Annotated in this window: 54 protein-coding genes and 1 pseudogene (2 of these 55 running past the window's edge); 23 read left to right on the top strand and 32 right to left on the bottom strand. The window is 54.4% G+C overall.

Annotated elements, in window-relative coordinates; translation table 11 throughout:
* The 4 genes in view from CMQ96_RS03300 to CMQ96_RS03285 are tightly spaced (at most 28 nt apart) and all read left to right on the top strand, a layout consistent with a single transcriptional unit that may run on beyond the window.
* On the top strand, nucleotides 1-670 hold the 3' portion of the coding sequence (locus tag CMQ96_RS03300) for a TerC family protein (RefSeq protein ID WP_064411265.1). The gene continues 92 nt to the left of window position 1, outside the view; only the last 670 of its 762 coding nucleotides appear in the window; its start codon lies off the left edge, out of view; the stop codon is at nucleotides 668-670.
* Between the two features lie 28 nt (nucleotides 671-698).
* A complete protein-coding gene (locus CMQ96_RS03295; RefSeq protein WP_098065881.1) occupies nucleotides 699-1868 on the top strand; it encodes an exo-alpha-sialidase in 1170 nt (389 codons plus the stop codon).
* Entirely contained in the window at nucleotides 1868-2338 is a 471-nt protein-coding gene (locus CMQ96_RS03290) for a YhcH/YjgK/YiaL family protein (RefSeq protein WP_098065879.1), read from the top strand. The genes CMQ96_RS03295 and CMQ96_RS03290 overlap by 1 nt, the downstream gene beginning before the upstream one ends.
* Before the next feature lie 19 nt (nucleotides 2339-2357).
* On the top strand, nucleotides 2358-3638 hold the full coding sequence (locus tag CMQ96_RS03285) for an SLC13 family permease (RefSeq protein WP_004132757.1): 1281 nt from the start codon (nucleotides 2358-2360) through the stop codon (nucleotides 3636-3638).
* 142 nt (nucleotides 3639-3780) lie between these two features.
* Here CMQ96_RS03285 and CMQ96_RS03280 read toward each other — a convergent pair whose 3' ends face one another.
* Entirely contained in the window at nucleotides 3781-4569 is a 789-nt protein-coding gene (locus CMQ96_RS03280; protein WP_004132759.1) for a PhzF family phenazine biosynthesis protein, read from the bottom strand.
* A 9-nt stretch (nucleotides 4570-4578) separates the two neighbouring features.
* Entirely contained in the window at nucleotides 4579-5370 is a 792-nt protein-coding gene (locus CMQ96_RS03275) for a PhzF family phenazine biosynthesis protein (RefSeq protein WP_049089024.1), read from the bottom strand.
* A gap of 205 nt (nucleotides 5371-5575) precedes the next feature.
* Here CMQ96_RS03275 and CMQ96_RS03270 point away from each other — a divergent pair, with 205 nt between their 5' ends.
* Nucleotides 5576-6775, top strand: a complete 1200-nt coding sequence (locus tag CMQ96_RS03270) for a sugar transporter (protein WP_049089023.1) — start codon at nucleotides 5576-5578, stop codon at nucleotides 6773-6775.
* Between the two features lie 73 nt (nucleotides 6776-6848).
* On the opposite strand, the gene CMQ96_RS03265 is transcribed toward CMQ96_RS03270, so the two are convergent.
* The gene (locus CMQ96_RS03265) at nucleotides 6849-7517 is read right to left on the bottom strand and encodes a MarC family NAAT transporter (protein ID WP_004132764.1); all 669 of its coding nucleotides are present in this window, start codon (nucleotides 7515-7517) and stop codon (nucleotides 6849-6851) included.
* A 261-nt stretch (nucleotides 7518-7778) separates the two neighbouring features.
* Here CMQ96_RS03265 and marR point away from each other — a divergent pair, with 261 nt between their 5' ends.
* From marR to marB, 3 genes are read left to right on the top strand one after another with little or no spacing between them, the layout of a single operon-like run.
* Nucleotides 7779-8213, top strand: coding sequence for a multiple antibiotic resistance transcriptional regulator MarR (gene marR / locus CMQ96_RS03260; RefSeq protein ID WP_004102349.1), 435 nt, complete (start codon nucleotides 7779-7781; stop codon nucleotides 8211-8213).
* A gap of 17 nt (nucleotides 8214-8230) precedes the next feature.
* Entirely contained in the window at nucleotides 8231-8611 is a 381-nt protein-coding gene (gene marA / locus CMQ96_RS03255; RefSeq protein WP_004102351.1) for an MDR efflux pump AcrAB transcriptional activator MarA, read from the top strand.
* 30 nt (nucleotides 8612-8641) lie between these two features.
* Nucleotides 8642-8860 (top strand): multiple antibiotic resistance protein MarB, encoded by a 219-nt coding sequence (gene marB, locus CMQ96_RS03250; RefSeq protein ID WP_004119836.1) that lies wholly within the window; start codon nucleotides 8642-8644, stop codon nucleotides 8858-8860.
* 32 nt (nucleotides 8861-8892) lie between these two features.
* Here marB and eamA read toward each other — a convergent pair whose 3' ends face one another.
* On the bottom strand, nucleotides 8893-9792 hold the full coding sequence (gene eamA, locus CMQ96_RS03245; RefSeq protein ID WP_024358059.1) for an O-acetylserine/cysteine exporter: 900 nt from the start codon (nucleotides 9790-9792) through the stop codon (nucleotides 8893-8895).
* Between the two features lie 192 nt (nucleotides 9793-9984).
* Between eamA and ydeE the strand changes: the two genes are divergently transcribed.
* Nucleotides 9985-11178: an efflux MFS transporter YdeE gene (gene ydeE, locus CMQ96_RS03240; RefSeq protein WP_024358058.1), complete on the top strand. Its 1194-nt coding sequence runs from the start codon at nucleotides 9985-9987 to the stop codon at nucleotides 11176-11178.
* 117 nt (nucleotides 11179-11295) lie between these two features.
* Nucleotides 11296-11766, top strand: a complete 471-nt coding sequence (locus CMQ96_RS03235; RefSeq protein WP_049103191.1) for a helix-turn-helix domain-containing protein — start codon at nucleotides 11296-11298, stop codon at nucleotides 11764-11766.
* 116 nt (nucleotides 11767-11882) lie between these two features.
* On the opposite strand, the gene urtE is transcribed toward CMQ96_RS03235, so the two are convergent.
* The 7 genes from urtE to CMQ96_RS03200 form a co-directional block, all read right to left on the bottom strand.
* Complete coding sequence (urtE, locus tag CMQ96_RS03230) at nucleotides 11883-12581, bottom strand: urea ABC transporter ATP-binding subunit UrtE (RefSeq protein WP_098065877.1); 699 nt, start codon at nucleotides 12579-12581, stop codon at nucleotides 11883-11885.
* Nucleotides 12582-12590: 9 nt separating this feature from the next.
* On the bottom strand, nucleotides 12591-13388 hold the full coding sequence (gene urtD, locus CMQ96_RS03225; protein WP_098065875.1) for an urea ABC transporter ATP-binding protein UrtD: 798 nt from the start codon (nucleotides 13386-13388) through the stop codon (nucleotides 12591-12593).
* Nucleotides 13388-14461, bottom strand: a complete 1074-nt coding sequence (urtC, locus tag CMQ96_RS03220) for an urea ABC transporter permease subunit UrtC (RefSeq protein ID WP_024358055.1) — start codon at nucleotides 14459-14461, stop codon at nucleotides 13388-13390. Before urtC ends, urtD begins: the two co-directional genes overlap by 1 nt.
* Nucleotides 14461-16035, bottom strand: a complete 1575-nt coding sequence (gene urtB, locus CMQ96_RS03215) for an urea ABC transporter permease subunit UrtB (RefSeq protein WP_004136307.1) — start codon at nucleotides 16033-16035, stop codon at nucleotides 14461-14463. Before urtB ends, urtC begins: the two co-directional genes overlap by 1 nt.
* 84 nt (nucleotides 16036-16119) lie before the next feature.
* Nucleotides 16120-17391 carry an urea ABC transporter substrate-binding protein gene (urtA, locus tag CMQ96_RS03210; protein WP_098065873.1) on the bottom strand — a complete coding sequence of 424 codons (1272 nt, stop codon included), beginning with the start codon at nucleotides 17389-17391 and terminating at the stop codon, nucleotides 16120-16122.
* Nucleotides 17392-17567: 176 nt separating this feature from the next.
* The gene (locus tag CMQ96_RS03205) at nucleotides 17568-18671 is read right to left on the bottom strand and encodes a cobalamin-independent methionine synthase II family protein (RefSeq protein ID WP_004136304.1); all 1104 of its coding nucleotides are present in this window, start codon (nucleotides 18669-18671) and stop codon (nucleotides 17568-17570) included.
* Between the two features lie 149 nt (nucleotides 18672-18820).
* The gene (locus CMQ96_RS03200; RefSeq protein ID WP_004136302.1) at nucleotides 18821-19213 is read right to left on the bottom strand and encodes a rhodanese-like domain-containing protein; all 393 of its coding nucleotides are present in this window, start codon (nucleotides 19211-19213) and stop codon (nucleotides 18821-18823) included.
* Nucleotides 19214-19280: 67 nt separating this feature from the next.
* On the opposite strand from CMQ96_RS03200, the gene ftrA reads away from it, so the two are divergent.
* Complete coding sequence (gene ftrA, locus CMQ96_RS03195; protein ID WP_064342744.1) at nucleotides 19281-20288, top strand: transcriptional regulator FtrA; 1008 nt, start codon at nucleotides 19281-19283, stop codon at nucleotides 20286-20288.
* A gap of 196 nt (nucleotides 20289-20484) precedes the next feature.
* Here ftrA and CMQ96_RS28810 read toward each other — a convergent pair whose 3' ends face one another.
* The gene (locus CMQ96_RS28810) at nucleotides 20485-20610 is read right to left on the bottom strand and encodes a hypothetical protein (RefSeq protein WP_098065871.1); all 126 of its coding nucleotides are present in this window, start codon (nucleotides 20608-20610) and stop codon (nucleotides 20485-20487) included.
* Between the two features lie 556 nt (nucleotides 20611-21166).
* Here CMQ96_RS28810 and mgtS point away from each other — a divergent pair.
* Entirely contained in the window at nucleotides 21167-21262 is a 96-nt protein-coding gene (gene mgtS, locus CMQ96_RS03185; RefSeq protein WP_049089018.1) for a protein MgtS, read from the top strand.
* 192 nt (nucleotides 21263-21454) lie between these two features.
* Here the strand turns inward: mgtS and CMQ96_RS03180 are convergent, their stop codons facing one another.
* The 7 genes and pseudogenes from CMQ96_RS03180 to CMQ96_RS03155 form a co-directional block, all read right to left on the bottom strand.
* Nucleotides 21455-21790: a hypothetical protein gene (locus CMQ96_RS03180; RefSeq protein ID WP_098065869.1), complete on the bottom strand. Its 336-nt coding sequence runs from the start codon at nucleotides 21788-21790 to the stop codon at nucleotides 21455-21457.
* Between the two features lie 268 nt (nucleotides 21791-22058).
* Nucleotides 22059-22364, bottom strand: a pseudogene (locus CMQ96_RS03175) (DUF596 domain-containing protein).
* A gap of 317 nt (nucleotides 22365-22681) precedes the next feature.
* Nucleotides 22682-23227 (bottom strand): hypothetical protein, encoded by a 546-nt coding sequence (locus CMQ96_RS03170; RefSeq protein WP_224246457.1) that lies wholly within the window; start codon nucleotides 23225-23227, stop codon nucleotides 22682-22684.
* 288 nt (nucleotides 23228-23515) lie between these two features.
* Nucleotides 23516-23797: a hypothetical protein gene (locus tag CMQ96_RS03165; protein WP_064342747.1), complete on the bottom strand. Its 282-nt coding sequence runs from the start codon at nucleotides 23795-23797 to the stop codon at nucleotides 23516-23518.
* 11 nt (nucleotides 23798-23808) lie between these two features.
* The gene (locus CMQ96_RS28270) at nucleotides 23809-24030 is read right to left on the bottom strand and encodes a hypothetical protein (RefSeq protein ID WP_141522374.1); all 222 of its coding nucleotides are present in this window, start codon (nucleotides 24028-24030) and stop codon (nucleotides 23809-23811) included.
* Entirely contained in the window at nucleotides 24009-29078 is a 5070-nt protein-coding gene (locus tag CMQ96_RS03160) for a DUF637 domain-containing protein (protein WP_255256975.1), read from the bottom strand. Before CMQ96_RS03160 ends, CMQ96_RS28270 begins: the two co-directional genes overlap by 22 nt.
* 53 nt (nucleotides 29079-29131) lie before the next feature.
* Nucleotides 29132-30808 (bottom strand): ShlB/FhaC/HecB family hemolysin secretion/activation protein, encoded by a 1677-nt coding sequence (locus CMQ96_RS03155; RefSeq protein WP_098065867.1) that lies wholly within the window; start codon nucleotides 30806-30808, stop codon nucleotides 29132-29134.
* A 413-nt stretch (nucleotides 30809-31221) separates the two neighbouring features.
* Here CMQ96_RS03155 and CMQ96_RS03150 point away from each other — a divergent pair, with 413 nt between their 5' ends.
* Both CMQ96_RS03150 and CMQ96_RS03145 read left to right on the top strand, forming a co-directional pair.
* Nucleotides 31222-31710: a DinB family protein gene (locus tag CMQ96_RS03150; RefSeq protein WP_098065865.1), complete on the top strand. Its 489-nt coding sequence runs from the start codon at nucleotides 31222-31224 to the stop codon at nucleotides 31708-31710.
* A gap of 144 nt (nucleotides 31711-31854) precedes the next feature.
* Nucleotides 31855-32133: a hypothetical protein gene (locus CMQ96_RS03145; protein ID WP_004136290.1), complete on the top strand. Its 279-nt coding sequence runs from the start codon at nucleotides 31855-31857 to the stop codon at nucleotides 32131-32133.
* 145 nt (nucleotides 32134-32278) lie between these two features.
* Here CMQ96_RS03145 and CMQ96_RS03140 read toward each other — a convergent pair whose 3' ends face one another.
* On the bottom strand, nucleotides 32279-33310 hold the full coding sequence (locus CMQ96_RS03140) for a methionine synthase (RefSeq protein ID WP_004136288.1): 1032 nt from the start codon (nucleotides 33308-33310) through the stop codon (nucleotides 32279-32281).
* A 27-nt stretch (nucleotides 33311-33337) separates the two neighbouring features.
* Nucleotides 33338-34315 (bottom strand): DUF1852 domain-containing protein, encoded by a 978-nt coding sequence (locus CMQ96_RS03135; protein WP_024358047.1) that lies wholly within the window; start codon nucleotides 34313-34315, stop codon nucleotides 33338-33340.
* A gap of 593 nt (nucleotides 34316-34908) precedes the next feature.
* On the opposite strand from CMQ96_RS03135, the gene iraP reads away from it, so the two are divergent.
* Nucleotides 34909-35220: an anti-adapter protein IraP gene (gene iraP, locus CMQ96_RS03130; protein WP_004136287.1), complete on the top strand. Its 312-nt coding sequence runs from the start codon at nucleotides 34909-34911 to the stop codon at nucleotides 35218-35220.
* A gap of 195 nt (nucleotides 35221-35415) precedes the next feature.
* Here iraP and CMQ96_RS03125 read toward each other — a convergent pair whose 3' ends face one another.
* The 3 genes from CMQ96_RS03125 to CMQ96_RS03115 form a co-directional block, all read right to left on the bottom strand.
* A complete protein-coding gene (locus CMQ96_RS03125; RefSeq protein WP_098065863.1) occupies nucleotides 35416-36633 on the bottom strand; it encodes a diguanylate phosphodiesterase in 1218 nt (405 codons plus the stop codon).
* Nucleotides 36634-36772: 139 nt separating this feature from the next.
* The gene (locus CMQ96_RS03120) at nucleotides 36773-37207 is read right to left on the bottom strand and encodes a GNAT family N-acetyltransferase (RefSeq protein ID WP_004119786.1); all 435 of its coding nucleotides are present in this window, start codon (nucleotides 37205-37207) and stop codon (nucleotides 36773-36775) included.
* 386 nt (nucleotides 37208-37593) lie between these two features.
* Nucleotides 37594-38664 carry a LacI family DNA-binding transcriptional regulator gene (locus CMQ96_RS03115; RefSeq protein ID WP_049131964.1) on the bottom strand — a complete coding sequence of 357 codons (1071 nt, stop codon included), beginning with the start codon at nucleotides 38662-38664 and terminating at the stop codon, nucleotides 37594-37596.
* Between the two features lie 209 nt (nucleotides 38665-38873).
* Between CMQ96_RS03115 and CMQ96_RS03110 the strand changes: the two genes are divergently transcribed.
* Nucleotides 38874-41981, top strand: coding sequence for a beta-galactosidase (locus CMQ96_RS03110; RefSeq protein ID WP_098065861.1), 3108 nt, complete (start codon nucleotides 38874-38876; stop codon nucleotides 41979-41981).
* 55 nt (nucleotides 41982-42036) lie between these two features.
* Complete coding sequence (locus tag CMQ96_RS03105; protein WP_004119781.1) at nucleotides 42037-43287, top strand: MFS transporter; 1251 nt, start codon at nucleotides 42037-42039, stop codon at nucleotides 43285-43287.
* A 62-nt stretch (nucleotides 43288-43349) separates the two neighbouring features.
* Here the strand turns inward: CMQ96_RS03105 and CMQ96_RS03100 are convergent, their stop codons facing one another.
* From CMQ96_RS03100 to CMQ96_RS03090, 3 genes are all read right to left on the bottom strand, one after another.
* The gene (locus CMQ96_RS03100; protein ID WP_004119778.1) at nucleotides 43350-44438 is read right to left on the bottom strand and encodes an AAA family ATPase; all 1089 of its coding nucleotides are present in this window, start codon (nucleotides 44436-44438) and stop codon (nucleotides 43350-43352) included.
* Between the two features lie 102 nt (nucleotides 44439-44540).
* On the bottom strand, nucleotides 44541-44801 hold the full coding sequence (locus tag CMQ96_RS03095) for a hypothetical protein (protein ID WP_004136273.1): 261 nt from the start codon (nucleotides 44799-44801) through the stop codon (nucleotides 44541-44543).
* 28 nt (nucleotides 44802-44829) lie between these two features.
* Nucleotides 44830-45084 carry a hypothetical protein gene (locus tag CMQ96_RS03090; protein ID WP_004136271.1) on the bottom strand — a complete coding sequence of 85 codons (255 nt, stop codon included), beginning with the start codon at nucleotides 45082-45084 and terminating at the stop codon, nucleotides 44830-44832.
* Between the two features lie 380 nt (nucleotides 45085-45464).
* Here CMQ96_RS03090 and CMQ96_RS03085 point away from each other — a divergent pair, with 380 nt between their 5' ends.
* Entirely contained in the window at nucleotides 45465-45737 is a 273-nt protein-coding gene (locus tag CMQ96_RS03085; protein ID WP_004136268.1) for a YqjD family protein, read from the top strand.
* Between the two features lie 62 nt (nucleotides 45738-45799).
* Here CMQ96_RS03085 and CMQ96_RS03080 read toward each other — a convergent pair whose 3' ends face one another.
* Entirely contained in the window at nucleotides 45800-46111 is a 312-nt protein-coding gene (locus CMQ96_RS03080) for a hypothetical protein (RefSeq protein ID WP_049089008.1), read from the bottom strand.
* 163 nt (nucleotides 46112-46274) lie between these two features.
* On the opposite strand from CMQ96_RS03080, the gene CMQ96_RS03075 reads away from it, so the two are divergent.
* The 3 genes from CMQ96_RS03075 (at nucleotide 46275) to CMQ96_RS03065 (ending at nucleotide 48341) form a co-directional block, all read left to right on the top strand.
* Nucleotides 46275-46814, top strand: a complete 540-nt coding sequence (locus tag CMQ96_RS03075; protein ID WP_004136266.1) for a DUF2058 domain-containing protein — start codon at nucleotides 46275-46277, stop codon at nucleotides 46812-46814.
* A 113-nt stretch (nucleotides 46815-46927) separates the two neighbouring features.
* Nucleotides 46928-47404, top strand: a complete 477-nt coding sequence (locus tag CMQ96_RS03070) for a cold-shock protein (RefSeq protein WP_098065859.1) — start codon at nucleotides 46928-46930, stop codon at nucleotides 47402-47404.
* Nucleotides 47405-47729: 325 nt separating this feature from the next.
* Nucleotides 47730-48341 (top strand): hypothetical protein, encoded by a 612-nt coding sequence (locus CMQ96_RS03065; protein WP_004136264.1) that lies wholly within the window; start codon nucleotides 47730-47732, stop codon nucleotides 48339-48341.
* 428 nt (nucleotides 48342-48769) lie between these two features.
* Here CMQ96_RS03065 and dcp read toward each other — a convergent pair whose 3' ends face one another.
* A complete protein-coding gene (gene dcp, locus CMQ96_RS03060) occupies nucleotides 48770-50812 on the bottom strand; it encodes a peptidyl-dipeptidase Dcp (RefSeq protein ID WP_098065857.1) in 2043 nt (680 codons plus the stop codon).
* Between the two features lie 172 nt (nucleotides 50813-50984).
* On the opposite strand from dcp, the gene ydfG reads away from it, so the two are divergent.
* Together ydfG and CMQ96_RS03050 are read left to right on the top strand one after the other, a co-directional pair.
* A complete protein-coding gene (gene ydfG / locus CMQ96_RS03055; protein WP_098065855.1) occupies nucleotides 50985-51734 on the top strand; it encodes a bifunctional NADP-dependent 3-hydroxy acid dehydrogenase/3-hydroxypropionate dehydrogenase YdfG in 750 nt (249 codons plus the stop codon).
* Nucleotides 51735-51824: 90 nt separating this feature from the next.
* A complete protein-coding gene (locus CMQ96_RS03050; protein ID WP_004136262.1) occupies nucleotides 51825-52511 on the top strand; it encodes a GntR family transcriptional regulator in 687 nt (228 codons plus the stop codon).
* 51 nt (nucleotides 52512-52562) lie between these two features.
* Here the strand turns inward: CMQ96_RS03050 and CMQ96_RS03045 are convergent, their stop codons facing one another.
* The 3 genes from CMQ96_RS03045 to CMQ96_RS03035 form a co-directional block, all read right to left on the bottom strand.
* Nucleotides 52563-52994, bottom strand: coding sequence for a universal stress protein (locus tag CMQ96_RS03045; RefSeq protein ID WP_004119728.1), 432 nt, complete (start codon nucleotides 52992-52994; stop codon nucleotides 52563-52565).
* A 276-nt stretch (nucleotides 52995-53270) separates the two neighbouring features.
* Nucleotides 53271-54734 (bottom strand): mannitol dehydrogenase family protein, encoded by a 1464-nt coding sequence (locus CMQ96_RS03040; protein WP_098066099.1) that lies wholly within the window; start codon nucleotides 54732-54734, stop codon nucleotides 53271-53273.
* Nucleotides 54735-54957: 223 nt separating this feature from the next.
* Nucleotides 54958-56217, bottom strand: partial view of an MFS transporter gene (locus CMQ96_RS03035; protein ID WP_071830661.1) — the 3' portion only. It continues 117 nt past the right edge of the window; only the last 1260 of its 1377 coding nucleotides appear in the window; the start codon falls outside the window, past its right edge — the gene reads right to left on this strand; it ends in the stop codon at nucleotides 54958-54960.

The following is a 56217-nucleotide window of genomic DNA, read 5'->3' as shown; positions in this document are numbered from 1 at the left end:
TCTCTCGCTGGTGGTGGCCAAGCTCCCACCGCATCAGCAAAATATTGCGCGTAAGTTGGGATTAAGCGGCGCCATGGTTATGCGCGTGCTATTGCTGGTATCTATTGCCTGGCTGGCGCATATAACGTTGCCGCTGTTTACTATTGCGCATTTTGTCGTATCGGTGCGCACCATCATTTTATTTGTCGGTGGTTGTTTCCTTATTTACAAGTCACTGCAGGAGATACGCGGTGAACTCCAGCTGGCAGAAGAGTCGCACGGCGGCGGCCAGCGTCAGCTTTCGCTGGCCGGGGCCATCATCCAGATTATGTTGCTGGATATCGTGTTCAGCCTTGATTCTGTTATTACCGCAGTCGGTTTGTCGCAACATATTTTCATTATGATTACGGCAGTCATTATCGCTGTTGGCATTATGATGTTCGCGGCAAAAACCATCGGCGATTTTGTCAATAACACGCCAACGATGAAAATGCTCGCTTTAACTTTCCTGCTATTAGTCGGGTTATTACTGGTGGCCGACAGTCTGGAAATACATATTGCGAAAGGTTATCTCTATTTTGCCATTTTCTTTTCGCTGGCGGTAGAAACACTCAATATTATTCGCAGCAGAAAAATCATTAAAGTTTCACAACAGCAAGACGCTTACGCCTCATTACCGATCAATAAATAGAACCCTACTGAAATAACGGAGAGTGAATATGTCTGTAACCGCAGTTCGTGACGGAATTATATCTCAGCACCCGCGGGATGAGCGCGTGGAAACCGCCATGCTCCCCTCATCTTGCCCGCAAAATCACGCGGCGAACCTGCTGCCGCTGCCGGACGGCTCGCTGATGTGCGTGTGGTTCGGCGGCACCCAGGAAGGCGTGGCCGATATCTCCGTTTGGGGATCGCGCCTGCTGCCCGGGAGTCGCCAGTGGAGCGAGGCGGTCAAATTGTCCAACGACGCCAGCCGCTCCGAGCAAAACCCGGTGCTGTTTCTGGCTCCGGATAATGTGCTGTGGCTGCTGTGGACCGCGCAGATCTCCGGCAACCAGGATACCGCCATCGTGCGCTATCGCCAGTCAACGGATCTGGGCCAGACCTGGGGCGACATTGCTACCCTGCTCGATAAACCGGGTACCTTTATTCGCCAACCGGTGACCGTTCTGGACAACGGCAACTGGCTGCTGCCGGTCTTCTACTGCCGCACGCAGCCGGGCGAAAAGTGGGTCGGCAACGACGATATCAGCGCCGTCAAAATCTCCGCCGATAAGGGCAAAACCTGGCGCGACGTTGAAGTACCGCAAAGCCTCGGCTGCGTGCATATGAATATCACCGCCCTGCCAGGCGGCACGCTGGTCGCGCTGTTCCGCAGCCGCTGGGCCGACAACATCTATTACAGCCAGTCCGTAGATAACGGCGAAAGCTGGTCAGTGCCGGAACCGACCGAGCTGCCCAATAACAACTCATCCATTCAGGTCACCACCCTCGCCAGCGGCGAACTGGCGCTGGTATTTAACCACATGAGCGCCGCCGGCGCGCTGGAACGCCGCGCGTCGCTTTATGATGAAATCGACGATGGCGATAACAGCCGTAAAGAGCCGGAAGTCACCAGCGGCCGCTCGGCGTTCTGGGGCGCGCCGCGCGCGCCGATGACCGTAGCCATCTCTGCGGATGGCGGCAAAACCTGGCCGTGGCAGCGCAATCTCGACGAAGGCGATGGCTACTGCATGACCAACAACTCGCTGGATAAGCGCAACCGCGAATTCTCCTATCCGAGCATCAAACAAGGGGCGGACGGCACGCTGCACATTGCCTACACCTGGTTCCGTCAGGCGATTAAATACGTGCATATCACGCCCGAATGGGTGAAGGAGTCCGCGTGATGATCGTCGGCAACCTTAACGCTCTGCCGCTGGCAGGGCTTCCCCCAGCGCTGCGGCAAATTCTCGACCATCCGCAGGCCACGCTAGCGGCGCTAAGCGGCAGGCCGGACGGGCGCTGGCAGCCGGAGGGCTGCCGCTGGTTTTGCAATATTGGCGAAGCGCATACCCAGCCGACCGCCCAGCGCCACGCCGAATATCACCAGCAGTGGGCCGATATTCAGGTGATGCTGGCGGGCTGCGAGGTGATTAACGCCGGTATGCTCTGCGTCGCGCAGGATAGCGATGAAGAACGCAAGCCGGATCTGTTTATCGCCCGCGATTGCCGACTGCCGGTGGCCATCACCCTGCATGCCGGTGATTTTGCGATATTTCTGCCCGGCGAACCCCACCAGGCGCTGTGCGCGGTAGACGCGCCGGCAACGGTACGCAAAGCCGTATTTAAAGTGCCGGGCGACATGCTGGAAGGGTAAATAAGAAGGAGCAATAACAATGACAATGGAAATGATTCTGGCGCTGGGCATTCTGGTGCTAATGATAGTTCTTATTATGTCAGACAAAATGGCCTTTGGCGCACCGCCACTGCTCGCCTGTCTGCTATTGGTTGTGACAGGGCTCGCCAACGTTCAACAGGCTTTCGCCGGGTTTGTCAACTCCAGCGTCATCATGATCGCCGGGTTTATGGTGGTGATGGCGGCGCTGCAGAAAACGCGGCTGATAGGCAACGTCAAGTCCGCGATGGTGAGTCTGGTGAACAGAGGCAGCTACAAAAGCTATGCTTTGCTGCTGTTGATTGTGATGCTCGGCGCCAGCCTGGCGGGTACCGGTTCAACCGGCTACTACGTGCTGATTCTGTCGCTGGTTTCGACCATTCCCTACAGCAAGAAGCTGCCGACCTCAAAGCTGATGATGCCGTTGGGATTCGCCACCAACCATCCGCTGTTGCCGGTTAACGTCGCGCTGCTGTTCGGCGTCACCGCAACGGTGCTGCAAACCGCCGGTTTCAACGAAGAAATTTCGATGGTGAAATTTGCGCTGGTCAATCTGGTGATGTCGCTGGCGTTTTTGGCCTGGTGCCTGATTTCGTATCGCTTTTTACCCGATCACCCGATCGCCGACGCCTCCGAGGAAGCAATGGCGGTACGCGAAGAGGAAACCGTCACTCTGCCCGCGTGGAAAGAGTACTGCACCGTCGGGGCGTTCGCCGTCAGCGTGGTCGGCATGATGCTGATGAATCAGTTAGGCAATATCGCCTATGTGGTACCGGGTCTTGCCGCCGCGTTCGTCATGATGATTAATGTCGTCGACTTCAAAGAGGTGCGCGATCATATGGGCGCGCCGGTTATCCTGATGATGGCCGGGGTTATCGGCGTCGCCGACGCGCTGGCGGGCACCGGGTTTACGGCAATGGTGGGCGATGCGGTTGCGGGCGTGCTCGGCTCCAGCGTCTCGCCGTTCGTGTTTATTTTTATCTTTGCGCTGCTGACCAGTACCTGCGCCACCTTTACCGGCTCGAACATGGGTTCGGTCTATATCTTCGCGCCGATTGCGATCGCCGCCTGCACCAGCCTCGGCCTTAACCCAACCGCGGCCGCTATTGCCGTAGTGATTTCAGGCTGGAACGGCGGCTATATGCCAATTGACGGCATGCCGGCAATGATTCTGGGAATGGGTAAATATAAACTGCCGGAATTCTGGCTATTCTCGGTACCGATGTACTTAATTCGTATTCTGGCATTGTGCGTCGGCGCGATCGTTATATTCCCAATGTAATTAACGGATAAGCCCCATCGTCGTTTTACCCGCTCGTGGCGCTGGCTTTTCGTCGCGTACGCAGGATACTTCCGCCTGGTCACCCACTCAGGCTCGGGATCGGCTGGCCTGTCGCCGATCCCGTCTTATTATTACGGCCTGGTTAGCGCAGCGTGATGACGCCGTTTAAATAGGTCACCGCCTGGCCGCTCATCAAGACTCTTTCTCCCTTCAGCTGGCAGCGAATATCGCCGCCGCGCGCGGAAACCTGACGCGCCAGCAGCTGGGTTTTGCCCAGCTTCGCGCTCCAGTAAGGGATCAGCATGGTATGCGCCGAACCGGTTACCGGATCTTCCCACACCGCTTCGCCGGGGGAGAAAAAGCGACTGACGAAGTCATATTCGCCGCTGCCTGCCGCAGTCACGGTCACTTTATGTTCGCCGGGCGTCATCGCCGCAATGTTGGGCCGCAGGGCTTCGACCTGGTCACGAGAGGCGAGTTCGATAATCCACGCGCGCCCCTTGCGGGCGTGGAGGTAGCTGTCGATCCCCAGCGCGGAGAGCATCACCGCAGGCGGTTCGCGCTCTTCGCTTTCACCCGCAGGAAAATCCAGGGTCAGCCAGTCGCCTTCACGGCTTACGGTCAGCCGACCGGAAGCGGTCGCGAAGTGAATCACCGCATCCGGAAAATCCAGGTGATGAAAAATCACGTGCGCGCTGGCAAGCGTGGCGTGGCCGCAGAGATTGACCTCGTTGCGGGTGGTAAACCAGCGCAGCGCAAAACCATCGCTCTCAGGGACCACAAACGCGGTTTCCGACTGGTTGTGCTGTTGGGCCATTTTGAGCAGCAGCTCATCCGGCAGCCACTCCCTGAGCAGACATACCGCCGCCGGATTACCGGCAAAAGGCTGCTCGCTGAAAGCCGCCACCAGATAGACAGGAACGTCAGTCACCGGGTCTCCTTAGCGTAATGTTATGGTGCCGATGAGGTAGGTCGTTGCCTGACCGCCGATCAGGACCCGATCGCCCCGCCATTGACAGCGCAGGTCGCCGCCGCGGGCCGCCCCCTGCCGCGCCTGCATCTCCGTTTTGCCGAGCTTCTCACCCCAGTAGGGAATCAGCATGCTGTGCGCGGACCCGGTGACCGGGTCTTCCGCCACCGACTCGCCCGGACAGAAGAAACGGCTAACAAAGTCATACTCTTCATCCGCGGCGCTGACACAGATCATTTTGCCGAGGCGCTGGAGCATAGGCATGTCCGGACGCACAGCCTCCACCTGCTGGCGGTCGGCTAAAATCACCAGATAATCGCGCGCCACGCGAACGTCCACCGCGTCGCTCAGCCCGAGCCCCGCCAAAAGTTCAGTTGGCGGCTGTTCAACGACCGTCGTCGCCCAGGCCGGGAAATCCAGCGTCAGCCAGTCGCCGCTGCGCGTTACGCGAAGCTCGCCGACAAAGCGGGTGCTAAACACGATTGTCGACGAGGGGTGGTCGAAATATTCAAAAATGACGTGCGAGGCCGCCAGGGTCGCGTGGCCGCAAAGGTTGATTTCGTCCAGCGTCGTAAACCAACGTAGCTCATACCCCTCATCCGTACGGACGAAAAACGCCGTCTCCGACTGATTATGCTGCTGGGCCATTTTCAGCAGCGTTTCGTCCGGCAGCCATTCGGTGAGCGGGCAAACCGCCGCCGCGTTACCGCCAAAGTTGCGATCGCTGAAGGCATCAACCAGATAAAAGCTAATTTCCTGCATTTTTCTGTCCCTCTGTTTTTTTTACTTATCGATAACATGACATAAACGCGAGAAATCCACACGTTTAATAGAAAAATTAATCTGTTAGTCGCAGAAACCTCCCCTCAACAAAAATGAGATACAGATCACAAAATGATTGTATTTTCAGCAGCAATCGTTTTAAGATCGTCCCACTTCTTTCCTCTTTGTAACCAGCCCTGAACTTATGATGACAAATACGGTTTCACGCAAGGTCGCGTGGCTTCGCGTAGTCACGCTTGCGATTGCGGCATTTATCTTTAATACCACCGAATTTGCGCCCGTGGGCCTGCTGTCGGACATCGCCGACAGCTTTGGCATGGAAACGGCGCAGGTAGGGATCATGCTGACGATCTACGCCTGGGTTGTCGCCCTGATGTCGCTGCCCTTTATGCTGCTGACCAGTAAGATGGAGCGCCGTCGCCTGCTGGTTGGCCTGTTTATCCTGTTTATCGCCAGCCACGTGCTGTCGTTCCTGGCCTGGAACTTTAACGTGCTGGTGATCAGCCGTATCGGTATCGCTTTTGCCCACGCGGTGTTCTGGTCGATTACTTCAGCGCTGGCGATTCGTATGGCGCCTGCCGGTAAACGGGCGCAGGCGCTGAGCCTGATTGCCACCGGTACCGCGCTGGCGATGGTCTTCGGCATCCCAATCGGCCGTATCGTCGGGCAGTATTTTGGCTGGCGCACCACCTTCCTGGTCATCGGCCTGGGTGCGCTGGTCACCATGGTTTGCCTGATCAAGCTGCTGCCTAAGCTACCGAGCGAACACTCAGGATCGCTGAAAAGCCTGCCGGTGCTGTTCCGCCGCCCTGCGCTGCTGAGCATCTATTTGCTGACGGTCATCGTGGTGACCGCGCACTATACCGCCTACAGCTATATTGAACCGTTCGTTCAGACGGTGGCCGGGCTGAGCGGCAACTTCGCCACTCTGCTGCTGCTGACCCTGGGCGGCGCGGGGATCGTCGGCAGCATCCTGTTTGGTAAACTCGGCAACCTGCACGCTTCAGGGTTGATTAACGCCGCGATCGGCCTGCTGCTGGTGTGTTTGCTGCTGCTGCTGCCCGCTTCGCACAACGCTAATCACCTGATGCTGCTGAGCGTCTTCTGGGGCGTGGCGATCATGATTATCGGGCTCGGTATGCAGGTGAAAGTGCTGGCGCTGGCGCCGGACGCCACCGACGTGGCGATGTCGTTGTTCTCGGGGATATTTAATATCGGCATCGGCGCGGGCGCGCTGGTCGGCAGCCAGGTCAGCAGCCATCTGTCGATGGCGTCTATTGGCTACGTCGGCGCGATCCCTGCCGTCGTCGCGTTAATCTGGGCGGTGATGATTTTCCGCCGCTGGCCGGTGTCGCTGGAAGACCACCAGCCGCATCACTCCTGATAGTTCGGCGTAAAAAAAGCCTGCCGGTTGCAAAATCGGCAGGCTTTTTTATTTTTCTGGCGACGCAAAGTCGTCAGGCGTGATAAGTCGAAATAATCTCCAGCACGCCGTTGATAATAAACTGCACGCCCATACAGACCAGCAGGAAGCCCATCAGGCGCGAAATCGCCTCAATGCCGCCCTTCCCGACCAGACGCATAATCGCGCCGGAACTGCGCAGGCAGCCCCAGAGGATAATCCCGACCAGGGCAAAAGTAATCGGCGGCGCCACCAGCACCACCCACTCCGGGAAGCTGGCGCCGTGCTTTACCGTCGACGCCGAGCTGATGATCATCGCGATAGTCCCTGGCCCGGCGGTGCTCGGCATCGCCAGCGGAACGAACGCGATATTGGCGGTCGGTTCATCCTCAAGCTCTTCCGATTTCAGCTTGGCTTCCATCGAATCGTGGGCTTTTTGCTGCGGAAACAGCATGCGGAAGCCGATAAAGGCGACAATCAGGCCGCCGGCAATACGCAGACCGGGAATCGATATGCCGAAGGTGTTCATCACCACCTGGCCGGCATACCAGGCGACCATCAGGATGGCGAACACATAAACCGAGGCCATCAGCGACTGACGGTTACGCTCGGCGTTGTTCATATTCCCGGCCAGGCCCAGGAACAGCGCCACGGTAGTCAGCGGGTTCGCCAGCGGTAGAATCACTACCAGCCCCAGGCCTATCGCTTTAAAAAGATCCATCATAGAGAATTAAGGTCCTGTAAATATTTGGATTAGCAAAAAATGACGCGCGCTGAGTATATCGTTTGCGGCCAGATTGTACCCGTTCTCCGCAGTACGCATTCATCATTCAGTCAAATCATAAGACAACAACGCGAAATAGAGTGACCTGCATCACATCATTTCGTTTTAGCAAATCGTGGCATCGGGCAATTCATCAGGTTGACTTATATTTGCCTAGGCAATAATATCTCCCGCAACTAAGTCATTGCCTGGGCAACCATTGTGAAAAGTACAAGCGACCTGTTTAACGAAATGATCCCCCTTGGTCGCTTGATCCAGATGGTTAACCAGAAAAAAGATCGCCTGCTCAACGACTATCTCTCGCCGATGGATATTACTTCCACCCAGTTCCGGGTGCTCTGTTCCATTCGTTGCGAAGTGTGTATTACCCCCGTTGAGCTGAAAACCGTGCTTTCGGTCGATCCAGGCGCGATGACGCGCATGCTCGACCGCCTGGTCTGTAAAGGCTGGATTGAACGGTTACCCAACCCGACTGACAAGCGCGGGGTGCTGGTGCAGTTGACACCAGACGGCGCAGCCCTTTGTGAGCAATGTCATCAGGTTGTGGGTCAGAAATTGCACCAGGAACTAACAAAAAATCTGTCGACGGATGAAGTGGCCACTCTTGAGTGTTTACTCAAAAAAGTTCTGTCGTAATAAGAAGAGGTAAGATGATGTCCAGACGCAATAACGACGCCATCACTATCCATAGTATTTTGTCGTGGATCGAGGATAACCTGGAATCGCCCCTGTCGCTGGAGAAGGTTTCAGAGCGCTCAGGTTACTCCAAGTGGCACCTGCAAAGAATGTTTAAGAAAGAGACCGGTCACTCGCTGGGACAGTACATCCGCAGCCGTAAGCTGACCGAGATCGCGCAGAAGCTGAAGCAGAGCAACGAGCCTATCTTATACCTGGCCGAGCGCTACGGTTTTGAATCGCAGCAAACGCTGACGCGAACTTTCAAAAACTATTTCGATGTTCCGCCGCACCAGTACCGTATTACCAACGTACCGGGCGAGTCGCGCTACCTGCTCCCACTAAACAACTGTTGTTAACCGCCTGCAAAAAGACGTATTGAGGAAATCATGAAACTATTCGCTTCCGCCGCCATCGTGCTATTGGCGCTGGCCTCAGGCCAAAGTTACGCGGAGCAAACCAGCACTCCTGTTCGTCACAACAACCGGGATGCGATGATTATTCCTTCCGAACATAATGATTCGCCTTTTGATTTTAATCACATGGCTTCGGGCAGTGATAAATCAGATGAACTGGGCGTACCGTATTACAACCAGCAAGGCCTGTAAAATCCCTTTAGCCCCGTTACCGGGGCTTTTTTTTACCCCCGCGCCGCGCCCGGACGCGCGATCCGCAGGCCAAACACGTTGATATACAGCCCGGCCAGAATCAGTACCGCCCCCAGCAGCTGCAGGCTATTCAGCGTCTCGCCGAGCAATAAGGCGGCGCTGGCCATCCCGACCACCGGCACCAGCAGCGACAGCGGCGCCACGCGCCAGGTTTCATAGCGGCCGAGCAGCGCTCCCCAGATCCCGTAGCCGACAATCGTGGCGATAAACGCCAGATACAGCAGCGACAGGATCGTCAGCAGGTCGATATCCAGCAGACTTGCCGCCATGACCTGCGGACCGTCGAGGATCCACGACGCCAGCATAAACGGCAGCACCGGGATCAGCGCGCTCCATACCACCAAAGACATAATTGGCGGCCGGCTCGCATGCGACATAATTTTCTTGTTGAAGATATTGCCGCAGGCCCAGCTCAGCGCCGCGGCCAGCGTTAGCATAAAGCCCACCAGCGGCACGTGCTGGCCGCCGAGGCTGGCTTCGACCAGCACCAGCACGCCGAAAATCGCCAGCGCGATCCCCGCCAGCTGTTTCCCCTGCAAACGTTCGCCGAAAATAAACGCCCCGAGAATGATGGTGAAAAAGGCCTGGGCCTGCAGCACCAGCGATGCCAGCCCGGCTGGCATGCCGAGACTAATTGCGCAGAACAGAAACGCAAACTGACCGAAGCTAATCGTCAGGCCGTAGCCCAGCAGCAGGGTTAGCGGAATTTTTGGCCGCGCGACGAAGAACAGCGCCGGGAAAGCCACCAGTAAAAAGCGCAGCCCGGCAAGCATCAGCGGCGGCATATTATGCAGCCCCATCTTGATCACCACGAAATTCAGCCCCCATACCACCACCACCAGCAATGCCAGCAGCCCGTCTTTACGCGTCATACCCGCCTCGGTTGTTATTGGAATTTTTGTGAACAAAATCAAAGTAACGAATAATTCGCCCGCCGCATAGATCATTATTTTCGGTAGGGCGCTGGCGTGCTTTTCATTACCGATGGGAACTATACAAGCCTCGGTTAGCATGCTATTTGTGATCGTGACAACAAAAATAACATCACATCAGGCAAGGAAAAAATGATACCGACACTCAGGCGCTCAACCGCAGCGCTGCTGGCTTCGTCGTTGCTGTTAACCATTGGCCGTGGCGCAACGTTGCCTTTTATGACGATCTACCTCACCCGTCAATATCAGCTGGAGGTGGATAAAATCGGCTATGCGCTGTCGAGCGCGCTGATCGTTGGGGTGCTGTTCAGCATGGGTTTTGGCATTCTCGCCGATAAGTTCGATAAAAAGCGCTATATGACCCTGGCCGTGCTGGCGTTTATTGGCGGTTTTATCGCGATTCCGCTGGTTAACAGCGTCGCGCTGGTGGTCTTTTTCTTCGCGCTGATTAACTGCGCCTACTCCGTATTCTCAACCGTGCTGAAAGCGTGGTTCGCCGACGTACTCTCGCCGGAGAAGAAAGCGCAAATATTTTCCCTCAACTACACCTTCCTCAATATTGGCTGGACCGTCGGGCCGCCGATCGGCACCCTGCTGGTGATGCACAGCATTAACCTGCCGTTCTGGCTGGCCGCCGGCTGCGCCGCCCTACCGCTGGTATTTATTCAGCTGTTTGTTCAGCGCACCAGCGCCGCGGTTGCTCAGGATAACGCGGTCCAGTGGTCGCCGTCGGTGCTGCTGCGCGATCGCGCTCTGCTATGGTTTACCCTCTCCGGCCTGCTGGCCTCTTTTGTCGGCGGTTCGTTCGCCTCCTGTATTTCCCAGTATGTGCTGGTGGTTGCCGATAGCGACTTTGCCGAAAAAGTGGTTGCCGTGGTGCTGCCGGTCAACGCCGCCGTGGTGGTGGCGCTGCAGTATGCCGTCGGCCGTCGCCTGACCGCTCGCAATATTCGCCCGCTGATGACCTTTGGGACGGTCTGTTTTGTGATCGGATTGGGCGGTTTTGTCATTTCCGATAATAGCCTGCTGCTGTGGGGCGTCTCCGCCGCCATTTTTACCCTCGGGGAGGTTATCTACGCGCCGGGTGAATATATGCTGATTGATAACATTGCGCCGCCGGGCATGAAAGCCAGCTACTTTTCCGCCCAGTCGCTGGGCTGGCTGGGAGCGGCCTTTAACCCGATGTTAACCGGGACGATTTTGACTCATTTACCGCACTGGTCGCTGTTTGCGATATTGATGCTGGCTATTATCGCCGCATGGCTGATGATTTTCCGTGGGATGAACGTTCGTCCGTGGAACGGCAACGCGGTCGCCAGCGCCTGAGGTCAGGCGCCGTGCGGCTGTCAGGTTGCTGTCGCGTCCCTGTCGGGTTCCGATCGTGGTGCCCGACAGCCCGCTCGATAATACTCCATCTCAGGTTTTCACCCGGAGATAGAAACAATGAACAACAGCAATCAGGTTAAACAATTACGTTTGCAGCGCGCCTGGTCACAGGAGCAGCTTGCCGAACTGGCCGGCCTGAGCGTGCGCACCATTCAGCGCATCGAGAACGGCGACCGCCCCGGCCTTGAGACGCTCAGCGCGCTTGCGGCGGTGTTTGAAGTCAACGTCGCCGAGATTAGCGGCGAGTCGCCGGAGGGTCATGAGGAGTCGCTGGATTTGCGCATTGAGGAAGCTAAAGCCCGCGTCGAACGCGAGAGCCGTTTTTTCCGTTCTCTGACGGTAGCCGTAGTCGTGTGCGTTCTGCTGGCGCTGCTGAACTGGCTGACCGACGCAGACAGCTACTGGTCCGCATGGGTGGCCATCATCTGGGGGACGCTGCTGGCGGTTAAAGGGTTGCGCCTGTTTGTTTTTGGCGAATGGATCAACAGCTGGCGTCAGGCGCGTCTGCAGCGGCTGCTGCGCAAATAGCCCTCTGCGCGTTTTTTCCCGGGGGCGGCGCTTAACGCGCCTTGCCCGGGCTACAGGACCGCAGACTGCTGGGGACCCGTAGCCCGGATAAGGCGCCAGCCGCCATCCGGGAAGGGTTAAATGGTGACCATCCCGCGGACCTCTTCGGCTTCCATATCGCCGCCGTTGCCCTGTTGAATAATCGCGCCGCGCGACATCACCAGATAGCGATCCGCTAAACCAGCGGCGAAATCATAGAACTGCTCCACCAGCAGAATCGCCATATCCCCGCGGTTCGCCAGCTGGCGAATAACCTCGCCAATCTCCTTAATCACCGACGGCTGAATACCCTCCGTCGGTTCATCAAGAATCAACAGCTGCGGACGGCTGGCCAGCGCCCGGCCAATCGCCAGCTGCTGCTGCTGGCCGCCGGAGAGGTCGCCCCCGCGCCGCTGCTTCATGGTTTTGAGCACCGGAAACAGCTGATAAATCTCTTCCGGCACCGCGCGCGCGTCGCGGGCGGGAAAGCGGGACAGCCCCATCAGCAGATTCTCCTCGACCGTCAGGCGCGGAAAAATCTCCCGCCCCTGGGGCACGTAGGCGATTCCTGACTGTACCCGCTGGTGCGGTTTACGGTGGGTGATATTCTTCTCCTGCCACAGCACCTCCCCGCTGCGCGCCGGGATCAGCCCCATCAGACACTTCAGCAAAGTGGTTTTCCCCACCCCGTTGCGCCCGAGCAGACAGGTGATCTCGCCCTGGCGGGCGGCAAAATCCACTCCGCGCAGAATGTGGCTGCCGCCATAGTATTGGTGTAGTTGATTAACCTGTAGCATCCGCGCTCCTTAGCGTCCGAGATAAACTTCAATCACCTGTTCGTTGGCCTGCACTTCCCGCAGCGATCCTTCCGCCAGCACCTGCCCCTGATGCAGCACCGTCACCCGGTCGGCGATAGTCTCGACAAAGCCCATATCATGCTCAACCACCATCAGCGAATGCTGCCCGGCCAGGGTGCGGAACAGCTCGGCGGTATATTCTGTCTCCGTATCGGTCATCCCGGCGGCGGGTTCGTCCAGCAGCAGCAGATGCGGCTCCTGCACCAGCAGCATGCCGATTTCAAGGAACTGCTTTTGCCCGTGCGACAACAAGCCCGCCGGTCGATAGCGTTCGCCCTCCAGCCGCAGCAGGCGCAGGGTTTCGCTGATTCGGTCAGCCTGCTCGCTGTTCAGACGCGCCCGCAGGCTGGCCCACACCGACTTATCGCCTTTCATTGCCAGTTCGAGATTCTCTGCCACCGTCAGCGCCTCAAAAACCGTCGGTTTCTGAAACTTGCGCCCGATGCCCTGGCGTGCGATCGCGATGGGATCGAGGGTCGTTAAGTCCACCGACTGATCGTAAAGCGCCCTGCCGCTCTGCGGCCGGGTTTTACCGGTGATTACGTCCATCAGAGTAGTTTTCCCGGCGCCGTTCGGCCCGATCACGCAGCGTAGCTCGCCGACGCCAATCTGCAGCGACAGGTTGGTCAGCGCCTGAAAACCGTCAAAGTTGACGTTAATCTCTTCCAGCTGCAGCACCGGATCGGTCTGCTCGCGAAAACGGTCCGTCGGAAGCTGGCGGGTGAAGAGCTCCTCATCCGGTTGCATCAGCGATCTCCTCTACGCAGCAGGCCAATGACCCCACGCGGTAAAAATAGCGTCACGATAATAAAAATCAGCCCGAGAAAGAGCTGCCAGTACTCCGGCATCGCCACGGTAAAGTAGCTTTTCGCGCCGTTGACCAGACCTGCGCCGAGCACCGGACCGATTAAGGTTCCGCGCCCGCCGAGCGCCACCCAGATCGCCGCTTCAATAGAGTTAGTTGGCGACATTTCGCTGGGGTTGATGATCCCGACCTGCGGCACGTACAGCGCCCCCGCCAGGCCGCACAGTACGGCTGAAAGCGTCCATACCAGCAGCTTAAAGCCGCGCGGATCGTAACCGCAGAACATCAGGCGGTTTTCCGCATCCCGCACCGCCGTCAGCACGCGGCCAAATTTACTCTGCGCCAGCAGATAGCCAATCCACAGGGTGAGCAGCAGCAGCAACACCGTCGCCATAAACAGCGTCGCCCGGGTGCTGATGGCGGTGACGGAGAAACCGAGCAGCGTGGTAAAGCCGGTAAAACCGTTGTTCCCGCCAAAGCCGGTTTCGTTACGGAAAAACAGCAGCATCCCGGCGTAGGTCAGCGCCTGGGTCATGATCGAAAAATAGACGCCTTTGATTTTTGAGCGAAAGGCAAACCAGCCGAACACCAGGGCCAGCAGACCGGGCACCAGCACCACCAGCAGCATGGCCCAGGCGAAATGCTGGGTGCCCCACCAGAACCACGGCAGTTCGCTCCACGATAAAAACGACATAAAGGCCGGTAATCCGTCGCCCGCCGCCTGGCGCATCAGGTACATGCCCATGGCGTAGCCGCCGAGGGCAAAAAAGATCCCGTGGCCGAGCGAGAGCATCCCGGCATAGCCCCAGACCAAATCCAGCGCCACGGCGACAATGGCGTAGCAGAGGATCTTGCCGGTCAGCGTCAGCAGCCAGGTGGAGACCGCCAGCGGATGCGTGGCCGGCAGCAGCGCCAGAAACGGCATACTCAACAGCCCCAGCAGCAGCACGACGCCGAGCCAGCGTAGCGGGCGCGGCGCTTTACGCGCCAGCGTTAAGGTAATAGGTTGGCTCATCAGTCAATAACCCTCCCTTTGAGGGCGAACAGTCCCTGGGGACGTTTCTGGATAAACAGGATAATCAAGACCAGGATCAGGATTTTGCCCAGCACTGCCCCCATCTGCGGTTCAAGGATTTTGTTAAAGATGCCAAGACCGAACGCCGCCGCCACGCTGCCGGCCAGCTGCCCAACGCCGCCGAGCACCACCACGAGGAAGGAGTCGATAATATAGCCCTGGCCCAGCTCCGGCCCGACGTTGCCGAGCTGCGACAGCGCGACGCCGCCCAGCCCGGCAATCCCCGAGCCGAGGCCAAACGCCAGCATATCGACGCGCCCGGTCGGCACGCCGCAGCAGGCCGCCATCGCGCGGTTTTGCGTCACCGCCCGCACGTTCATCCCCAGCCGGGTCTTGTTCAGCGTCAGCCAGGTGAAGAGCAGCACCAGTAGCACAAAGGCCAGCACCGCCAGACGGTTCCACGGCAGGATGAGATTCGGCAGAACCTGCACGCCGCCGGAGAGCCACGCCGGATTGGCGACTTCAACGTTCTGCGCGCCGAACAGCATTCGCACCAGTTGGATGAGCATCAGGCTGATGCCCCACGTGGCGAGTAGCGTCTCCAGCGGGCGCCCGTAGAGATGGCGGATCACGGTGCGTTCCAGCGCCATACCAATACCGCCGGTGATCAGGAATGCCACCGGCAGCGCAATCAGCGGATAGAAGGCCAGCCACTGCGGAGCCAGCTGGGCCAGCGCCTGCTGCACCAGCCAGCAGCTGTAGGCGCCAATCATCAGCATCTCACCGTGGGCCATATTGATCACCCCCAGCAGACCGTAGGTGATGGCCAGGCCGAGCGCGGCGAGCAGCAGGACCGAGCCGAGGGACAGGCCCATAAAAGCCTGGCCGAGAAGATCGCCCAGCAGCAGGCGATGCTGGATTTTGCTCAGGCTCTCTTGGGCCGCCGCGCGAATCGCCGGGTCTGGCTCATGTTGCGCATCGGTATACGGCGTCAACAGCGCCTGGGTTTCCGGGTCGCCGGAGTGGCCGAGCAGCGCGATGGCCGCCAGCCTCTGCGCGGGCTGCGGGCTGGCAAGCTGTAAACGGGCCAGCGCAATTTCCAGCTGCGATTTCACCGCGCCGTCGCTTTCCGCCGTCAGACGCTGCTGAAGCAGACCCGCCATCTCGGGCGTCGCTTCGCGCTGTAGGGTTTTCACCGCCGCCGCCCTTTCTGTGACGTTGTCACTTACCAGTAAATGCGTCGCCAGCGCGCCTGCCGCCAGGTTACGCAGGCGGTTGGTCAGGCGTACCGGTTTTGTCGCCCCCTCGGGCGCCGCAACCGCGCCCAGCGCCAGCAGCGTTTCCCCCTGCTTGCTGAACGCATGACCGCCGCTGTCCGATTGTAATGTTTCGCTCTTCAGCGCCCGCAGCAGCGGTAAACGCGAGGCTTCGGGCGCGGCGGCCCACCGTTCAAGCAGCTGAGCCTGCTGGCTGCGATTGGCCGCCACAAAATCGTCGGCGTCCGCTGCCTGCGCCCGCCACGGTAGCAATACCATGAGCAGCGCGAAGTAACACATGAGGCGCAATGCGTTCATGGTCGTTCTCCTTTTCGGGGAAATCCGGGCTTTGGGCCCGGAGGACTGAGTCAATCACCCCGGCGCAGCGCCGGGGTCTGGCGCTTAGTTGCTGGCGGTTTTCACCGGGTGATCCGGCTTTTTGTCATTACCGGCAATCCACGGGCTCCACGGCTGGGCGCGTACCGGTTCTTCGGTCTGCCAGACCACGTTAAACTGGCCGTTGCTTTCGATTTCGCCGATCATCACCGGTTTATGCAGATGGTGGTTGGTGGCATCCATGGTCAGGGTAAAGCCTGACGGCGCCTTAAAGGTTTGCCCGGCCATCGCTTCGCGCACTTTGTCCACATCGGTGGTGCCCGCTTTGGTCACCGCCTGCGCCCACATGTGCAGGCCAACCCACGTCGCTTCCATCGGATCATTGGTTACGACGGTATCGGCGTTCGGCAGCTTGTGGGCTTTGGCGTACGCGCGATAATCGGCGACAAACTGTTTGTTGGTTGGGTTATCAACGGATTCAAAGTAGTTCCACGCCGCGAGGTTGCCCACCAGCGGTTTGGTATCAATGCCGCGTAGCTCCTCCTCGCCCACGGAAAAAGCCACCACCGGCACGTCTGTCGCTTTCAGGCCCTGGTTGGCCAGCTCTTTATAGAACGGGACGTTGGAATCGCCGTTGATGGTAGAAACCACCGCCGTTTTGCCGCCGGCGGAAAATTTCTTGATGTTGGCGACGATAGTCTGATAGTCGCTGTAGCCGAACGGGGTATAGACTTCTTCGATATCTTTATCCTGAATCCCTTTGGCATGCAGGAAAGCGCGGAGAATTTTGTTGGTGGTGCGCGGATAGACGTAGTCGGTACCCAGCAGGAAGAAGCGTTTCGCCCCGCCGCCGTCTTCGCTCAGCAGGTATTCCACCGCCGGAATTGCCTGCTGGTTTGGCGCCGCGCCGGTGTAGAACACGTTCGGCGACATCTCTTCGCCTTCGTACTGTACCGGGTAGAAGAGCAGACCGTTCAGCTCTTCAAACACCGGCAGAACCGATTTACGCGATACGGAGGTCCAGCAGCCGAACACCGCCGCCACCTTATCCTGGGTCAGCAGCTGCCGTGCTTTTTCGGCGAACAGCGGCCAGTTTGACGCCGGGTCCACCACGACAGGTTCCAGTTTTTTACCCAGCACGCCGCCTTTGGCGTTGATGTCGTCGATAGCCATCAGGGCAACATCTTTCAGCGGGGTTTCAGAAATCGCCATCGTCCCGGAAAGCGAGTGCATAATGCCGACTTTAATGGTGTCGGCGGCATAAACCTGCAGGGAGAAGCCCATGCTGATAACAGAGGCGGAGAGAGCAAAAGCTTTTAATAATGTACGATGCTGCATGTGTGTCACTCCTGAATAGCGCAAAGACAAAAAATGAATTAACGACTAACCGGAAGTGATAAGGCAAAAACAATGCCAGGTTGCGAAATAGCCTGAAAGCGCGGCGGAATATGGGGGAAATAAAAGGGAGTGCGCCGCGTTGCCTTAAAATAGTGCAACGCTGCGCTATGAAGAGATTACCAGACCTGTGCGGCGATGCCGGTAACCAGGCGGACTTTGTCCCACTGCTGGGCTTCCGTCAGGGAATTCCCCTCTTCGGTGGAGGCAAAGCCGCACTGCGGGCTGAGGCAGATCTGCGCCAGCGGGACGTACTGCGCCGCTTCCCGCAGGCGAGCCTTCACGCCTTCCGGGTTTTCCAGCTCGCCGTTTTTAGTGGTGATCAGCCCCAGCACCACCTGCTGATGGCCGGGACGAATATAGCGCAGCGGCGCGAAGTCGCCGGAGCGGTCGTTATCATATTCGAGGAAAAACGCGTCGATGTTAACGCCGCCGAACAGCACTTCGGCTACCGGCTCGTAGCCGCCCTCGGAGATCCAGGTCGAGCGGAAGTTACCGCGACACACGTGCAGGCCAACGGTCAGATCCTCCGGCTTCCCTTCCAGTGCCTTATTCAGGACGCGGGCATAAATGCGCGCCAGTTCATCCGGATCTTCGCCGCGATCGCGAACCTGCTGACGCTGTTCATCAGAGCACAGGTAGGCCCAGACGGTGTCATCGAGCTGTAAATAGCGGCAGCCCGCATCGTAGAAGGCGCGAATGGCGTCGCGCCAGGTGGTCGCCAGGTCATCGAAATAGTCGGCGAGGTCCGGATATACCGTCGCGTCGATATCTTTGCGCCCGCCGCGGAAGTGAAGCACGCTCGGGCTGGGAATGGTCATTTTCGGCTGCGCGCTGCCGCTGACGCTCTTCAGATAGCGAAAATCTTCCAGCATCGGGTGATCGCCGAAGGCCAGTTTACCGGTGACGCGAACCCCGTGCGCTTTGGTCTGTACCCCGTTGAACTGGATACCTTTTTCTGAATCGTAGCGCTCAACGCCCTGTAAACCGTCAAAGAAATCAAAGTGCCACCACGCGCGGCGAAACTCACCGTCGGTCACCACGTGCAGCCCGCACTCGCACTGCTGCTGCACCAGATGGCGAATCGCCTCATTTTCTATCTGCCGCAGCTGCTGCGCGTCAATAGCGCCTGCGGCCAGCTGCTGGCGGGCCTGTTTGATGGCGTCCGGACGTAAAAAGCTGCCGACGATATCTGCGCGGAACGGGGCCTGATGACGTTGCATGGTGTCTCCTTAGCGGCGGGCAAGGTTAGTTGCCCACCGTGATAGTTCATTATTTGAATTTTTAGACTTCTGGATGGCTATATGTCCAGATACTGGCATGCTGAGGATTCATCGGCAAACGACAATATTTCATGGCACATGAAATAAATTCATTTTGCGAAGGGCAAGCCTTCATCTTCCCAGCCGGTCAGGCCACCGAGCATCATTTTGACCGGACGCCCCAGTAGCGCCAGCTTCATGGCGGCGACGTCCGCCCCGTTGCAGTGCGGCCCGGCGCAGTAGACCACAAACAGCGTCTCCTGAGGCCATTGCGCCATTCTGGCTTCATCAATCTGCCGGTGCGGTAAATGCAGAGCACCCGGGAGGTGGCGACGGGCAAAGGTTTCCTCACTGCCGACGACATGTAGCAGAACAAAATCCACATCTCCTTCGCGCATCGCGCTGTAGACATCGGCGCAGTCGGTCTCGAGGCTTAGCTTATGACGAAACCAGGCGGCAGCGTCGGTAGAACTGGCGGGGGCAATCGCGGTTACAACACTCATGGCATCTTCTCCTTGTCTGTGATACCACTACTTTAATTAACCGCCTGCGCGACATCTGCCGAGAACCATGACTGAAAACGCTGAAATCATGACAATTCCATCCGTGACGTTGTCACATCATCGGGTTGTTGCTCTGGCCTACGATGGCCTGTGTACCTTTGAATTTGGCGTCGCCGTCGAGATCTTTGGCCTGCCGCGCCCTGAGATGGGTGAGCGCTGGTATCGTTTTGCCGTGGCCGCCGTCGACGAAGGCGAGCTGCGGGCGACCGGCGGGATTCGGCTGATGACCGACGGCGGCATGGCGCTGTTAGGCGAAGCGGACACCATCGTGGTGCCGGGCTGGCGCGGTATCGACTCCCCCGTGCCGCCGCGGCTGTGCGAAGCGCTGGTCGCCGCCCATGCGCGAGGCTGCCGGATCATTTCTATCTGCTCCGGGGTTTTCGTTCTGGCCGCCGCCGGGTTGCTGAACGGCCGCCAGGCGACCACCCACTGGCGCTATACCGACCAGCTGCGGGCGCGGTTTCCGCAGATTGAAGTGGTCGATGACGTGCTGTACGTCGGCGCAGAAGGCGTAATGACCTCGGCAGGCAGCGCCGCGGGTATCGATTTATGTTTGCACCTGGTGCGCGAGGACTTTGGCCTCGACGCGGCGAATCTTGTCGCCCGACGCCTGGTGGTTTCCCCCCATCGCGACGGCGGGCAGGCGCAGCAGATTGTTCGCCCGGTGGCTAAAGCGCGGGAGAGTCTGCGGCTGGGGCAATTATTTGATTTTCTACATCAGAATCTCGCCGCTAGCCACACCGTGGCATCTCTGGCGGCAAGAGCCGGCATGGGCCCCAGGACGTTTTTGCGCCGTTTCGAAGACGCCACCGGCAAAACCCCTGCCCGCTGGCTGCTTGACGAGCGCCTGCAGCGCGCCACGCAGCATTTAACCCACAGCCGGCTGAGCGTTGAACAGATTGCCGAGCTTTGCGGTTTTTCTAACGCCAGCACCCTGCGCCACCACTTTCGCCAGCAGTTTGATCTTAGCCCGTTGCAGTATCGAAAAAGGGAGCAAACTGACCGGACAGACTAGTGCCAACGCGTTGATGTAGACCAAAAGCTTTAAACCGCTTATTAATTCCACCATTAGGCTGAATGTCGCCGCAGATGTGGTGTTCCTTTACAGCGCTTAAATTAGCCTACGGAAAGGGTCGTTGTAATAGAAATAAACCGCCCGGGTGAACTGACCCCATAATATTGGGCGGTTTTTATGAATTGCCAGATGGTAATTATTTAATCTCATCCGGGTCTTCAGGATCTACCGGATCGTTTACGTCCGGACTTTCAGGTAAATCTTCGTCAGGTAAAGGGTCTGTACCCGGGAGCGGTTCAGTAATATCAGGACGTTCTACCATAATGCCTCCTTAAACAACTTATGTAAGAATTATTTACTTTTGTTCGGTTTCTGGCTGCCTTTATCATCTTTAGGCATTTTTTGAGGCTGTTTAGGCTGATCTTTCTCTGAATTTACAGTTGAAGATTTCATGGGCAACTCCATTAGGATATGCAGCGTTGTGCTACTCGTTAACTATAGAGCATAATTATTTTTAATTGCGGCCTTACTCAATAAATCATTGTTCAACACCGTAATTTTTAATATCAGCATTGATATCGTTAAAGATTATTTATAAAGTATTTTTTTACCGCTTATGCTTGTTAATTATTAATTTACAGCTGTTCGGTGTGGTTTCGCCAACGCCACAACCTGCGCCAGCAGTATGCGCTTAGCCCATCGCAGTAGCTAAAAAGTGTGCAGCCTGACGGAAATTCGGCTTTTTCGCCTGTAAAATAGTCACTTCCGGCAATTTGTTAAGCATTTGTTTAGATTGCGCAGGTTAAGATATATTCAACAACCGTAAACCTGTTGAATGAGGACAACTTAGCGCATAGCAAAACTAATGGAGGTTAATCATGCTGGGAAATATGCATGTATTTATGGCGGTTCTGGGAACCATCGTGTTCTTTGGATTTCTTGCCGCGTATTTAAGCCACAAATGGGATGACTGATGAACGACGATAATCCTCACCCGTAAACGCCCCCTGCTGCCGATGCTCCAGGGGGCGTTCCTTTTTTGGCTAGCGTCGTTATTTCTCTACGAAACTCATATCCGTCGTTTTCCTGTAGACCCTGACTCAAGACGATCTTTCCATCAGCGCTGGGTACTAACTTAATTGTTATCATTACGGTATATATGAATCCTATTTTATTTCTGACCCATCCCACTCAAGTTTATGCCGCATTTCTTCCGGAACAAGAGAGAAGAGCATTGAAAGTCGTTGCAACTGCTCGTTATATAGTACGCTCTTTTTCACATCACGCATTTCATAGTAGTTCTTCGCTCCCCAATTTAAAAAATCAATGTCCATATCATTAAAATACTCATTCTTAAGTAAAAAAGAAAACTTATGAATAAGCCGAGTCTCATAATACATTGATTTATATAAACATTTTAATAACCCACTCTTGGTTGCAACACGATTTATTTGTTGTATAGAACTCTGGTAAATCTCAAGGTATACGTCTTTTTTTTCCATACTTCCTATGCCTTCATACTTGAATTACACGCTAATTGCTTCACCCCTGAGAGCCTAAACAATCTTTTGCATTAAACACTTCAAACGTCTAACAGCAAGGGCCATCCCATTCAAGCAACCCTTTCATTTCTTCGGGAACCATAGAAAATAACAAAGAAATTCTTTTCACCTGAGAAGGATAAAGAATACTCTTATTTTTGTCACAGTTTTCATAATACCATCTAGCCCGGGAATTTAAAAAACTTGGTAGTAGGTTAAAATATCTTTACTAAGTCCAATCCTGATAGCCGTTTTCATGAATCCAGAAAATTCCAGCCGGACAGTTTTCACTTAAAAACTAAAACCCCTCAAATGCATCACAATTCATATCATCCTCAGTTTTAGGAAATGCCCTTTCAAAAACCTCGATCTGCTTGTCGATGCTTCCAGGGAGAAACTTCCCGTGGCGAGCAAGTTTGATCTCACCATCTTCCAATAAACGCCAAATGAACCAGATATAAAGCGATTTTTCTTCTTGATAGGTTAGCTTACAGGCGCCATCAACACTATCTGGGTCAATATTTTTCCATAACATAGTCGTAGAAGCCCCTCGCAGTAACTCTTTCCGATCCTGGTATTGTTCTTCGGTTAAATATGTCACTGTACCTCTCCCCTATCTAAATTCCACTTCAAATCTATTCAATGATGTCTTAGAGACAGATTCAGTATTCTCAATGATTTCAATTGTCCATCTTGCTCCAGTTATCTCTGAGGAAGTTGAAAAATTCCGAATGTTGATTGTCTGATTATCGTTTATCTTTGCATACATCAGCCTCCCTTCAGAAAGAACGCTCTCTTTAAATGGTATTCCACCAGTTAAAGATGTAGCAAAACTAATAATTTCATCCTCAGTCAATTTTTCTGAAGCAAAAACTTTAGTCCTACCCCTTGTGTCACTCCCTCCGGGGCCAAAACTTGCTGTAAAGATTTCCCAAAAACATTTAATTCAGCGTTTGGGTTTTGTTTATTAAAAACACCTACTAATTTGGCGGTGTTATCTCTTTGCAGGCTTTTGACATAATCTGCCGTTTTCGTAGAAAGATTAGCCCCGGAGGCTGTTTCTCCTTTGATAAAGCTGGCAACAGGCTGGGTATTGAACCTTTTTGGTTGATTAAACTCATCGAAAACGTTCACCAGCTGTCGACCCAGCGTCTTCATACTGTCTTCGGTTTTACCCAGAATAAATGTGCTGCCAGCCGTTATAGCGCCTGTACCAATGATGGCCTCTGGTGCCACAATGTCTGCCGCATAAATACCCGCCTGATTCAGACAAAGCGCGGGGTTGGTTTTACACCCGGCAATCGCCAGTCGTGCGGCCAGAACCAATTCTGGCGCAGCTCCCACCAGAGTCACACCTCCCACAGCGAGTAACAGACCACCACCACCTATGGTTGCCACTATCGAGGCTGCTTCCCGCCTGGCCTGAACACGCTTCGCCGCCGCCGTATCTCCTTTGCTTGCTGCCAGAATATCCCGCTGATTATCCAGGGCATACTGATCTTACCCACGTAATGTGGACACAGCCCTAAGCGAGATTCTGGTTTTCAAACTGTTCCGGGCTGAGACCGCCGCATCTCACGCGTTAGCTGCTTCTCCTCCTCCCCGTAAGGGAAAAACCTAGTTCTAATCAAAAAACATGGTCAGAAAAACTTTGAAATATTTCCAGTTCCCTGACCAGTTTTAAACTCACCTATTATTCAAGATGTTAATTAACTTTGCTATTGCATCGTGTTTTTCTTCATCTGGATCTAGCAACAAGTTAAAAACTTGGTCATCCAACTCCAAGTCATAGATATCCATCCCCACCCATCCCTGCGACCAAAAATCAATCGCTCCAACTTTATTTTTTCCTTTAAATTCAACCCGTTCCAGTTTTCCAAAATCTCCTTCGGGGAAGGTAGAATATGTAAACTCATATCCTTCCAAATGTGGCTCTATATTTTCTTTAAAATATTCCACTCTCATCATAAAATGATTACCTATTTTTTGTCCAAAATCACAATATTCTTAACATCGGGTGACTGAGTGCCCCCTTGCTTGTTCAGCAATAATTGCTGTGAAGCATTTGCATCTGGCCCAATTAGTTTGAACCAACCATCTTTTCCACCTTTTAATAAGCTGCTCGTAGGAACGTCAAACTCAACATAAATCGATCCAGGAGATGCAGCCCTCTTATAATCTAAAACGCCATTGGTAGACACAAAAGTTTGCCCTCCCCCCCTTGAACAACTTTTCCTGTAAGTTGCATTTTATTAAACTCAGCAGGCGACATCCATCTCCCCACACGAGAGAATGTTGCTTCTTTAACATTTTTTGTAGCATCATTTAATGAAGATATGGTTTTAGCCGATAAGCTAAAACCAGCAATTTCTTTATTAACAATTTCAGTAACAGGCTGAACATTGAATGCCATGTTTTTTATAGCATCCTCAGCTGTATTTGTAGCTTGTTGAGCTAGTTTTTTCGTACTGTCAATGGTTTTTCCCACAACCAGTGTGGTACCGGCAACGATTGGTCCTGTTCCTATTATTGCTTCGGGCGCGATAATGTCGACAGCATAGATACCCGCCTGATTTACGCATAGTGCTGGGTTAGTTTTACATCCTGCAATAATCAGACGAGCGGCTAAAACTATTTCGGGCGCAGCCCCCAGGATTGTTAATCCTCCGGCGGTGACAGCCAAGCCACCGCCAGCAGTAACAGCAACCATAGTGGCAGCCTCCAGCCGGGCCTGAACACGCTTCACCGCCGCCGTATCTCCTTTACTGGCTGCCAGAATATCCCGCTGATTATCCAGGGCATACTGCTGCAACATATGTTCCGTCATGTTGTAGCGAAATACGTTCTGAGCACTATCCGCACCGCTGTATACACCTTCTGGTGTGTGCGTAATCAGCGCACCAGTCAACGCGCCAATCACGCGTGCCGTCTGCTCTTTTGCCTCGTTACCATTTAAGGCTTCCTGCAACCGCAGTAACTGACGTTCCCGTTCATTCAGATTAGCCGGCTCAAACAAAGAACTTTGCATGATAACCCCGGCCAGCTCCGCCGCTAACGCTCCGGCAGCGGCCCCTTTCCCGTCACCACGACCAATTTCAGCGCTGATACCCGCGACCACCGCATGACTCAGCGACTTGCCCGGTATACCCAGAACCTCGCCGTTATCGCCAATCAGCCCGGCCCCTTCGGCATTAATCTGGTTGCCAATATTCGCCAGCAGGGCATTAGTCAGGTTATCCTTAAAACTGCCGCCATTGATGGCGGTGTTCAGGCTTGAGCTGATAACCGACTGGCCGGCCACGCGCTGGACGATTTTTCCCCATCCCTCGTTTTTGACCAGCGCCGGTAACCGGGCCTTGTCGGGCGGAACATCAATATTCATGACCTTATCAAAGCCCGCCAGCGCGCCCCCGATAACCATAGAGGTGGCCAGCGATTTGACCGAACTGCTGCTTCCCAGCGCCGACAGCGTTTTTGACAGATTTCCCTGATTTTCCACCAGTGCCACGGCGGCCTGTGCAGCCAGCGAAGACATCCCGGCTGTAACCGCGCCAGTCGTTACTGCGCCACCACCCACGGTGGAAGTTACTGAAGATGCAACTGTCGCCGCCAGTGAACTGCCTGCGGTGGCCGCAGCTGCTGCGATAGCGATTACTGCCGCCACTGCCGGATTCAGGCTCTGACTTTTATAATTCCAGCTGTCGTAAGCATCCTTAACCGTATTCCACTGAACATCGCTGCGTGAATTCAGTCCCTTCAGCCACTCTGTACCGGGTAACGCCGCCAGAGCAGTAATCGCGCCCTGCAAAGCCTGACCATTTTTCGCTTTGATATCGGCACTGATACCGCTGGCCGCGTTGACCGTCAATTTTCCGCCAGCATGAACAGACGGAAGCACCCATTTTCCTTCGCTGTAGCCTTTATTTGCCTGTTTGATATAGAAGCCTTTCGAGGTGCTGACAGTCTGCTCGAAAGTGGTGTTTTTCACGGCCAGGAAACTGACTTTTCCACTGGTACTGGTCAGCGTGGCGTTCTTTTTTGCCTCGATTTTACTGGCTTCATAGGTACTGTCATCGCGGCTCAGCAGGCTGAGATTGCCTCCCGCAATAAACTCCGTCACCCGGTTAGTGGTGGTGTGTTTCGTTTGTTTGACGGTGGTTTTCTTACCCCACCACTTTCTCTTCGTGGTTTGACGTTCGTAATGACTGGACTCTTCCATCGCCTGGGCATAGAGCCAGCCACCTTTTGCTGCAACATCCATCGCCCCTTTTGCCAGTAAACGCGATGCCTGAAAAAGAATGCTGCCACCCGAGATAACCGTCAGTGCTCCACCTGAATTCAGCGTGACGCCTGTCTGGCTAACGCTTTCCGTCCAGCTGTTCCCTGACTCGCGATACATCGTCCCCCGGGCGGACTGAAACTGCATATTCCCGCCGGATGTCAGCGTTATGTTACCGTCAGAGGTCAGCGTACTGCCGTCAGCCTGGATACCCCCGTTTGCCGCCAGAGTCAGGCTTTTCGCACCGTGCAGGCGGGTCAGTACGTTGAGTTCATCCCTGTTATTGTCATTACTACTGTCCGTTACGCCATATCCGTATGCGCCCAGCCAGAGAAGTTTCCCTGCCTGCAGCGTCGCGGTTTTCCCGGCGACAATATGAGCGCCCTGCACGCCGATATCTGCCGCTGAGCTGATGAGCAGATTACTTCCTGCTTTCAGGTTGCTGCGTAATTCAGGTATCCGGCTGTCCGGAAAAAACTCACTGTAGAGGTCACTCAGGCTCCGCATGTTCAGGTCAGTATTGGCAGCCGATGAGAGGCTGATATTCCCGCCGGCTTCGAGCCCTGCGCCATACAAAGACAGACGCCGGCCGCTCAGGGTGATATCACCCGAAGCACGCAGCGGCTCTCCGGGCAACATCCGGTTAAACAGTTCCTGCTTGCGGGCGTAGGTCAGGACTGTGCCAGGTCGCCCGTGCCACAGCATGGCGTCATTTTTATCAAACGTGATATCCCCGTTCGCAACCAGAGAAATATTCTGGCTCAGAACAGGAAAACGTGTGTTCCTGAGCAGAATATTGCCACCTGCGGTGAGTGATAAATCACGTGAAGCCTCCAGGTTTCCCAGCCAGCGTAGCCCGTCAGAATGAAAAAAGTTGGGCCACTCGCTGGTATGAGAGGTGACGTCACCGCCGCGACTGACCAGGGTAATGTTCTGTCCTTTGAGCTCACTCTGCCAGGATTCAACACTTACGCCCGCCAGAACCGAGATATCTTTTCCGGCCGTCATCAGCGCCAGCGCCATTTTTGTGCCACGGTCTGACTGTAAGGTAATATCCCCTGAGGCCTTCATCACATCGGTGGTAACAATGCTTCCGGCGCGCAGCAGGATATTTTTTGCCGTCATCGTGTCCGGCCGGGCCATCACATCCGAATATTGAACATTCGTGACGTAGGGCTCTTTACTCTCAATACGTACAGAAAAATCCGCCACCAGGTTCCCACCAGCAGAGAGTATTGCGGGCGAGATCGTCGGATTTTTCCAGCTATTGATCTCGCCTGTTTTCTGGAACGTATAAGTTTTATTTTGTTTCCCGGCAATAGTTAACTGACTTTCAGGAACCGCAGGTGACGCAGTATTAGATGGACGATACGCCGTATTATAGGAGGACCAGGTATCCCTGGTACCGGTGATTCCACTGATATGATTAAACGTTTTTCCAGTGAGAATCAGATCTTGATTTGCTTTTATAAGACTTTCGTTATTAGTCAGATGAGTGGTATTGAGATAAGCATTTCTGCCAGCCTGAATGGAGGCTGCGGACGATGTAGCGGTTCGCCGATATTCTTTTCTGGCGGTATTGACCAGGTTCGACTGGTTAAAATTAGCAGTACCAAACCATTTGCCGCCTAATGTCGCATCCCAGTAAATCACATCAGCCAGGGTAATGTTTCCTGAAGCATGCCTGATAGCACTGATAGTACGGTATTGTGGAAGATTAACAAATGCTGTTGAATTGGGACTGATATCTTTCCATTCGTAAGTCAGTACATCACGAATGTTATTTAGCGTTTCTGAACGTATTATCAGGTCGCCCGTATTGGTCTGAATGCGAGCCGACCGATTCTCCACAAGTGTGGCTTTGTTACCCTGGGCATCCTTCTGTACCCACAGATTTTTATGGCTGTGTAATGACGCACCGTTACCCGTGTTGCGCACCGTTGACGCAAATACCCGCATATCCCCGTGGGCAGTGGTGCTGCTCCGGTTATCCACTGTGGTCGCCGCCAGCGTCATATCACGTTCAGCGCGCACGCTGAACCCGGCTGGCGTGACGATATCCCGCCCGCTGACGTTCAGGTCAGTCTGCGCCTTAACGTTACTGAGGGTGATTTTTCCGGCCGTCGTCAGGGAAATATCCCGCTGAGTTGAGGTCACATTGCTCAGGTTGACGCCGACCCCGGCTTCAGTGGCGACCAGGCGGATTTTACCGGCATACATGCCGCCAAGCGCCTTTGTATCGACAGCAAGCTGAGGCTTTGCACCCTCACCAGCAATGGGTTTTACCGTGCCGTCCTTAAAGCTGACCCGGTTCGCTCCCTGAGTCAAGGTGAGGGTTTTCGCGTTAATTTTGCCGTTCAGTTCAGTGGCCCGGCTGATGACATCAACATATTCAGCGCCGGCCCCATCCAGGCCGTTACCGCCGATAATCACCGCACCTTTTTTGACTTCAAGGGCATCGAGCGCCCCTTGTTTATCAAACTGCGGTTTGCCCGTCGTCAGAGTGACTGACGGGGTATTGATGAAACCACATCCGTCACAGGTGATGCCATTCGGGTTGGCAATCATCACGCCGGCTTTATTGCCGAAGACTTCCAGCCTGCCTTTCAGTTCAGAACGGTTGCCGCTGGTCACCTCGTTAATAATCAGTTCGGCCGGTTTACCTTTGAGTCTGGCATTGCCGTTGTCGATGGTGACGCCAAGCTGTGTTTTCCCGCCCTGCGTGGCGTTATTCAGCACCGCGCCCGGCGTTCCCACGTTAAAATCCTGGTAGGTGTTGTGCGATATACCGGCCGCGTTGGGCGTGGCGATATTCACCACCGGGACATTACCGGGTTTCATCGCGACCTGAGTGTTGCCATTCGCGGCAGTGATACCCGTGGCAATGGCGGGATGCAGAGGCTGAACGGCGGTGAGGTATATCAGCAGCCAGCTGGCCCCACGGGCCAGCGGATGTGCGAGTTTATCCATGTCAGAACATCCTGTATTAAGGAGCCGTCATAGCCCCTGCTGTGTGCCGGCAGTTAAAGTGAAACGGTGGCCTGCCAGTAAACCACGTGTTTATCCGGAGTGAGTCTGTCGGGGTACGACAGCGGCACCCCCAGCGTCAGGGACTGGCTGAACCAGCGGCCAGCCAGCTCCAGTCCGACGGAAGCCCCTGTCAGCGTTCCGCCGTCGGTTATCCCTTCCTGGCGCATGACATGCCCGGTATCCAGTGCACCCGTTGCTGAGAATGCCCCCACGCCCGGCACCGTCATCCATTGCCATGTCAGTTCATTGCGCCAGTAGCTGCCGCGGTTACCGCTGAGATACTGCTCTTTAAACCCCCTGACCGAATACTGCCCTCCGACGGACAGTTGCTCACTGGCATAAAGTCTGTCAGGCGTGGTCTGCCCCCAGGCTGAGGTCAGCCAGTACACAGAGGATGTCATGGGGTAAAACCAGCTTGCGCTAACGCTGAAGCGCCGGAATTCGCTGCGGGGCAGGCCGGGATGCGCCGGGTCATCCCGTGTCGCGCCGGCGAACGGGACGCCGTGAGAAAGGGACGGACCCAGCGTGAGATAGCCTCCACCGATACTCCGGCTGTAGCTCAGTCCGGCAGTCACGCTGCTGAGCGTCGGGCTGCTGACGTCAAGACGTACGCCGCCCAGCCGGTTTTCGGTTTTCCGGCGGGATAAGGCGACATCCAGCGCCAGACGTTGCTTACCGTCACGCAGTAGCGTCCGGCTGGCGGCCAGCCGCTGTGACTGCACGGTGCCTTCATAGCGCCAGCGCTGCGGGGCTCCACTAACAGAAAGCGTCTGATAAAAATCGGACCACGCATATTGCGCGCTGAACAACCAGTACCCGTAAGGAACCGAAACGCCGGCCTGAATATTACGGCTGCGTCTGTCATGGTGAAACTCACTGTCCCTGCCTGCGGCCAGCGTCCACTGGTCCGCCAGGCTCAGCGGATTGTCTGCTGTCAGACGGGCATTCAGCTGTCCGCTGCCGGTACTTTTCTGCCCGCTGTTATCTGCGCCCACATCAAGACTGACGGGAAAACGCTGGCTGACCGGTACCAGCACTATCCGGGAAAACCCTTCCCGGCTCCCCGGCAGAATATCCACGGTCAGTGGACGTGAGTTCAGACGGTTAAGCTGCTCCAGACCTTGTTCAGTATCCCGGAGATTGAGTACCCGGCCCTCCGTCCGGGGAAAAGCCATCCTGATGGCATTTTCCTCATGCCCCTCAAGTGTGACGGTTTCCACCTTCCCTTCTGTGACGGCAATGACCAGCGTTCCTCCGGAAATATCCTGTTCCGGTAGCCAGGCGCGTGAAGTGATGAATCCCCGGGAAAGGTAGTCCTGGGTGACATCCCGCACCCGCTCCCGGATATCCGGGAGCGTCATACAGCCCTGTTCCGGGATGGTCGTCAGTTTTCGCACGGCAGAGCGCGGGAGCACTGTGACGTTCTCCAGCCGGATATACCGGAGCTGAAAACACTGACCGTCTGGTTCTGAAGGGGGGGCTTCCGGGAGAGAGGGCGCGGATGTGGAATGGCGGAGCATATCGCGCTGCTGTTGCGTCTGTTCCAGCAATGCCTTTTGTTGTTGCTCAATGGCATTCTGGTCCGCAGGACTCAGGGGCGCTGCCGGGAGGGCTGTTGCAGTGAGGCTGCCCAGCAGAATCCCATACCTGGGAAATGACACACACGACATCAAAAACTCCGTTTTCTGAAATGTTGTGAAATCAAATGTAATGATTTGTAATCTGATGTCCATTTGATTTTCACATTTATTCGATATTTGCGCCGAAAATTCAGCCTCCATGATGTGAAATTAACCTTCACCTTAAATACAAAATATTGCTCGATAGATCTTATGCATGCGACAAGCAGCGGATTTTTCACGCCGCCAGGGCACATGGTTGGGTTATCTTTATTTGTTGATAGCGAGTTTGAATGAAAAAACGAGGTGACAAAAAGCAGCCGTATTGCATTCGCAGGAAAAACGACAGGCTGATTCAAAGGAATGACATAATTTCTACTGCAGGGCGCTGCCTGTCAGGATGAGAAGATTTCCCTCTGCATATGTTGCTGATATGATGGTTTAATGTAAAACGGAGGCGATATATGGGTGCGGATCAGGTAGTTACGTTTTTTAAGTATAAGCAATGGATAGACGCAGAAACGTTACAAGCAATAAAACGTGTTGATACCTCGGTTTATGCCCATAAACACCATCTTATGCTCAGGCTCATGAATCATATTTATGTGGTGGATATGATTTTCAGGGCTAATATTAGCGGGCAAAAACACGGTTACACAGCGCTTAATACGCCAGAGACACCGTCTGCTGATGAACTTTTGTCAAAGATGACCGAATGTACAGACTGGAATATTCAATATGTGAGCACCATGAGCGCCGTTGATTTTTCGCATAGTATAGAATTCCGCTTTGTCGATGGCGGGAAGGGTGAAATGAAAGCACTGGATATGCTCAATCATGTACTTTTTCATGGTACGTATCATCGCGGCGCTGTCGGTTGGTTGCTTTCTGAATGTGGCGTGACCCCGCCTAAGGATGTATTAACCGTGTTTCTCAGAGATCATAATCACTAGCAGCAGGCAGTAAGGACCATCTGGATTTCATATCCAAATGGTCCTTTCGGAGCCAACGATCGTGTCCGCATCGGCTAATGCCGATCGCAGGCTGGTTCTTGATAAGCTATGTTATGCTTTAAAAACACGGACAAGGAACGGCACATGCACATCAATACCAAAATGAGGATTGCGGCCCTTTTATACCTTATGGCCGCGTACGCCGTTGCCCTGCCGGCGCTTGCGCTGTTTACAGATCTGGTGATAAACGGTGGCATTATTGATATGTGGAAAAGCGCGTATTCATTTGTCGACCTGCTTGTCCGGCGTAAAACGCTTTATCTGCAGTTTGCCGGGCTGGGCGCTATTCTGGGCTTTATCTACTGGCTGTTTTTCTTTAGAAAATACCGCCATTACGATCCACTGGATAAATATTTTAAGTAACTAGCGACGCTGCGTATGAGTATTTCCCTGCCGATAACCGCTCCGTGAGATATTAAAGCAGAGCCAGCAGCAGCGCCGCTGCCGCTGTTGCATTCGCTGGACATCTGCCAGCAACGGCGATGCTTTCCTGCCCTTTGCCAGCGGGCTATTTTCCCTGGAGCTCCCTGCGGATAATCTCCGCCCCGGCGCTTAACGCCTGCAGTTTACCTGCAGCAACCCGGCGAGATAACGGCGCCATGCCGCAGTTGGTTGACGGATAGAGTTTATCAGCTTCCACAAACTGGAGCGCTTTGCGTAAAGTCGCGGCCACCTCTTCCGGTGTTTCAATGGTATTGGTTGCCACATCTATGGCTCCAACCATGACTTTTTTACCGCGAATCAGCTCGAGCAGATCCATAGGCACCCGCGAGTTATGGCACTCCAGTGAGATAATATCGATGTTGGATGTTTGCAGCTTAGGGAACGCTTCTTCATATTGGCGCCACTCGGTTCCCAACGTTTTTTTCCAGTCGGTATTGGCCTTGATGCCGTATCCATAGCAGATATGGACCGCGGTTTCGCATTTAAGCCCTTCGATCGCTCTTTCTAACGCCGCGATGCCCCAATCATTGACCTCATCAAAAAACACATTAAAGGCTGGCTCATCAAACTGAATAATGTCGACGCCGGCGGCCTCCAGCTCTTTGGCTTCCTGGTTAAGTATCTTCGCAAATTCCCAGGCCAGTTTTTCGCGGCTTTTATAATGAGCGTCATAAAGCGTATCAATCATGGTCATGGGACCCGGCAGCGCCCATTTAATCGGTTGTTTGGTCAGCTGACGCAAAAAACGCGCATCTTCAACGAATACCGGTTTTTGTCGCTCAACGGCCCCTACCACGGTTGGTACGCTCGCGTCGTAGCGATTGCGGATTTTAACGACTTCGCGTTTTTCAAAATCAACGCCGCTGAGATGCTCGATAAACGTGGTGACAAAATGCTGACGCGTTTGCTCGCCATCGCTGACGATATCGATACCGGCGCGCAGTTGGTCGAATAAGGACAAACTCAGCGCATCTTTTTTGCCGTCGATTAATTCCTGATCGTGTAATTTCCAGGCAGACCACAGTTTCTCCGGCTCAGCAAGCCAGGAGGGTTTCGGTAAGCTGCCAGCCGTTGAAGTTGGTAATAATTTTTTCATTATCGATAACCTTATCTATGCGATGTCTTAAAGAGCGTAATGAGCAGACCATTGCTGCAGAATATTTTTATACGGTTTAATAAAATGCTCTTCGGTATACTTCCCCTGCTCTACCGCCAGCTGGCTGCGCTCTTCACGGTCGTAAACAATTTTTGTTAACGAATGGTCCTGATGATGCAGATCGGGCTGGTAGCAGAGTCCTGCAGCAGAGTTCGCATTGTAAATCTCCGGGCGGTATATCTTCTGGAAAGTCTCCATCGTGCTGATGGTGCTAATCAGCTCAAGACTCGTATAATCGCTCAGCAAATCCCCCGAAAAATAAAATGCCAGAGGCGCGACGCTGTTTTTCGGCATAAAATAACGAACCTGCAGGCCCATTTTGCCAAAATATTGCTCAGTCAACGATGAGGCGGTAGGCCGGTATTCGAGGCCCAACACCGGGTGTTGATTTCCGGTCTGGTGATAGGTGTCTTTGCTGGAGACGCTAAGGCAGATGACCGGTGTTTTTTTGAAATTGGCCTTGTACTGCGCTGAATTGACGAAATCTTTAAATATATTGCCGTGTAAATCGCCAAACCCCTCGGGAATGCTAAAACCTGCTCGCCCTTTATTATGTTCTAACAACACTACGCTAAAGTCGTAATCGCGAACGTACGAGGAGAAATTATTGCCGACAATACCGTCAATGCGTTTATCCGTCTTTTTGTCAATAATGCCGGTTTGCAATATTTCAATCACCGGAAAAGTATCGCCGGTGGCGTTGATCTTCATTTCGGCTGAAATAATTTCCAGCTCAACCGCGTAGCGATCGCCTTTGGGATTATCCCAATGCGCCAGGTTGTTGAAACGGTTGTTTATCATGGCTAACGTGTTGCGCAGATTCTCCCGGCGATTTTCCCCTCTGGCTAAATTAGCAAAGTTGGTTGTAATACGCGTATTTTCAGAGGGGTTATAGTTTTCATCAAACAAAGTGCGTTTAATAGTATAGGTAAATTGTTGATTCATCGCAGATGTGCATCCTAAGTTCTGAGAGAAAAACCGCAGTCCTTTCTGATGGTTGCAGGCTGGCGCACGCTTCCATAAGCGGTCTTCATCTTCATATTATCTATATCGAATACAGCATGTTATGCCAGAGTCATTAGATGAGTAAAAGCGAGTTAATTTCATTACAACATGAGCCATATTCATGGTCGGGCGTCAGACCATGCCGCAGCTTGATGGACAGAGATAGCCGCTCTTGCAAACGCGTTTATCCTCCCGGCCAAACATCCTAAAATTTTCCGCTTCGCCCGCTACGCGTTGATGCTGAACCAAGAAACATCAGAGGTCGGCCGGGCTTAACACAACTTCAAGTCTGCCGTCTTTCTTGTCAACAACCGCTCTCTTCATGCTCTCTTGCGCGCTGTCGGGCGCGATCGCTGGAGGAAAAATGGAAGAGGGAGCGGCGCGTTTTCATGCTTTATTTTGGTGATGTCTAAAACCTGACTATCGCTACTGATATTTTTTCTGGCATATTTATGTTCTATGGTTATTTCGGACTGTCAACGTCGAATATAGCCATCAACAACCCGCTCTAATTGATTGATTTGAGGGATACAATGAATAATGTCATTCTCAGCATAATTGCTAAAATTTCTGCCATGGATGCCGAAAGTAAGCAGCTTGCTGCCCAGGTCGAGGCGCAGTCTTTGCTCATTAGCGCTCTGATGCTTGCTATTGGCAAGGAAGGCGGCGTCGCGGAATTAGTTAGCAGCGTAACGAAAGCGATAAATTCAGTACTGGAATCATCTGAAGACGTTCTGAAGACGGACGCAGAACTGCTTCTGACCAAGTTTCAGGAACAAATAGCGCTCACGCAGTTGATAAACACCCACGAAGATGAAATCAGTCATGACGGGCTCGATGATTAACAAAGGTCAGTTTGTTATAGATTGAGAATAGGCATAGCTTGCAGTTAGGCATGAGCTTACCGGCCATCATCAACGCTTGGCCGGTTCAGCAAATACCGTTCAGCTTCAGAAAACAGGGATGATCCAGGTTGAATACTCCATTTCTACTCGCCTGCGCTGCTGCTGGAGGCAAACCGCTCAGTATATTAAGGCATATCAGACTTCACTTTTTTTCACAGGCCAGCGTATGTCACCGACGCCGTTGACTTTCGGCATGGCAAATAAAAAGCCCTGGAAACGTTTGATACCCGCAGATTCGAGCCAGCACCACTCCTCTATCCGCTCTATGCCTTCAGCAACCACGGCAATCTCAAGTTCACGGCAGCAGTTGATGATCGATCTTACCACCGCCTGTTTAGGGCCGCTCTGATGGATGTCGGTAATAATCTCGCGATCGATTTTAACTTTATCAGGCTGAATTTTTGTCAACAACGAGAGTCCAGCATAACCGGCGCCAAAATCATCAATTGCCAGCCCCATACCAGAGACGCGCAGTTTTTTTATCGCGCTGCTGAACTGGCTAAAACCGGAGATCATTTCATCTTCCGTCACCTCCACGATCACCTGTTCGGGTACCAGCCCCTGTTTTTTTATTTCCTGCAACAGGTATTCAATGGCGTCAGGAATAACAACCAGCGACATCGGAAGGATATTAATGGATATTTTATGGTCGCCAATATTGATTTCTTTCGCCAGGGCAAAGGCAACTGATTTCGCTTTGAGATCAACTTCATAACGTTGCTCTTGCGGAATCGAGGCAAAGAAATTAGCAGGACTGCCGCCCTCTTTATCACGAATAAGCGCTTCAAGCGAAGTGATATTCCCGGCCAACGGTTCGATAATGGGCTGGAAAGCAAACTGACAGCATTGACCGGCAAAAAACGATTCTTGCGGCACATGAAATGTATGTTTACGCAAATGAAGCGACCATTGGTCAGGCCGTAAAAAGGGTGACGGCGCGGCAACGCTTTTTTGACTGATAAAAGTATGGATAAATTTATAAACGCGCTCTTCGGTGGAAAGATAACCTTTCAGCTGGCTAAGCTGACGCACCTTTCTCAGGACGTCAGCGGTTTGCAGTTTATTCAGGTCAAAAAACATCATCCCTACGTTTTCAAAGCGCCGGCGCGGCGCGTAATCACGCATCAGCTCGACAACCTGAGAGTGGCGTTCGTCTTGCTTGATCTTGCTGAATAGCTGCTCAAGCACGCACTCATCGCCCTCAAGTATCTGAAGGTAAACATTATCTTTTAAAAGAAGTATGCCCGTAATCCCGCGTGCTGCGTTCTCAGCATTCGCTTTTTCAACCAGCAGTATGAGATCGGTTTCTTGTGTTAAATGCATCTGACTTCTGTAAATCAGAGTGGTCAGCATAATCCCATCCAGATGTTTGCCAGGAGAATGAGACTGTGTAACACAGTTTACCCTTTTAACCCAGGCTATCTGTCATCATTAACTGGGCCGGCTATAGCCGACTCAGGTTTGGTATATGCATTTTTTTAAGCGGTATTTGCTAGCCAACAAATCCCTGTTCCCGCATACGCGCTATCGTCTCTTCGCTGGCGCAAACCATGCCCGTCGCCAGCAATTCAAAACCGAAGCGGCGATAGAAATCTATTTTATCCACCACCGAGTAGATAAAGGTTTTGCCGTACGGCCGCAGCTCATCGCTGACCGCCCGCATCAGTTGCTGGCCGTATCCCTTACCCTGGCAGCGCGGGTGCACCGCGACATCCGCCAGATAGCTGCACCAGGTCAGGTCGCTAATTGCCCGGGCAACGGCAATGAGCTGACCGTTTTCATAGCCGAACCAGCAAAAGGTACTATGACGAAACGCGCGTTCAACCAGCGCAACGTCCCGCTGATTAAGCCCTGCGGCGGCGATGGTCTCCGCCACCGTCTGCCAGTCAACCGAGTCAACGTGCTCTTTTCCTTTTAATATCATCATGACCTTGCCTTTACTCGCCGCTATTGGCTTTCAGCATAGCCGAATGGTGCTAAAAGAAGAGCATTCTGTCGCTTCATGCGCTACAGCATTTTATGCCGGGACAGAAACTATAGCCCCGGGAAACTTTTTGACACGCGGGCGACAAAACAGCGTATTTATGCTTTACCCAGCCGATTTAACGCGCAACCAGCAGAATTAAATAAAATAACGTCATTTCCCGTTGGCAAAAAAAGGCCAAAAAAAACCGCCATGTGACTGGCGGTGAATAAATGCTTGCATGGATAGATTGTGTTTTGCATTTTTACGTTCAGGGGATAAATCCCCTGAGTACGTTTGTTGAATAAGCTATCACACGCAACATCAATGAAAGCTAAACGGCCCGTTGCTTACAGCTTTTCCACCAGCGCTTTGAGCTGCGCAATGAGCTCGCCTTTCTCCCTCTCCTCATCTCCCGCATAGGGCCAGGTGGAATGACGGATAATCAGGCGCGTCGGCAGCAGCTCGCGAATTTTTATCTGCGGAGCGGCCATGAGCTGGATGAGCAGCTCTACCGCCCGCTTCCCGAGAACATTAAAATCCTGGGCGACGGTGGTCAGCGGCGGCTGGAAATAGAGGCTATCCGCCGTGTCGTCATAGCCGGTGACCGAGATAGCCTGGCTGCCGGTGCGGTTAAGCTGCGCCAGCGCGCTCAGTACACCAAGCGCCATCTGATCGTTAGCCACCACGATGGCGCTGATGCGCGGATGGTGATGCAGCAGCTCAAAAGTTTTGTGCCAGCCACTGGCGGCACTCCAGTCGCCAAATACCGTCACCGCATTACTGACCCCCAGCCGGTGCAGCGCCTCGCGCCAGCTGCTCAGGCGCATGCGCGCGGAGATCGAGCTTTCCGGCCCGGCGAGCAGGCCGAACTCGCGGTGCCCGGCGTCCCAGAGATGACGCACGCAGGCGCCGCAGCCGTCGCGGTGATCGAAACGCACGCTGCAAACGTCGGCCTCCGGCGAGACGTCAAGAAACAGACAGGCAATATCGGGATTCTCCGCCACCAGCCGCTCCGCGAGACTGCTTTCCAGCGGCAGGCTGATAATCGCGCCGCGAATATGCTGGGCGCGAAACTCATTGAGCCTGGCCTGCAGCGACGGATAATCGATCTGCACCGGCATCGCAATGGAAACTTCAAGCTGATGCAAACCCGCATAGCTTTTCACCGCCGCGGCGATTTGCGAAGGCGCATGCAGCGTTAGCGAGGCAGTAATCAGCCCAATCGACGGCGCGGATTTACCCGCCAGCAGCTGCGCAGAACGGTTCGGCACATAGCGCAGCGCCTGCATCGCGCGGATCACTTTATCGCGGGTTTTTTCAGACACCACGTCCGGATTATTCAGCACCCGGGAGACCGTCTGCTGGGATACCCCGGCCTCGCGGGCCACATCTTCTAGCGTTGCCGATCGACGCTGCATAGCGCGCTCCTTCCCTATTTTGAACCCTCAATGTCGCTCGCTAACATTTTATGTTTAAAGGACGACAAAAATCAGCCCTTTTCCCAGCTTTTCGTGATCGCCGGTGGGTTTCATTTTCGCCATTATTGCGGCCCTGACGAAAATAACTGATAACAAATTTACATTGTCTAGCGAATGACATTTTTCTCACTTATCCGTCAGGTATGCGTATGCAACAACACGACTCAATCTCCGCCACAGGAGCGACATTTCATCAGGTTCTCGTCCGCGAAGACTGGCAAAACCAGACCATTACTCATCTCAACCGTTTACCGGCCCACCCGACGTTCGCCAGCTGGCGCGATCCCGACGCGGCGCGGGAAAACCGGCCTTCGGCGTCTCGTCGCCGGCTTGACGGCCAGTGGCAGTTTTCCCTGGCCCGCAGCCCGTTTGCGGTGGATGCCCGCTGGCTGGAAGACGATCTGCCGGACAGCCGCAGTACGCCGGTGCCATCAAACTGGCAGATGGAAGGCTACGACGCCCCAATCTACACCAACGTTCGCTATCCAATCGATACTACGCCGCCGCGCGTGCCTGAGGAGAACCCGACCGGCTGCTACTCGCTGACGTTCAGCGTTGATGAGGACTGGCAGGCCAACGGCCAGACGCAGATAATCTTCGACGGCGTTAATTCAGCTTTTCATCTGTGGTGCAACGGTGAATGGGTCGGCTACTCGCAGGACAGTCGCCTGCCCGCGGCCTTCGATCTCTCGCCATTCCTTCAGCCCGGCGATAACCGCATCTGCGTCATGGTGATGCGCTGGAGCGCGGGAACCTGGCTTGAAGATCAGGACATGTGGCGCATGAGCGGGATCTTTCGCTCGGTCTGGCTGCTGAACAAACCGACCCTGCACCTCAGCGACGTTCAGCTCACGCCGCAGCTCGATGCGCTTTACCGCGATGCCGAACTGCTGGTGAACGTAAGCGTTGCCGCGCCGGTCGCGCAGTTGGAAGAGCTGACGGTGAAGGTTGAGCTGTGGGATGAGGATCGTCTGGTCGCCAGCCACCGCCAGCCGCCGGGTTCGCCGATTATCGATGAGCGCGGCAACTATGCCGAACGCGCGGCGATTCGTCTGCCGGTAGAAAAACCGGCGCTGTGGAGCGCGGAAACGCCAAACTGCTATCGGGCAGTCGTCTCCCTGTGGCGCGGCGATGAAACGATCGAGGCGGAAGCCTGGGATATCGGCTTTCGCCGCGTTGAAATCAAAAACGGCCTGCTGCTGCTGAACGGCAAACCGCTGCTGATCCGCGGCGTCAACCGCCACGAGCATCACCACCAGCGCGGCCAGGTGGTGACCGAAGAGGACATGGTGCAGGATATTCTGCTGATGAAGCAGAACAACTTCAACGCCGTGCGCTGCTCGCACTATCCAAACGCTCCGCGCTGGTATGAGCTGTGCAACCGCTATGGCCTGTACGTCGTTGACGAAGCCAATATTGAAACCCACGGCATGGTGCCGATGAATCGTCTTTCCGACGATCCGGCCTGGCTCCCGGCCTTCAGCGCCCGCGTCAGCCGCATGCTGCAAAGCAACCGCAACCACCCGTCGATTATTATCTGGTCGCTGGGAAATGAATCCGGCGGCGGCGGCAACCATGAAGCGATGTATCACTGGCTGAAGCGCAACGACCCCTCCCGCCCGGTGCAGTACGAAGGCGGCGGCGCCGACAGCACCACCACCGATATTATCTGCCCGATGTACGCCCGCGTTGAACGCGACCAGCTGATTCCGACGGTGCCAAAATGGGGGATCAAAAAGTGGATCAGTCTGCCGGGCGAGCAGCGACCGCTGATCCTCTGCGAATACGCCCACGCGATGGGCAACAGCCTCGGCAACTTTGCCGATTACTGGCAGGCCTTTCGCGACTATCCGCGCCTGCAGGGCGGGTTTATCTGGGACTGGGCGGATCAGGCCATCAGCAAAACCTTCGACGACGGCAGCGTTGGCTATGCCTACGGCGGTGATTTTGGCGATAAACCGAACGATCGCCAGTTCTGTATGAACGGACTGGTTTTCCCCGACCGTCGCCCGCACCCTTCATTAATTGAGGCCAAACACGCGCAGCAGTACTTCCAGTTTGCCCTGCTCGCGCAATCCCCGCTGCGGATCGGCGTCAGCAGCGAATATCTGTTCCGCGCCACCGATAACGAAGAGCTGCGCTGGCAGGTTCAGGCCGCCGGAGAAACCTTTGCCGAGGGGCAAGTGAAGCTTGAGCTTAGTCCTGAAGGCCAGAGCGAGCTGACGCTGTGCGAGGCGCTGGCGCTGCCCGCCGGCGCCGAAGAGATATGGCTAACGCTGGAGGTCGTCCAGCCGCAGGCCACCGCCTGGTCCGACGCCGGGCATCGCGTCGCCTGGCAGCAGTTCCCGATCGCCGCCCCGCTGGCGCTGCGTCGCCCTGCCCCTACCGGCACGGCGCCAGCGCTGGACGGCAGCGACGCCGCCTGGACGGTGCGCAGCGGCGCGCAGCAGTGGACGGTCGACCGGGAAAGCGGCCTGTTAACCCGCTGGCAGGTGGACGGCGTGGAACAGCTGCTGACGCCGCTGCGCGATCAGTTTGTGCGCGCGCCGCTGGATAACGATATTGGCGTCAGTGAAGTGGAGCGTATCGACCCCAACGCCTGGGTCGAACGCTGGAAAAGCGCCGGGCTGTACGGCCTCAGGGCCCACTGCGTAGCGTGCGACGCGCAGCGTCTGGCCCATGAAGTGGTTATCGATAGCCGCTGGCACTATCTGCGCGGCGACGAAGTGGTGATTGTCAGCCACTGGCGGATGACGTTTGATAGCGAAGGCAAGTTGCATCTGGCGGTCGATGGCGAACGCGCCGGCACCCTGCCGCCGCTGCCGCGCATCGGGCTGACGTTCCAGGTTCCCGACCAGCAGCAGCCGGTCAGCTGGCTGGGCTACGGCCCGCACGAGAACTATCCGGACCGCCGCACCAGCGCCTGTTTCTCCCGCTGGCAGCTGCCGCTGGAAGAGATGACCACCCCTTACATTTTCCCGACGGAAAACGGCCTGCGCTGCGATAGCAAGGCGCTGGACTGGGGGCGCTGGCACGTAGGGGGCGATTTCCACTTCTCCGTCCAGCCCTATAGCACCGCGCAGTTAATGGAGACCGACCACTGGCACCGGATGAAGCCAGAAAAAGGCGTCTGGATTGCGCTCGATGCTCAACACATGGGCATCGGCGGCGACGACTCCTGGACACCCAGCGTGCTGCAACAGTGGCTGCTGCTTGAAAGACAATGGCAGTATCAGTTAACGATTCACTTCCAATAATAATCGGGGGCGAAAGCCCCCAACCTGACAGGCATAATAATATGGAATATTCACAATGAAACTCTCTGAACTCGCGCCACGAGAACGGCATAACTTTATTTATTTCATGCTGTTCTTTTTCTTTTACTATTTCATTATGTCAGCCTACTTTCCTTTTTTTCCGGTGTGGCTGGCGGAAGTTAACCATTTAACCAAAACCGAGACGGGGATCGTCTTCTCCTCCATTTCGCTATTCGCCATCATTTTCCAGCCGGTATTTGGCCTGATTTCCGATAAGCTCGGCCTGCGCAAGCATCTGCTGTGGACGATTACGATTTTATTAATCCTGTTTGCCCCCTTCTTTATTTTTGTTTTCTCGCCATTGCTGCAGATGAATATCATCGCGGGCGCGCTGGTGGGCGGAGTATATCTGGGGATCGTTTTCTCCAGCGGCTCCGGGGCGGTAGAAGCCTATATTGAACGCGTCAGCCGCGCCAACCGTTTTGAATACGGTAAAGTGCGCGTCTCAGGCTGCGTCGGCTGGGCGCTGTGCGCCTCCATCACCGGTATTTTGTTTAGTATCGACCCCAATATTACCTTCTGGATCGCCTCCGGTTTCGCGCTGATCCTCGGCGTGCTGTTGTGGGTCTCAAAACCGGAGAGCAGCAATAGCGCTGAGGTTATTGACGCCCTGGGCGCCAACCGTCAGGCCTTCTCAATGCGTACCGCCGCCGAGCTTTTGCGGATGCCGCGCTTCTGGGGCTTTATTATTTACGTGGTTGGCGTCGCCAGCGTCTATGACGTTTTCGACCAGCAGTTCGCCAACTTTTTTAAAGGCTTCTTCTCCAGCCCACAGCGCGGCACCGAAGTCTTTGGCTTCGTGACCACCGGTGGGGAATTACTCAATGCGCTGATCATGTTCTGCGCGCCGGCGATTATTAACCGAATTGGCGCCAAGAATGCCCTGTTAATTGCCGGGTTGATTATGTCAGTGCGAATTTTAGGCTCGTCTTTCGCCACCTCGGCGGTGGAAGTCATTATATTAAAAATGCTGCATATGTTTGAGATCCCGTTCCTGCTGGTCGGCACCTTTAAATATATCTCCTCGGCATTTAACCCAAAACTCTCGGCGACGCTGTTCCTGATCGGCTTTAATTTATCGAAACAGCTTTCAGGCGTGGTGCTCTCGGCGTGGGTAGGACGGATGTATGATACCGTCGGCTTCCATCAGGCTTATCTGATCCTGGGCTGTATCACCCTGAGCTTTACCGTTATTTCGCTGTTTACCCTGAAAGGCAGCAAAACGCTGCTGCCGGCCACGGCATAACACCAGGCCGCCGGAAAGCCTCCGGCGGCGATTCGTTTCCGGGCCGGATTAGGCCCGTGCCGCTAGTCGGCGATCCGCGTTTCCCCGTCGCGATTTTCCAGCCCGTAAAGTCGTGCTTGCGCCATGGACGAAATTAGCTCCGCCAGCTCGGCGGAGTGGCTGGTCAACCAGATTTGGCTATAGCGCGAAGCTTCGACAATGAGCCGGGCCAGCGCGGGAAACATCTGGCGATGCAGGCTGTTTTCCGGCTCGTTAATGGCCAGAAATGCCGGAGGACGCGGGCTCAACAACGCCACCGCCAGGCACAGGAAGCGCAGGGTGCCGTCGGACATCTCCGCCGCCAGTAAAGGCCGCCAGACGCCGTTGCGGCGCATCTTTACCGAGAAACGCGAGTTTTCGTTTTCACAGTAGAAGGTACACTCCGGAAAGGCTTCGCCGAGGATCTCATGCAGCAGCTCTTCGGCGCCGATTTCCACGATGGTCTGAAAGGCGGCGGCGAGGTTGTGTCCATCGCTGTCGAGCACCGGCGAGCGATAGCCGACCGTCGGATGGCGCAGCGGCGAGAGCCTGCCGATATTGAATTCGTGATAAAAGCGCCAGCGGCGCATGGTTTCCCTGACCCGCGAGACTTCCGGAAAGCGATGCGGCTCGCCCAACTGGCCAAAAATCGATTCGTTCTCGTAAATCGCGTCGGTAAAGGTGCTGCGCTCCCCGTTGACGTCGACCAGGAACGCGGCCTGATTTTTACGCTCCAGCACGCGCGATGACGGGCGTCGGGAAAATCCCGCCAGCCAGATCGACTCCTCTTTAACGATCGGATCCAGCTGAAACTGGGTGGGATAAGGCAGTTTTTCCGGAAAACCCACCTGCAGCTGGTAGTCAAACTCATCGGTCAGACAGCCAATCTGCAACCGTCGCGGAAAGCGGTCGGTCGGCGCGCTCGGCCCGGACCACATGATATTTTCCAGACCGCCCTCATCGCTGATATAGCCGGAGAACTTCCCGTCTGCGCAGGCGGTTAACAGGTGGATGGCTTTGTAGATATTGGATTTACCGCAGCCGTTGGGGCCAAAGACGATATTCAGCGCCCCGAGTTCCAGCTCAATATCCCTGACCGATCTGAAATTTTTTATCCGGATATGGTTAATCATAGATTCCCGAAACTGAGAAAAGCGTTTTGCGCTACGGTGTCGGAGGCACAAGAAAAACGAAATATGATCCGACCGGACGACAGATCGCCGCCCGGCACCGGCTCAACTGAAGAATTTTTTCATACCGCGGGTTAGCGCCACGCGTTTGAGTTTGTCCGTATCCTCATGGCTCTCGTTGAAAACGCCAAAAAAATAGCATTCATCATCAATGGTTTGCGACACGATCCTGTAGCTCAGCGGCTGGCCGGATTTCGCACCGTACTGCGCAGGGGTCACGGAAACCTCCGTCGCGTTATCGGCAACGCTAACCATCAGGCCGTCGCCCTTCCCTCCAACCAGCATCACCTTAATTAACGGGTGCACCATGTCCCTCCCGGGTTGAGGTCAATGATTAATTGTCGATGGCCTTGGGCTGGCAGTTGGCCGTTGAGCCGCTGTGGCCGGACTTGTCTTTAGCAGAGACCGGCTGAGCGCCCTCTTTGCCCACAACGGGCGGTAACGGCACACCGTCTTTGTCCACCGCTGGCGGCGCCGTCCGACAGGTCGCCGTTTTGCTGGCATCTGCGGCCCACGCAGGCGTTTGCAGACTCAGGATCGCCAGGGGAGCAAGCCATATCGCGTTCTTCAGTACATTCTTATAGTTCATACCGGCCTTGAGTTAAAAAATTTCTTTCTTATGCTGCGCTAAGCGCTGATTATTAGTAGCAAAAGCTGACAAATGATGAAGGAAAAAAGAGGAATTGTGAATATCAATAGTTCTTATTTATGAATCGCCACCTTTCCCGCAACGGCGTTTGCGGATCTTATCGCCAGGAATTAACTTAATCAATTGAAATAATGGGGCTGCTACTCATTCTGGCCAGGTTTTTGCGCAATCAACTTAGCGCTTCTGAGGTCGAAACAGCAGCCTGGTTTATATCCCAAACGTTGTAGAAAATTCCTGGAGTGGGCTATACCGCAGGCTGAGCATTGGTACTTCGCCTGTCAGCCACTAGACTTAAATAAGTCAAACGAAAGGAGACTCCCATGTCATCACAAGATTATGAAAACGACGCGCAGAATCTGGCCGACAAAGTCGGTAATAAAGTGAATGAATTTGCCGGGGAAGCCCAGCAGCAATTTGGTGATGCGGTTGATTCGCCGAAACATCAGCTAAAAGGCGCGGCCCGGAAATACGCCGCTCAGGCTTCGGATGCCGTTTCAGAGGTCTCTGAGCGCGTCAGGGAAAATCCCCTAACCGGGCTGCTGGCGGCCGGCGCCATCGGGCTGGTGATTGGCTTGCTGGCGGGAAGGAAATAACCTATAAGGCCCTTTGGGCCTTAATTTTTGAACCTCAAGCACACCCTTATGCATAAGCCAACTCAAATAGCCACAACGTCAGCAACCTCAAACTGAAAAACGTACGGGTCGGAGAGCAGCTGATACCGCTCATCATCCGCATAGGTTACCGCCACGTGATAGTCTTCACCGGCAAAGGCGATGACGGCATCCAGATTATTCCAGTACGTGGCCAGAAAAAAATGTTCCCACTCCCCCTGCGTTTCCCGCCTGACAAACGCCCCCGCGTTGCCGGTGATGTCCCGAGAATGTTGCACGCCTGTCGCCTGCAGATGAAGCGCAAACGCATCGCCAAACGCCACGGGAACACAGCCGTGCCAGGTTCTGACAATCATCACCAATCTCCATAATCAATTACGCAAAGTGCATTTATAGCAAATAAATAGCAAAAAAAGAGAATTTTTATGCACTTCATAACAAGCAAACCATACCGCATGGTACATACCCGACATTTGCAGGTATAATCTCACTCATTATTCAGCGGATTCAGATACCAAGATGACAAAACTCACCTTACAAGAGCAGATGCTAAAAGCCGGACTCGTGACCAGCAAAAAAATGGCCAAAGTTCAGAGGACGGCGAAAAAATCCCGCGTTCAGGCCCGTGAAGCCAGAGAGGCGGTGGAAGAGAATAAAAAAGCGCAGCTTGAGCGAGATAAGCAGCTTAGCGAGCAACAAAAGCAGGCCGCGCTATCGAAAGAGTATAAAGCGCAGGTTAAGCAGCTTATTGAAATGAATAAAATCGATATATCCAAAGGCAATATTGATTTTAACTTCACGGATAACAACTTTATTAAAAAAATCGCCGTGGATAAACTGACCCAGGCGCAGCTGATTAGCGGTCGTCTCGCCATTGCCCGTCTGGCTGGTGATAATGACGGTGAGAGCCAATACGCGATTATCCCGGCGAGCGTAGCGGATAAAATCGCCCAGCGCGACGCCAGCAGCATTGTTTTAAACAGCGCGCTGAGTGCGGAAGAGCAGGACGAAGACGATCCGTATGCTGATTTTAAAGTTCCCGATGATTTGATGTGGTAAGCAACGCGGGCCTCCGCAGACCGGAGATTCAGGCGTAGTCTATGCGGGCATTGTGCTTTACGCTGCCCGCGGCAAAATTGAGTAGATAAACGATTAACCAGGCGGTAACGGCGATGAACGGAACGATCACAACATGGTTTAAAGATAATGGTTTTGGATTTATCAAAGATGAAAACGGCGATAATCGCTATTTTCATGTGATTAAAGTTGCCAACCCTGAACTGATTAAAAAAGATGCGGCTGTCACGTTCGAACCCACCACGAATAACAAGGGTTTGTCAGCTTACGCGGTGAAAGTCCTGCCGGAAAGCAAATATATCTATATTGCAGGCGAGCGGATTAAGCTTACGTCGATCAAATCTTTCCTGGTATACAGCGAGGAAGAGCCCGCCGATGCCCGCATTGATAAAGAGAATGCGGTACTCTCCGTGGGCCTGTTGATGGGAAATATCAGGCCAAAATCCGCCGCGAAGCCCGGCGAAATGCGCTCGGTGAAAAAGCTGGCTATCACCACCTTCCAGGGGAGCACCCTCATTTTCTCGGAAGATGAGATTGATATTGAGGCCACGGTAAAACTGCTTAAAGTGTAACAACATACAGTGAACCAAACCGGGCTCCGCGCCCGGTTTGAGACTTATGACCCACCCGTTTTCAACATCTGCCCCATATCTCCGCCGGGCGGTGGCTAACCGGTAGCGCCAAAACCCAGGAGGCGAAATTAATTGCAGCGCTGAGCTAAACGCAATATTTATATACGCTCCTGCGCGCGATCGCTCTATCTCCGTAAATTAAATTCCTCAGAATAAGCTAATTCGCATCATGTGTTAAAACCAGGGTTATAATACAGCACAAAGTGAACAGCATTTAGATTCGCATCATTTATCCTCGTAGCCAAAAACAAATTTGGTGATGTTGATGACTATATTTAAAAGCTTACTCTCCTTTCTTGGTGCGGCTTGCGCCAGCGCATTTGTGGTACTTAGCCTGTGGGTCGATATATACTTTTGGGATTATAATATTTCGGAACTATCACTGACCGAAATTGTGCAGGAGTCCGTTTTAACAGCCATCGTATTTATTCATTTCCTGCTTGCCAGGCGGTATAAAGCTATGCGCTACTGTAATATTCTGGTTGGCGGTTTTTTCCTTGCCATGCTAATTCGCGAACTGGACGCCCTTTTTGATCTCATTGCTCACGGTAGCTGGGTATGGTTTGCGCTGATTGCAGCTCTTTTAGCCTTAATTCATCCAGTTATTCATTATCGTCAGACCCTGCACCAGCTAGCACAATATACTCGTACCCCCTGGTACGGCCTATTAATCAGCGGCCTGTTGGCTATTCTGGTCTTCTCCCGACTCTTCGGCATGCAAGCCTTATGGCTGGCCATTCTCGATGGCGGTTACGTTCGGGTGGTAAAAAACGTCGTAGAGGAAGGCTGCGAATCATTCGGTTATATGCTTTGTCTCACCGCCTCGATTGGCTATTTTTGCACTTTTCGCGAAACGTTAGCGCAGAAATCATATTGAACCATCCGCTCTTAACGGCTGTCCCGCAAAACAGAGGTTTTGCCGAGTTGAGGGGGCGAACGCTTCCCTACTCCAGGTTCCTTCTGCCAATCTTGATGGCAGGCGTAACGCCTTGATGTCATAAGTAAGGTAAGTCCTAAATATTCTCAGCGCTTAACTGTTTAATGGTTTTGCCCGCAGCGCGAGGATAAAATTTCGCTGCTATGGTACTGCCTCCATAGCAAATTGCTCACCTGCAGCTCTTGCATACGGTTCGCAGGTGAGCAACCTCACCCGCAGTGAAAAATGCAAATGCGTGCCGGGCATGCCCGGGCACTGCTGCAGAGTAACCTCGCAAATCCTGACGAGTCTGAGCATTCCTTTTCGGGAAAAAAGACAAAAAAACCGGGCGCTGCGCCCGGTCTTCTTCTACTCGTCAAAACGCGCGACTAACTCAGCCCGCGGTTTTCCAGCATCGGTTCAATCTGCGGATCGTGTCCGCGCCACTGGCGATAAAGTTCTGCTAAATCAGTACTATTGCCGCGAGACAAAATCGCTTCGCGGAAACGCTGGCCGTTTTCACGGCTTAAACCACCCTGCTCAACGAACCACTGGTAGCCGTCGTCCGCCAGCATCTGCGTCCACAGGTAAGCGTAATAACCCGCGGCGTAGCCGCCGCCGAAAATATGCGAGAAGTAGCTGCTGCGATAGCGTGGCGGCACCGCGGCAAGATCCATACTCTCCGCGTGCAGGGCCGCGGCTTCAAACGCATCCACGTCCTCGGGTAGCTTATCCGCCGTCACGCTGTGCCAGCGCATATCCAGCAGCGCCGCCGCGAGCAGTTCGCTCATATCGTAGCCTTTATTAAACTTCGCCGCGCGGAACATGCTGTCGCGCAGCGCTTCCGGCATAGCTTCCCCGGTTTGATGATGCCGCGCATAGTGGGCAAACACCTGCGGCTCGCTGGCCCAATGTTCATAAATTTGCGAAGGAAACTCCACAAAATCGCGCGGGGTATTGGTTCCTGACAGGCTGGCATACTTCTGGCTGGCAAACAGGCCGTGCAGGGTATGACCAAATTCGTGGAATAAAGTGATGACCTCATCCCAGGAAAGCAGCGCGCTGTGTCCGGCTTTGGGTTTCTGATAGTTACAGACGTTGTAGATAACCGGATGCTGCGCTCGCAGGGTCGATTGTTCGACAAACACGCCCATCCATGCCCCGCCGCTTTTACTATCCCGCGAGAAGTAGTCGCCGTAGAACAGCGCGATCCCCTCGCCGTTAGCGTCGATAATTTCCCATACCTGTACGTCAGGGTGATAAACCGGAATATCGAATCGTTCGATAAAGCGAATACCGAACAACTGTGTCGCCGTCCAGAACACGCCATCGCGCAGGACGCGGTCGAGGGCAAAATAGGGTTTTAACTGCGCTTCATCGATGGCAAATTTCGCCCTGCGCACCTGCTCGGCGTAATAGAGCCAGTCCCAGGCCGCCGCGCGGAAATTGCCCCCTTCATTATCAATAACCTGCTGGATATCCGCCAGCTCCTGCTCGGCCCGCGCCCTTGCCGCCGGGGCGATTCGTCGCATAAAGGCAAACGCCTCCCCCGGCGCTCCCGCCATCTGATCGGCCATTGACCAACTGGCAAAGTCGTCCGCGCCCAGCAGCTGCGCTTTACGCGCGCGAATTTCCGCCAGCCGCAGCACCAGCTCGCGGGTGTCATTCGCATCGCCCTTCTGATTGCGCGTCCAACCGGCCGCAAACAAGTTCTCTCGCGTCTGCCTCTCCTGCAGCGAGAGCAGCGCGGGCTGCTGGGTGGTATTGAGTAAAGGCAGCAGCCAGCGACCGCTTAATCCCTTATCCTGCGCGGCCTCTGCCGCTGCGCTTATCTCCTCGTCGCTAAGTCCCGCGAGCTGATGGACATCCTCCACCACCAGACCGCCAGATTTTACCGCCGCGAGCAGGCGCTGCTGAAACTGGCTTTGCAGCGCTGCCGCTTCGGTATTCAGCGCGCGAAGCGCCGCTTTTTGCTCATCCTCAAGCATCGCGCCCGCAAGGGTAAAACGTTGCCAGGTCACCTCCAGCAAACGCCGGGATTCGCTATCCAGAGTGAGCGAATCCCGCTGCTCCCACACTCGCTTCACCCGCTGAAAAAGCGCATCGTTAAGCCAGATATCATTCGCCAGTTCCGCCAGCTCGGCGGAAAACTGCTCATCAAGCGCCTGAATAGTCGGGTTGGTCTCCGCTCCCGCCATCGCGAAAAAGACGTTCGTCACCCGCGCCAGCAGCTGGCCGCTCTGCTCCAGGGCCTCCAGCGTGTTGGCAAAATCAGCCGGCTGGGGGTGATTAACGATGGCGGCAATCTCCGCGCGCTGGCGGCGAACGCCCTCGTCGAAGGCCGGACGGTAATGACTCACGTCAATCACATCGAAACGCGGCGCCTGATAAGGCAGCAGGCTGACGCTGAAAAAAGGATTGTTCTCCGACATCTTCATCTCCTGAATACGATTATTCTGTAAGATTAGGCAACTCATTGATTGACCGCAATGATTACTCTGTTAACCGCCGCGATCGGCCTCCTTTGCCCGATGATTTCCATTACCCGCCACCGGGATCGCGTGCTATGGTATGAAGACACAAAAAGCGTTGAGGAACAGTAAGATGATTATTCTGGTTACCGGAGCAACAGCGGGTTTTGGGGAAAGTATTACTCGCCGTTTTATCGCTAACGGTCACAAAGTGGTTGCCACCGGGCGCCGCGAAGAGCGCCTGAAAACGTTGAAAGATGAGCTGGGCGACAACCTTTATACCGCCCAACTGGACGTACGCAATCGCGCAGCCATTGAAGAGACGATCGCCGGGCTGCCCGCCGAGTGGCAGGCGATTGATATTCTGGTCAATAACGCCGGACTGGCGCTGGGTCTTGAGCCCGCGCATAAAGCCAGCCTTGAAGACTGGGAAGACATGATTGATACCAATAATAAAGGGCTGGTTTATATGACCCGCGCCGTCCTGCCGGGGATGGTTGAACGTAACCGCGGCCATATTATCAATATTGGTTCGGTCGCCGGCGCCTGGCCTTATGCCGGCGGTAACGTCTACGGTGCGACCAAAGCTTTTGTGCGCCAGTTCAGCCTCAATCTTCGTACCGATCTTCACGGCACCGCCCTTCGCGTGACCGATATTGAACCCGGCCTGGTTGGCGGCACCGAATTCTCCAACGTGCGCTTTAAAGGCGATGACGCTAAAGCCGAGAAAGCTTACGAAAATACCCAGGCCCTGACGCCGGAGGACGTGACCGAAGCGGTCTGGTGGGTCGCGACCCTGCCAAAACACGTCAACATCAACACCCTGGAACTCATGCCGGTCAGCCAAACTTTTGCCGGGCTGAACGTTCACCGCCAGGGCTAAGCTCTGTGACCCGGCCAGCAGGCCGGGTCTGGGCTGAAAGAGAAAAAACACGTAAAATAGCGCAAATACCTCATAAAAAAGTAATTATCCATGGCCGCAGAAGCACAACTGAATCCGACACAGCCCGTCAATCAGCAAATTTATCGTATCCTTCGTCGGGATATCGTCCATTGTCTGATCCCGCCAGGCACCCCGCTTTCGGAGAAGGAAGTCTCCGTGCGCTTTGATGTTTCTCGTCAACCGGTTCGCGAAGCCTTTATTAAACTGGCCGAGAACGGTTTGATCCAGATCCGCCCGCAGCGCGGGAGCTACGTGAATAAAATCTCTCTCTCGCAGGTGCGCAACGGCTGTTTTGTCCGCCAGGCCATCGAATGCGCCGTGGTGCGGCGCGCCGCCGGGATGGTGAACGATGAACAGCTCTACCAGCTTGAGCAAAATCTAAATCAGCAGCGTACGGCGGTCGAACGCCAGCAGTTAACCGATTTTTTCCAGCTGGATGACGAATTTCACCAGAAGCTCTCGCAAATCGCCGACTGCCAGTTAGCCTGGGATACCGTCGAAAATATTAAAGCTACCATCGACCGGGTGCGCTATATGAGCCTCGATCATGTGACTCCTCCCGATATGATGCTGCGTCAGCATTACGATATTTTCCAGCCGCTGGTCGCCCGTGACCCGGACGCGGTGGAAAAAGCGATGAGCTTACATCTGCAAGAAATTAGCGAATCCGTGCTGCTGGTACGTCAGGAAAATAGCGACTGGTTTAGCGAGGAATAAAATGCGTCGCGGCAGAATATACGGTCTGCCGCTCTGGGTTTATTATGCGGACTATCTGACCACCAGAACCGGTATTTTGGCGTGACGTAAAATCGACTCCGCGTTTGAACCAAGAAGATGAGTTGATATACCCGGTTTACGGGAACCAATAACAATAACGTCAAATTCCTCATTGCTGCTCATGGCCAGGATTTCATCGCGCACGTTGCCAAATACCACTCTGGAATGAATCCGCCCGGCGGGTATCGAGAACAGACGGGATAGGGTCTTCATCTTTTTCTCTGACTCTTCGCGCATATAGGCTTCAAACTTACGGATATCGGCGGCAAAACCGCGTAAAATCGAGCTGCTGCTGTTCGGCAGAACGTTGAGCAGCGTAATTTCCCCTTCATCCGCTGATGCTAAAAACTCGGCATGGCGAACCGCCTTATCGCTTAAATCCATTTCAAAAACGTCTACGGGTAGCAAAATTTTTTTGTACATAGTCCGTTCTCCTTTTTTCTGAGGAAACTTAGTAAGTTAACTCATCATGCCATATTTACTGCAGCAGGAGAACGAATAATCACTCAGATAAATATTTAATTGATTAAAATAAATTCCACTTATTTATACTTAACTGTTGTTAGATAAAGTTATGTATATTCAACGATCTGGATCAAAGTTTATTCCAGACGGGAAATATTTTCAGGCGGGAAAAGCGCCCACTGATAAAGCGCGATGGCAGAGCCGCCGGGATCGGCGGCACGCGGGCGAAATAGATTAATTTGCCTGAGCCCAGGCCGCTACGGTAGCTTTTGCGCCGTGCGCTTGCAGCGATAAATAAGCGCGAACCACCGCGTTGACGAAACGGCTCTCCTTGGGCAGGCTCAAACCAAAAATAGCCTCAATACCCAGCAGCGCCCGTACGCGTTCTTCGCCGTCTTCGCTGTTCTGAACGGTTTGCGTAATCACCGGCAGCATAGGATCGGAGATTTCAATCGCCTGCCCCTGGTCATCCACCCCGCTCACATAGCGCATCCAGCCCGCGACGCCCATCGCCAGCAGAGGAAAGTCGCCGCCATCCGCCAGGTGCCAGCGAATCGAATCCAGCATCCGCTGCGGCAGTTTCTGACTGCCGTCCATGGCGATCTGCCAGGTACGATGTTTGAGCGCCGGATTGCTATAGCGCTCAATCAGAAGTCCGGCATAGCGTGCCAAATCCACACCCTTCACGCTCAGCGTCGGCGCCTGTTCAGCCAGCATCAGCGTATGCGCGGCGCGGCGATAGTTTTCGTCCTGCATGCAGTCATTAATATGCTGATAGCCAGCCAGATACCCCAGATAAGCCAGAAAAGAGTGGCTGCCGTTAAGCATGCGCAGCTTCATCTCTTCAAACGGCAGCACGTCCGACACCAGCTCGGCGCCGGCTTTTTCCCACTGCGGACGCCCGGCGACAAAGTTGTCTTCGATGACCCACTGGCGAAACGGCTCGCAGGCGACTGCTGCCGGGTCACGCACGCCGGTGAGCTGTGCAATTTTATCCAGCGTATCGGCAGTCACTGCCGGAACGATACGGTCAACCATAGTCGAGGGGAACGTGACGTTGCGCGTAATCCATTCGGCCAAATCAGCATCAACGGCGCGAGCATAGGCGCAGATGACATTACGCATGACGTGGCCATTTTCCGGCATATTGTCGCAGGACATCACGCTGAAGGCCGGCAGCCCTGCCGCTTTGCGTCGAGCCAGGGCTTCGACTACGACGCCGGGCGCGGATTTCGGTTGCCGGGGATTTTGTAAATCGGCCGCAATCAGCGGGTGATCCAACTGCAGCTCACCGCTGGCCGGAGAGTGGCAGTAGCCTTTTTCGGTAATGGTCAATGACACAATCGCGACCTGCGGCTCGCACATTTTTGCCAGCACGCTCTCCAGACCATCGACCTGGGCGTGCATCGCCTGCTTGACCACGCCAACCACGCGGGCGGTCCAGGCATCCGCTGACATTTCAGCGACGGTAAAAAGTAAATCCTGCTTCTGGAGATCGGCGATCTGCTGCTCGCCGCCGATCAGGTTCACTTCGGTATAGCCCCAGTCGCTGCCGTGTTCTGTCGCCAGAATATCGGCGTATACGGCCTGGTGAGCGCGGTGAAATGCGCCAAAGCCCAAATGAACGATACGCGGAATAAGGCGGTTGCGATCGTATGCCGGCAGCGTGGCGTTAGCTGTTAAAAGCATATTTTCCATGATGGCTCTCATAGTTATGATTTCTGATTTCCCACGGAGGGGGTGGATATAAACCATCTCACGCAATTGGTATGACATCTTTGACATTCATCAACTACCATACAAGAAGCTGGATGGCTAGATTTTCGCAATAACCGCTGGCAAAAGAGGTAAAACTGCCGGGCTAAAAGCCCGGCAGTTTCCTGTTTACGGCTATCATCTTAGGGTGCGGACTTGATGCGTTTTAAATATATTGCCCGCTGCGGACACTTTTAGGCTTTGGCGCGCAGTCTGCGGCATCATTCAGCAGGCTCAGATCGCGGTCGCGGACTTCAGGCATCAGGATCGCGGAAATTAAGCCAATAATGGAATAGCACACCAGCATAATCACAATCGGCATCCATGAACCGGTCATATTGCAGAAAATACCGGCCAGCACCGGGCCAAATCCTACGGCGACGAGGCCACCCGCCTCTTTTGAAATTGCCATGCGGGTAAAGCGGTTACGCGAACCGAACATTTCCGCCATGGTGATATTTTCCAGCGCAAACAGCCCTAACACCGCAATATTATGAATGACGATCAATGACGCCATAATAGTGCTCGCGCTGTAGCTCTTATCCACAATAATCGACAGCATTGGCCAGGCCAGAATAATGGCTGAAATATTGACGATAATATACGGTATGCGACGCCCCACCTTATCTGACAGCCATCCGAGGAATGGAATGGTAATAAAGCCAATAACAGAGCTGATCATTAACGCATCGGTAGGAATGGCCTTATCAAACAGTAAGGTTTGCACCAGATAGCCCGCGAGGAACGTTTGCAATAACCCTGAATTTCCGGCCTGTCCGAAGCGCAGACCCGTCGCCAGCCAGAAGGATTTACTTTTTAGCATGGCGCTAAAGGTCCCTTCCTGCGTTGCCATCTCATTCTGTAGGCCGCTGTCTTCGCTAACCTGCTCAAAGACCGGGCTCTCTTTCAGATTAAGACGCAGCCAGATGGCAAAAATCATCACCACTGCGCTGGCCAGGAACGGGATTCGCCATCCCCACGCGACGAGCTGCTCGCGATCGAGCACGAAGAACATGACCGCCCAGATAGCCGTGGCGCTTAAGGTGCCGCAGTTGGTGCCCATCGCCACCAGCGAAGAGATAATCCCGCGCTTACCTTTCGGCGCATATTCCGCCAGCATGGTACCGGCACCTGATATTTCTGCGCCTGCGCCAAGCCCCTGAATAATACGTAAGGTTACAAGCAACACCGGCGCTAAAATACCGACCTGAGCATAGGTTGGCAGTACGCCAATGAGGGTCGTACAGATCCCCATCATGGTGATGGTAATAAACAGGACCTTTTTGCGCCCAATACTGTCGCCCATTTTACCAAAAATAAAGGCGCCGACGATTCGCGCGATATATCCCGCGCCGTAGGTTCCCATTGCCAGAATCAAGGCCATCGCGGCGGATTGTTCCGGGAAAAATATTTCATGGAAAACCAG

It is taken from the genome of Klebsiella sp. MBT K-1 (genome assembly GCF_002556465.1).
GTDB lineage: Bacteria > Pseudomonadota > Gammaproteobacteria > Enterobacterales > Enterobacteriaceae > Klebsiella > Klebsiella grimontii.
Note: the sequence above shows the minus strand (reverse complement) of the source record. Positions and strands in the feature narration are given on the sequence as shown.

What these genes read in the sequence shown, in the direction of transcription:
- CMQ96_RS03075 (WP_004136266.1), top strand. Translation starts at nt 46,275, where the DNA reads ATGACAAAACTCACCTTACAAGAGCAGATGCTAAAAGCCGGACTCGTG.
- CMQ96_RS03140 (WP_004136288.1), bottom strand. Translation starts at nt 33,310, where the DNA reads ATGAAAAAATTATTACCAACTTCAACGGCTGGCAGCTTACCGAAACCC.
- urtD (WP_098065875.1), bottom strand. Translation starts at nt 13,388, where the DNA reads ATGCAACCGGATGAGGAGCTCTTCACCCGCCAGCTTCCGACGGACCGT.
- CMQ96_RS03110 (WP_098065861.1), top strand. Translation starts at nt 38,874, where the DNA reads ATGCAACAACACGACTCAATCTCCGCCACAGGAGCGACATTTCATCAG.
- CMQ96_RS03090 (WP_004136271.1), bottom strand. Translation starts at nt 45,084, where the DNA reads ATGAACTATAAGAATGTACTGAAGAACGCGATATGGCTTGCTCCCCTG.
- CMQ96_RS03100 (WP_004119778.1), bottom strand. Translation starts at nt 44,438, where the DNA reads ATGATTAACCATATCCGGATAAAAAATTTCAGATCGGTCAGGGATATT.
- CMQ96_RS03270 (WP_049089023.1), top strand. Translation starts at nt 5,576, where the DNA reads ATGATGACAAATACGGTTTCACGCAAGGTCGCGTGGCTTCGCGTAGTC.
- CMQ96_RS03070 (WP_098065859.1), top strand. Translation starts at nt 46,928, where the DNA reads ATGAACGGAACGATCACAACATGGTTTAAAGATAATGGTTTTGGATTT.
- eamA (WP_024358059.1), bottom strand. Translation starts at nt 9,792, where the DNA reads ATGACGCGTAAAGACGGGCTGCTGGCATTGCTGGTGGTGGTGGTATGG.
- dcp (WP_098065857.1), bottom strand. Translation starts at nt 50,812, where the DNA reads ATGTCGGAGAACAATCCTTTTTTCAGCGTCAGCCTGCTGCCTTATCAG.
- ydfG (WP_098065855.1), top strand. Translation starts at nt 50,985, where the DNA reads ATGATTATTCTGGTTACCGGAGCAACAGCGGGTTTTGGGGAAAGTATT.
- CMQ96_RS03065 (WP_004136264.1), top strand. Translation starts at nt 47,730, where the DNA reads ATGACTATATTTAAAAGCTTACTCTCCTTTCTTGGTGCGGCTTGCGCC.
- CMQ96_RS03145 (WP_004136290.1), top strand. Translation starts at nt 31,855, where the DNA reads ATGCACATCAATACCAAAATGAGGATTGCGGCCCTTTTATACCTTATG.
- CMQ96_RS03045 (WP_004119728.1), bottom strand. Translation starts at nt 52,994, where the DNA reads ATGTACAAAAAAATTTTGCTACCCGTAGACGTTTTTGAAATGGATTTA.
- ftrA (WP_064342744.1), top strand. Translation starts at nt 19,281, where the DNA reads ATGACTGAAAACGCTGAAATCATGACAATTCCATCCGTGACGTTGTCA.
- urtB (WP_004136307.1), bottom strand. Translation starts at nt 16,035, where the DNA reads ATGAACGCATTGCGCCTCATGTGTTACTTCGCGCTGCTCATGGTATTG.
- ydeE (WP_024358058.1), top strand. Translation starts at nt 9,985, where the DNA reads ATGATACCGACACTCAGGCGCTCAACCGCAGCGCTGCTGGCTTCGTCG.
- CMQ96_RS03150 (WP_098065865.1), top strand. Translation starts at nt 31,222, where the DNA reads ATGGGTGCGGATCAGGTAGTTACGTTTTTTAAGTATAAGCAATGGATA.
- CMQ96_RS03135 (WP_024358047.1), bottom strand. Translation starts at nt 34,315, where the DNA reads ATGAATCAACAATTTACCTATACTATTAAACGCACTTTGTTTGATGAA.
- CMQ96_RS03105 (WP_004119781.1), top strand. Translation starts at nt 42,037, where the DNA reads ATGAAACTCTCTGAACTCGCGCCACGAGAACGGCATAACTTTATTTAT.
- CMQ96_RS03290 (WP_098065879.1), top strand. Translation starts at nt 1,868, where the DNA reads ATGATCGTCGGCAACCTTAACGCTCTGCCGCTGGCAGGGCTTCCCCCA.
- CMQ96_RS03040 (WP_098066099.1), bottom strand. Translation starts at nt 54,734, where the DNA reads ATGGAAAATATGCTTTTAACAGCTAACGCCACGCTGCCGGCATACGAT.
- CMQ96_RS03205 (WP_004136304.1), bottom strand. Translation starts at nt 18,671, where the DNA reads ATGCAACGTCATCAGGCCCCGTTCCGCGCAGATATCGTCGGCAGCTTT.
- urtC (WP_024358055.1), bottom strand. Translation starts at nt 14,461, where the DNA reads ATGAGCCAACCTATTACCTTAACGCTGGCGCGTAAAGCGCCGCGCCCG.
- CMQ96_RS03275 (WP_049089024.1), bottom strand. Translation starts at nt 5,370, where the DNA reads ATGCAGGAAATTAGCTTTTATCTGGTTGATGCCTTCAGCGATCGCAAC.
- CMQ96_RS03080 (WP_049089008.1), bottom strand. Translation starts at nt 46,111, where the DNA reads ATGATTGTCAGAACCTGGCACGGCTGTGTTCCCGTGGCGTTTGGCGAT.
- CMQ96_RS03160 (WP_255256975.1), bottom strand. Translation starts at nt 29,078, where the DNA reads ATGGATAAACTCGCACATCCGCTGGCCCGTGGGGCCAGCTGGCTGCTG.
- CMQ96_RS03285 (WP_004132757.1), top strand. Translation starts at nt 2,358, where the DNA reads ATGACAATGGAAATGATTCTGGCGCTGGGCATTCTGGTGCTAATGATA.
- CMQ96_RS03200 (WP_004136302.1), bottom strand. Translation starts at nt 19,213, where the DNA reads ATGAGTGTTGTAACCGCGATTGCCCCCGCCAGTTCTACCGACGCTGCC.
- iraP (WP_004136287.1), top strand. Translation starts at nt 34,909, where the DNA reads ATGAATAATGTCATTCTCAGCATAATTGCTAAAATTTCTGCCATGGAT.
- CMQ96_RS03180 (WP_098065869.1), bottom strand. Translation starts at nt 21,790, where the DNA reads ATGGAAAAAAAAGACGTATACCTTGAGATTTACCAGAGTTCTATACAA.
- urtA (WP_098065873.1), bottom strand. Translation starts at nt 17,391, where the DNA reads ATGCAGCATCGTACATTATTAAAAGCTTTTGCTCTCTCCGCCTCTGTT.
- marA (WP_004102351.1), top strand. Translation starts at nt 8,231, where the DNA reads ATGTCCAGACGCAATAACGACGCCATCACTATCCATAGTATTTTGTCG.
- CMQ96_RS03125 (WP_098065863.1), bottom strand. Translation starts at nt 36,633, where the DNA reads ATGCTGACCACTCTGATTTACAGAAGTCAGATGCATTTAACACAAGAA.
- CMQ96_RS03155 (WP_098065867.1), bottom strand. Translation starts at nt 30,808, where the DNA reads ATGTCGTGTGTGTCATTTCCCAGGTATGGGATTCTGCTGGGCAGCCTC.
- urtE (WP_098065877.1), bottom strand. Translation starts at nt 12,581, where the DNA reads ATGCTACAGGTTAATCAACTACACCAATACTATGGCGGCAGCCACATT.
- CMQ96_RS28810 (WP_098065871.1), bottom strand. Translation starts at nt 20,610, where the DNA reads ATGGTAGAACGTCCTGATATTACTGAACCGCTCCCGGGTACAGACCCT.
- CMQ96_RS03165 (WP_064342747.1), bottom strand. Translation starts at nt 23,797, where the DNA reads ATGATGAGAGTGGAATATTTTAAAGAAAATATAGAGCCACATTTGGAA.
- CMQ96_RS03235 (WP_049103191.1), top strand. Translation starts at nt 11,296, where the DNA reads ATGAACAACAGCAATCAGGTTAAACAATTACGTTTGCAGCGCGCCTGG.
- mgtS (WP_049089018.1), top strand. Translation starts at nt 21,167, where the DNA reads ATGCTGGGAAATATGCATGTATTTATGGCGGTTCTGGGAACCATCGTG.
- CMQ96_RS03265 (WP_004132764.1), bottom strand. Translation starts at nt 7,517, where the DNA reads ATGATGGATCTTTTTAAAGCGATAGGCCTGGGGCTGGTAGTGATTCTA.
- CMQ96_RS03120 (WP_004119786.1), bottom strand. Translation starts at nt 37,207, where the DNA reads ATGATGATATTAAAAGGAAAAGAGCACGTTGACTCGGTTGACTGGCAG.
- marB (WP_004119836.1), top strand. Translation starts at nt 8,642, where the DNA reads ATGAAACTATTCGCTTCCGCCGCCATCGTGCTATTGGCGCTGGCCTCA.
- CMQ96_RS03050 (WP_004136262.1), top strand. Translation starts at nt 51,825, where the DNA reads ATGGCCGCAGAAGCACAACTGAATCCGACACAGCCCGTCAATCAGCAA.
- CMQ96_RS03115 (WP_049131964.1), bottom strand. Translation starts at nt 38,664, where the DNA reads ATGCAGCGTCGATCGGCAACGCTAGAAGATGTGGCCCGCGAGGCCGGG.
- CMQ96_RS03085 (WP_004136268.1), top strand. Translation starts at nt 45,465, where the DNA reads ATGTCATCACAAGATTATGAAAACGACGCGCAGAATCTGGCCGACAAA.
- CMQ96_RS03295 (WP_098065881.1), top strand. Translation starts at nt 699, where the DNA reads ATGTCTGTAACCGCAGTTCGTGACGGAATTATATCTCAGCACCCGCGG.